This window comes from Shinella sp. GW835-FHT14H05, from assembly GCF_058793575.1.
Window position 1 is genome coordinate 1 of record NZ_JBXAFY010000013.1, and the last position, 56,373, is coordinate 56,373.

48 protein-coding genes and 1 tRNA gene (1 of these 49 only partly in view) are annotated in these 56,373 nt (G+C 63.1%); 15 read left to right on the forward strand and 34 right to left on the reverse strand.

What is annotated here, in order from left to right; translation table 11 throughout:
• Nucleotides 1-329 precede the first annotated feature (329 nt).
• The 4 genes from AC1Q6Z_RS27480 to AC1Q6Z_RS27495 form a co-directional block, all read right to left on the reverse strand.
• Nucleotides 330-830 carry a TIGR00645 family protein gene (locus tag AC1Q6Z_RS27480; RefSeq protein WP_069059874.1) on the reverse strand — a complete coding sequence of 167 codons (501 nt, stop codon included), beginning with the start codon at nt 828-830 and terminating at the stop codon, nt 330-332.
• A gap of 130 nt (nt 831-960) precedes the next feature.
• Nucleotides 961-1,125 carry a DUF1328 domain-containing protein gene (locus AC1Q6Z_RS27485; RefSeq protein WP_023514833.1) on the reverse strand — a complete coding sequence of 55 codons (165 nt, stop codon included), beginning with the start codon at nt 1,123-1,125 and terminating at the stop codon, nt 961-963.
• A gap of 219 nt (nt 1,126-1,344) precedes the next feature.
• Nucleotides 1,345-1,542, reverse strand: a complete 198-nt coding sequence (locus tag AC1Q6Z_RS27490) for a CsbD family protein (protein ID WP_492649911.1) — start codon at nt 1,540-1,542, stop codon at nt 1,345-1,347.
• An 82-nt stretch (nt 1,543-1,624) separates the two neighbouring features.
• Nucleotides 1,625-1,957 carry a hypothetical protein gene (locus AC1Q6Z_RS27495; RefSeq protein WP_435267664.1) on the reverse strand — a complete coding sequence of 111 codons (333 nt, stop codon included), beginning with the start codon at nt 1,955-1,957 and terminating at the stop codon, nt 1,625-1,627.
• A gap of 179 nt (nt 1,958-2,136) precedes the next feature.
• Here AC1Q6Z_RS27495 and AC1Q6Z_RS27500 point away from each other — a divergent pair, with 179 nt between their 5' ends.
• Nucleotides 2,137-2,292 (forward strand): DUF3309 family protein, encoded by a 156-nt coding sequence (locus AC1Q6Z_RS27500; RefSeq protein WP_256120656.1) that lies wholly within the window; start codon nt 2,137-2,139, stop codon nt 2,290-2,292.
• Between the two features lie 28 nt (nt 2,293-2,320).
• Nucleotides 2,321-2,581, forward strand: a complete 261-nt coding sequence (locus tag AC1Q6Z_RS27505) for a YMGG-like glycine zipper-containing protein (RefSeq protein ID WP_256120657.1) — start codon at nt 2,321-2,323, stop codon at nt 2,579-2,581.
• Between the two features lie 80 nt (nt 2,582-2,661).
• Here AC1Q6Z_RS27505 and AC1Q6Z_RS27510 read toward each other — a convergent pair whose 3' ends face one another.
• Entirely contained in the window at nt 2,662-2,859 is a 198-nt protein-coding gene (locus AC1Q6Z_RS27510) for a NepR family anti-sigma factor (protein WP_256120658.1), read from the reverse strand.
• Nucleotides 2,860-3,008: 149 nt separating this feature from the next.
• Between AC1Q6Z_RS27510 and AC1Q6Z_RS27515 the strand changes: the two genes are divergently transcribed.
• Complete coding sequence (locus tag AC1Q6Z_RS27515; protein ID WP_256120659.1) at nt 3,009-3,809, forward strand: response regulator; 801 nt, start codon at nt 3,009-3,011, stop codon at nt 3,807-3,809.
• Between the two features lie 66 nt (nt 3,810-3,875).
• Here AC1Q6Z_RS27515 and AC1Q6Z_RS27520 read toward each other — a convergent pair whose 3' ends face one another.
• From AC1Q6Z_RS27520 to AC1Q6Z_RS27550, 7 genes are all read right to left on the reverse strand, one after another.
• Entirely contained in the window at nt 3,876-4,220 is a 345-nt protein-coding gene (locus tag AC1Q6Z_RS27520) for a RidA family protein (protein WP_327506288.1), read from the reverse strand.
• 106 nt (nt 4,221-4,326) lie between these two features.
• The gene (locus AC1Q6Z_RS27525; protein ID WP_435267683.1) at nt 4,327-4,815 is read right to left on the reverse strand and encodes a gluconokinase; all 489 of its coding nucleotides are present in this window, start codon (nt 4,813-4,815) and stop codon (nt 4,327-4,329) included.
• A 32-nt stretch (nt 4,816-4,847) separates the two neighbouring features.
• Entirely contained in the window at nt 4,848-5,678 is an 831-nt protein-coding gene (locus tag AC1Q6Z_RS27530; RefSeq protein ID WP_256120661.1) for a dipeptide ABC transporter ATP-binding protein, read from the reverse strand.
• On the reverse strand, nt 5,675-6,529 hold the full coding sequence (locus AC1Q6Z_RS27535; protein WP_256120662.1) for an ABC transporter ATP-binding protein: 855 nt from the start codon (nt 6,527-6,529) through the stop codon (nt 5,675-5,677). Before AC1Q6Z_RS27535 ends, AC1Q6Z_RS27530 begins: the two co-directional genes overlap by 4 nt.
• On the reverse strand, nt 6,529-7,437 hold the full coding sequence (locus tag AC1Q6Z_RS27540; protein WP_256120663.1) for an ABC transporter permease subunit: 909 nt from the start codon (nt 7,435-7,437) through the stop codon (nt 6,529-6,531). Before AC1Q6Z_RS27540 ends, AC1Q6Z_RS27535 begins: the two co-directional genes overlap by 1 nt.
• Before the next feature lie 11 nt (nt 7,438-7,448).
• A complete protein-coding gene (locus tag AC1Q6Z_RS27545) occupies nt 7,449-8,453 on the reverse strand; it encodes an ABC transporter permease subunit (RefSeq protein ID WP_256120664.1) in 1,005 nt (334 codons plus the stop codon).
• Nucleotides 8,454-8,555: 102 nt separating this feature from the next.
• On the reverse strand, nt 8,556-10,151 hold the full coding sequence (locus tag AC1Q6Z_RS27550) for an ABC transporter substrate-binding protein (RefSeq protein ID WP_492649912.1): 1,596 nt from the start codon (nt 10,149-10,151) through the stop codon (nt 8,556-8,558).
• Between the two features lie 491 nt (nt 10,152-10,642).
• Here AC1Q6Z_RS27550 and AC1Q6Z_RS27555 point away from each other — a divergent pair, with 491 nt between their 5' ends.
• Together AC1Q6Z_RS27555 and AC1Q6Z_RS27560 are read left to right on the forward strand one after the other, a co-directional pair.
• On the forward strand, nt 10,643-11,359 hold the full coding sequence (locus AC1Q6Z_RS27555) for a LuxR C-terminal-related transcriptional regulator (protein WP_435267663.1): 717 nt from the start codon (nt 10,643-10,645) through the stop codon (nt 11,357-11,359).
• A gap of 133 nt (nt 11,360-11,492) precedes the next feature.
• The gene (locus AC1Q6Z_RS27560; RefSeq protein ID WP_256120667.1) at nt 11,493-11,900 is read left to right on the forward strand and encodes a response regulator; all 408 of its coding nucleotides are present in this window, start codon (nt 11,493-11,495) and stop codon (nt 11,898-11,900) included.
• Nucleotides 11,901-11,930: 30 nt separating this feature from the next.
• On the opposite strand, the gene rirA is transcribed toward AC1Q6Z_RS27560, so the two are convergent.
• On the reverse strand, nt 11,931-12,392 hold the full coding sequence (gene rirA, locus AC1Q6Z_RS27565; protein WP_256120668.1) for an iron-responsive transcriptional regulator RirA: 462 nt from the start codon (nt 12,390-12,392) through the stop codon (nt 11,931-11,933).
• Nucleotides 12,393-12,589: 197 nt separating this feature from the next.
• Between rirA and AC1Q6Z_RS27570 the strand changes: the two genes are divergently transcribed.
• Nucleotides 12,590-13,633: a Fe(3+) ABC transporter substrate-binding protein gene (locus AC1Q6Z_RS27570; RefSeq protein ID WP_492649913.1), complete on the forward strand. Its 1,044-nt coding sequence runs from the start codon at nt 12,590-12,592 to the stop codon at nt 13,631-13,633.
• Between the two features lie 55 nt (nt 13,634-13,688).
• On the opposite strand, the gene AC1Q6Z_RS27575 is transcribed toward AC1Q6Z_RS27570, so the two are convergent.
• From AC1Q6Z_RS27575 to AC1Q6Z_RS27585, 3 genes are all read right to left on the reverse strand, one after another.
• The gene (locus tag AC1Q6Z_RS27575; RefSeq protein WP_492649914.1) at nt 13,689-14,765 is read right to left on the reverse strand and encodes a M48 family metallopeptidase; all 1,077 of its coding nucleotides are present in this window, start codon (nt 14,763-14,765) and stop codon (nt 13,689-13,691) included.
• Complete coding sequence (locus tag AC1Q6Z_RS27580) at nt 14,755-15,846, reverse strand: YjgN family protein (RefSeq protein ID WP_492649915.1); 1,092 nt, start codon at nt 15,844-15,846, stop codon at nt 14,755-14,757. Before AC1Q6Z_RS27580 ends, AC1Q6Z_RS27575 begins: the two co-directional genes overlap by 11 nt.
• A 143-nt stretch (nt 15,847-15,989) precedes the next feature.
• Nucleotides 15,990-17,486: a CoA-acylating methylmalonate-semialdehyde dehydrogenase gene (locus AC1Q6Z_RS27585; protein WP_130516252.1), complete on the reverse strand. Its 1,497-nt coding sequence runs from the start codon at nt 17,484-17,486 to the stop codon at nt 15,990-15,992.
• A gap of 105 nt (nt 17,487-17,591) precedes the next feature.
• Between AC1Q6Z_RS27585 and AC1Q6Z_RS27590 the strand changes: the two genes are divergently transcribed.
• Nucleotides 17,592-18,473, forward strand: a complete 882-nt coding sequence (locus AC1Q6Z_RS27590) for a LysR family transcriptional regulator (RefSeq protein ID WP_327506294.1) — start codon at nt 17,592-17,594, stop codon at nt 18,471-18,473.
• Between the two features lie 3 nt (nt 18,474-18,476).
• On the opposite strand, the gene bcsN is transcribed toward AC1Q6Z_RS27590, so the two are convergent.
• The 7 genes from bcsN to AC1Q6Z_RS27625 form a co-directional block, all read right to left on the reverse strand.
• Nucleotides 18,477-19,397: a cellulose biosynthesis protein BcsN gene (gene bcsN, locus AC1Q6Z_RS27595; protein WP_492649916.1), complete on the reverse strand. Its 921-nt coding sequence runs from the start codon at nt 19,395-19,397 to the stop codon at nt 18,477-18,479.
• 7 nt (nt 19,398-19,404) lie between these two features.
• A complete protein-coding gene (locus AC1Q6Z_RS27600) occupies nt 19,405-21,348 on the reverse strand; it encodes a bacterial transcriptional activator domain-containing protein (RefSeq protein WP_492649917.1) in 1,944 nt (647 codons plus the stop codon).
• Nucleotides 21,345-23,690: a cellulose biosynthesis cyclic di-GMP-binding regulatory protein BcsB gene (locus AC1Q6Z_RS27605; RefSeq protein WP_492649918.1), complete on the reverse strand. Its 2,346-nt coding sequence runs from the start codon at nt 23,688-23,690 to the stop codon at nt 21,345-21,347. The genes AC1Q6Z_RS27600 and AC1Q6Z_RS27605 overlap by 4 nt, the downstream gene beginning before the upstream one ends.
• Entirely contained in the window at nt 23,683-25,938 is a 2,256-nt protein-coding gene (gene bcsA, locus AC1Q6Z_RS27610; protein ID WP_492649919.1) for a UDP-forming cellulose synthase catalytic subunit, read from the reverse strand. Before bcsA ends, AC1Q6Z_RS27605 begins: the two co-directional genes overlap by 8 nt.
• 356 nt (nt 25,939-26,294) lie before the next feature.
• A complete protein-coding gene (locus AC1Q6Z_RS27615; RefSeq protein ID WP_492649920.1) occupies nt 26,295-27,956 on the reverse strand; it encodes an ATP-dependent nuclease in 1,662 nt (553 codons plus the stop codon).
• A 386-nt stretch (nt 27,957-28,342) separates the two neighbouring features.
• Nucleotides 28,343-28,419: transfer RNA gene (locus AC1Q6Z_RS27620), tRNA-His, on the reverse strand.
• A gap of 147 nt (nt 28,420-28,566) precedes the next feature.
• Nucleotides 28,567-29,016: a phasin gene (locus AC1Q6Z_RS27625; protein WP_256120680.1), complete on the reverse strand. Its 450-nt coding sequence runs from the start codon at nt 29,014-29,016 to the stop codon at nt 28,567-28,569.
• A 243-nt stretch (nt 29,017-29,259) separates the two neighbouring features.
• Here AC1Q6Z_RS27625 and AC1Q6Z_RS27630 point away from each other — a divergent pair, with 243 nt between their 5' ends.
• Together AC1Q6Z_RS27630 and AC1Q6Z_RS27635 are read left to right on the forward strand one after the other, a co-directional pair.
• Nucleotides 29,260-32,868 (forward strand): ATP-binding protein, encoded by a 3,609-nt coding sequence (locus tag AC1Q6Z_RS27630; RefSeq protein ID WP_492649921.1) that lies wholly within the window; start codon nt 29,260-29,262, stop codon nt 32,866-32,868.
• Between the two features lie 190 nt (nt 32,869-33,058).
• The gene (locus AC1Q6Z_RS27635; protein WP_492649955.1) at nt 33,059-34,636 is read left to right on the forward strand and encodes an ABC transporter permease; all 1,578 of its coding nucleotides are present in this window, start codon (nt 33,059-33,061) and stop codon (nt 34,634-34,636) included.
• 249 nt (nt 34,637-34,885) lie between these two features.
• On the opposite strand, the gene AC1Q6Z_RS27640 is transcribed toward AC1Q6Z_RS27635, so the two are convergent.
• Nucleotides 34,886-36,835: an acetoacetate--CoA ligase gene (locus AC1Q6Z_RS27640; protein WP_492649922.1), complete on the reverse strand. Its 1,950-nt coding sequence runs from the start codon at nt 36,833-36,835 to the stop codon at nt 34,886-34,888.
• A gap of 185 nt (nt 36,836-37,020) precedes the next feature.
• Here AC1Q6Z_RS27640 and AC1Q6Z_RS27645 point away from each other — a divergent pair, with 185 nt between their 5' ends.
• Complete coding sequence (locus tag AC1Q6Z_RS27645) at nt 37,021-38,856, forward strand: AsmA family protein (protein ID WP_492649923.1); 1,836 nt, start codon at nt 37,021-37,023, stop codon at nt 38,854-38,856.
• Nucleotides 38,857-38,859: 3 nt separating this feature from the next.
• On the opposite strand, the gene AC1Q6Z_RS27650 is transcribed toward AC1Q6Z_RS27645, so the two are convergent.
• The 5 genes from AC1Q6Z_RS27650 to AC1Q6Z_RS27670 form a co-directional block, all read right to left on the reverse strand.
• Complete coding sequence (locus AC1Q6Z_RS27650; protein ID WP_256120684.1) at nt 38,860-39,678, reverse strand: ABC transporter permease; 819 nt, start codon at nt 39,676-39,678, stop codon at nt 38,860-38,862.
• Between the two features lie 3 nt (nt 39,679-39,681).
• A complete protein-coding gene (locus AC1Q6Z_RS27655; RefSeq protein ID WP_492649924.1) occupies nt 39,682-40,593 on the reverse strand; it encodes an ABC transporter permease subunit in 912 nt (303 codons plus the stop codon).
• Nucleotides 40,594-40,596: 3 nt separating this feature from the next.
• The gene (locus AC1Q6Z_RS27660; RefSeq protein ID WP_256120686.1) at nt 40,597-41,739 is read right to left on the reverse strand and encodes an ABC transporter ATP-binding protein; all 1,143 of its coding nucleotides are present in this window, start codon (nt 41,737-41,739) and stop codon (nt 40,597-40,599) included.
• A gap of 80 nt (nt 41,740-41,819) precedes the next feature.
• A complete protein-coding gene (locus AC1Q6Z_RS27665; protein ID WP_305112861.1) occupies nt 41,820-42,929 on the reverse strand; it encodes a polyamine ABC transporter substrate-binding protein in 1,110 nt (369 codons plus the stop codon).
• Nucleotides 42,930-43,098: 169 nt separating this feature from the next.
• Nucleotides 43,099-44,514, reverse strand: coding sequence for a helix-turn-helix domain-containing protein (locus AC1Q6Z_RS27670; protein ID WP_492649925.1), 1,416 nt, complete (start codon nt 44,512-44,514; stop codon nt 43,099-43,101).
• Between the two features lie 219 nt (nt 44,515-44,733).
• Here AC1Q6Z_RS27670 and aceA point away from each other — a divergent pair, with 219 nt between their 5' ends.
• Both aceA and AC1Q6Z_RS27680 read left to right on the forward strand, forming a co-directional pair.
• A complete protein-coding gene (gene aceA / locus AC1Q6Z_RS27675) occupies nt 44,734-46,023 on the forward strand; it encodes an isocitrate lyase (RefSeq protein ID WP_492649926.1) in 1,290 nt (429 codons plus the stop codon).
• A 100-nt stretch (nt 46,024-46,123) separates the two neighbouring features.
• The gene (locus AC1Q6Z_RS27680) at nt 46,124-46,363 is read left to right on the forward strand and encodes an SMc00767 family acetate metabolism repressor (RefSeq protein WP_319318536.1); all 240 of its coding nucleotides are present in this window, start codon (nt 46,124-46,126) and stop codon (nt 46,361-46,363) included.
• A 57-nt stretch (nt 46,364-46,420) separates the two neighbouring features.
• Here AC1Q6Z_RS27680 and AC1Q6Z_RS27685 read toward each other — a convergent pair whose 3' ends face one another.
• Nucleotides 46,421-47,293 (reverse strand): LysR family transcriptional regulator, encoded by an 873-nt coding sequence (locus AC1Q6Z_RS27685; RefSeq protein WP_492649927.1) that lies wholly within the window; start codon nt 47,291-47,293, stop codon nt 46,421-46,423.
• Between the two features lie 163 nt (nt 47,294-47,456).
• Between AC1Q6Z_RS27685 and AC1Q6Z_RS27690 the strand changes: the two genes are divergently transcribed.
• Nucleotides 47,457-47,624, forward strand: a complete 168-nt coding sequence (locus AC1Q6Z_RS27690) for a hypothetical protein (RefSeq protein ID WP_439615049.1) — start codon at nt 47,457-47,459, stop codon at nt 47,622-47,624.
• Between the two features lie 33 nt (nt 47,625-47,657).
• On the opposite strand, the gene AC1Q6Z_RS27695 is transcribed toward AC1Q6Z_RS27690, so the two are convergent.
• From AC1Q6Z_RS27695 to AC1Q6Z_RS27710, 4 genes are all read right to left on the reverse strand, one after another.
• Nucleotides 47,658-49,505, reverse strand: coding sequence for a methyl-accepting chemotaxis protein (locus tag AC1Q6Z_RS27695; protein WP_435267581.1), 1,848 nt, complete (start codon nt 49,503-49,505; stop codon nt 47,658-47,660).
• A 145-nt stretch (nt 49,506-49,650) separates the two neighbouring features.
• Nucleotides 49,651-52,179, reverse strand: a complete 2,529-nt coding sequence (locus AC1Q6Z_RS27700; RefSeq protein WP_256120693.1) for a methyl-accepting chemotaxis protein — start codon at nt 52,177-52,179, stop codon at nt 49,651-49,653.
• Nucleotides 52,180-52,409: 230 nt separating this feature from the next.
• Nucleotides 52,410-52,547 (reverse strand): hypothetical protein, encoded by a 138-nt coding sequence (locus AC1Q6Z_RS27705; protein WP_256120694.1) that lies wholly within the window; start codon nt 52,545-52,547, stop codon nt 52,410-52,412.
• 164 nt (nt 52,548-52,711) lie between these two features.
• Nucleotides 52,712-53,893, reverse strand: a complete 1,182-nt coding sequence (locus AC1Q6Z_RS27710) for a BaiN/RdsA family NAD(P)/FAD-dependent oxidoreductase (protein ID WP_492649928.1) — start codon at nt 53,891-53,893, stop codon at nt 52,712-52,714.
• Nucleotides 53,894-54,060: 167 nt separating this feature from the next.
• Between AC1Q6Z_RS27710 and AC1Q6Z_RS27715 the strand changes: the two genes are divergently transcribed.
• Complete coding sequence (locus AC1Q6Z_RS27715; RefSeq protein ID WP_256120696.1) at nt 54,061-55,500, forward strand: glutamine synthetase family protein; 1,440 nt, start codon at nt 54,061-54,063, stop codon at nt 55,498-55,500.
• Nucleotides 55,501-55,597: 97 nt separating this feature from the next.
• Nucleotides 55,598-56,373 carry the 5' portion of an NAD(P)/FAD-dependent oxidoreductase gene (locus AC1Q6Z_RS27720; RefSeq protein WP_492649929.1) on the forward strand. It continues 511 nt past the right edge of the window, so the window shows 776 of its 1,287 coding nt (coding positions 1-776); it begins with the start codon at nt 55,598-55,600; its stop codon lies off the right edge, out of view.

Sequence of the window (56,373 nt, forward strand, 5' to 3'; positions counted from 1 at the left end):
ATAAGCCCACCCACATGAGATCGTCAACAGCTCAAAACAAGAAAAATCAAAAAAGTGACAACGTGTTGAAAAGATAGGGGTTTCTTGTTTTGTAGAGACTGAAAGGCCCTCGAAGCCCCCTCGCAAAGCCCAAATCACTGCGCAAAACTTTGTCCAGATGGTCAAACAGTGGGGCGAGAGGCCGATATTGCGCCGCGGTACCTCAAAGGCACCCGGTGCATAACGAGAATGTCGGGGAAAGCCCGACGGTTTCGCTTGACTTTGCGCATAAAGAAAAGGGCGCCAGCGGATATCCGCGGCGCCCTCCCCTGCCGGTCTTGGCAAGGCTTTCAGCCCTTCAGCTTGGACATGATCTGTTCAAGGAAACCGAGCAGCACGGCCGAAACCACGAAGGCGAGGTGAATGAAGGTCAGCCACATCAGCTTGGTGTCCGTATATTGCTGCACATTGAGGAAGACCTGCAGCAGGTGGATCGACGAGATCGCGACGATGGAGGATGCGACCTTGATCTTCAGGCTTCCGGAATCTAGCTTGCCGAGGAAGGAGACATCCGCCTCCGCCTCGTCGAAGCGGCTGACGAAATTTTCGTAGCCGGCGATCATCACCATCAGGATCAGGCTTGCGACGAGCGCTGCATCGATCAGTCCGAGCATGGCGAGGATCATCTCCGCATCGTCGAAGACGAAGACGTTCATCGCAACCTTGCCGAACTTGTAAAGGAACGACACCGCATAGACGGCAAGGGCGGCGACGAGGCCGAGATAGAAGACCACTAGGATCCAGCGGCTCGACAGGATGATGCGTTCAACCAGCAGTTCGAGGGATTTCATAAATTGGGCTCCAAGGATTCGGCATGATTAAGCGCTGATTAACCAATGCTCCAAAGCCTCGCAAGGCCTGCGCGGTAGACGCAAAAAGGGCGGCGTCCGCAAACGCCGCCCTTTCAAGGACACATCATCCTTATGCCCGACGGAACAGGCCCGCAATCAGCGACAGGACCAGAAGGGCCAGGAAGACGAAGAACAGGATCTGCGCAATACCGGCGGATGCACCGGCAATACCACCAAAGCCGAGCAGGCCGGCGACGAGCGCAATCACGAGAAAGACTACAGCATAATAGAGCATTTTGAACTCCTTCCTTGTATTGCTTGAAGAACGGCGGACGGTGGGAAAGGTTCCCGGACGTTTTATGGAATAAAACTGTTTTGTAACGACCGACTTTTCCATAAAACGATGCCGCCGCGGCCTTTCGGCTGCGGCGGCATGAGCGGTGACCGATGTGGTCGCGGACATCTACTTTGCGCAATTCTTGCCAAATCGTTTCCGATTCAGGCGGTCATGGCATTAGTGACGCTGCGCCCAATCGTCGATCTGCCGCTCGGCCTCCTCCTTGGCGAGGCCGTAGCGCTGCTGGATCTTGCCCGAAAGCTCAACCCGGCGGCCCTGGATGACATCGACATCGTCATCCGTAAGCTTGCCCCATTGGGTCTGGGCCTTGCCCTTGTATTCGGTCCACTTGCCTTCGATGATATCCCAGTTCATGTCGCTGTCCTTTCAGTTCCTTGGAACGCCGTGGCGTTGACGAGAGGAAAACCGTTCAGCCTGAAAAAGGTTCCCGATTTGCTCAATGCATGACGGGACGACCGTCTGTTTTGGTGTTTTCGGCAACGATGACGCCCTCTGCTGGCGGACTTACCTGGCGCACGTCGACCTCGAGACCTTGTCGGGTCATGGTCCAGCTGATCTCAACGTCTTCTTCGATCCAGGCCGGATCAATTGCCGCGCATCGGGCATGCACGATGCGCCTGCTGGCACCGGCGCCACCGAGCGCCGATGGCAGCGCGCTCTGACATTCTTCCATGGATTCGAACGCCACCTGGGGCGCTTGCAGTTCTTCACAGGCGAGGCTGCCATGGCTGCAGCCGACCAAAAGCATGATTGCGGCTATATGTTCCATTTCATGTCTCCATCACCTTCGGGCCAGACCCGTCGTGTCGGACAAAACAACGGAGGCACGGGCCGGAAAGTTCCGGGCCGCCCTCATGACGTCGCTGTCACATTTTCGGGAACAAAATCCGTTGCGGCCCGTTGTCGGCCCATCGCTCGATAGCGAAGTGGACGTGAAAGGAAGCGCAGATGCTCAGCACCATACTCCTCGTGATTTTGATTTTGCTTCTGGTCGGCGCATTGCCGAACTGGGGATACAGCCGCAGCTGGGGTTATGGCCCGTCCGGCGGTCTGGGCCTGATCGTCCTTATCCTTCTCATCCTCGTCCTTATGGGACGTATCTGATCCCACAACCATTCCAGGAGCCGCAACAATGAAGAACACCATCATCGCGCTTGCCCTCGTCGCCTCCACCATCACCCTCACCGCCTGCACCCAGACTGAACGCGGCACCGCGATTGGTGCTGGCACGGGTGCCATTATCGGCGGCGTCGTGACCGGCCGTGCCGGCGGCGCGCTTGCAGGTGCTGCCATTGGTGGCGTGGCGGGCTATCTCGTCGCCCGCTCTGACCGCAATGGCTACTGCATCTATCGCGACCGCTACGGCCGCCGCTACGAAGCACGTTGCCGCTGACAGGCAGCCGGTCGATCGAAACGCGAAACGGGCCTCACGGCCCGTTTCTTGATGTCATGAACTGGAATGGATGGATGCGTTCAGGAACCGCGCTTGGCCTTTTCCTCCGCCTCGTCGAGTTTTCCCAACAGGTCCAGAATGCGATCTGGCACAGGCTCCGTCTCGATGACGTCGTAGAAAGATTTCAGCTTGCGGCCGATCGGACCGTTCGGGTCGAACGCAGCCTTGTGCGGCGCATCCCGACCAACGCGTTTCTTTTCCTTGCTGGGCTCGATCATGGTCTTGTTTCCATCGCGTGCTGCCCGCTATCTTCCTTTTGCCCAAGATACCAAATAGCAAGTTTGACTTAGCATGCTACCAATAGGTTTCCGTATAGTGAACTCTAGCGGAAACGGTTCCGATGCGGAACATATTCACGGAGAACTAAATGTCACTTTCCACCCGTATCGCACCGCATCTAGCCTATCTGAGGCGGTTTTCCCGTGCCGTGACGGGCTCCCAGACGTCCGGCGACGCCTATGTCGCCGCCATGCTCGAAGCGCTCGTCGCCGATATTTCGCTTTATCCGGAGGGTCGCAACGACCGTCTGGCGCTCTATCGGCTCTATTGCACGCTGTTCGAGAACCTCGACGTGACGCTGCCGGTCAACACGTCTCCCTTCGGCTGGGAGCGGCAGGCCGCCGCAAACCTCGCTAACCTGCCGCCGGCCGAGCGCAAGGCCTTCCTGCTGGTCTCCGTCGAGGGCTTCGATTTTTCCGAAGGCGCCGACATTCTCGATGTTTCCGAAGAGCGCTTCAGCGAATTGCTCGACGAGGCGTCGCGCGACATCTCCAGCCAGGTCGCGACCGACATCATGATCATCGAGGACGAGCCGCTGATCGCCATGGACATCGAGGACATGGTGAAGGGTCTCGGCCACAATGTGACGGGCATCGCGCGCACGCATTCCGAGGCGGTCGAGCTCTATCACCGCACCTCGCCGCGCATGGTGCTTGCCGATATCCAGCTTGCCGACGGCTCGTCGGGTATCGACGCGGTCAACGACATCCTGAAGAACAGCACGATCCCGGTGATCTTCATCACCGCCTTCCCGGAACGGCTGCTCACCGGCGAGAAGCCTGAACCGGCCTTCCTCGTCACGAAGCCGTTCAACCCCGATATGGTGAAGGCGCTGATCAGCCAGGCGCTGTTCTTCGACGAACAGGCGCGGCTGTCCAAATCGGCCTGACAGGCGAGACGGCAACAAAAAGGCCCGCGCAAGCGGGCCTTTTCCGTTTCAGCCGTACGGCGCTGATCAGAGCGCGGCGACGACGATGACTTCGACCAGGTAATCCGGCGTGGCGAGCTTGGATTCGCCGGTGGCTCGTGCGGGCGTGTGGCCTTGCGGCGCCCAGGTGTCCCAGACGGCGTTCATCTTGGAGAAATCCGCCATGTCGGCAAGCCAGACCTGGGCGGAGAGGATGCGGGTCTTGTCCGTGCCGGCGAGCGCCAGCAGGCGGTCGACTTCGGCCAGCGCCTGCCTGGTCTGCTCGGTGACATCGGAACCCGCCTCGCCGACCTGACCGGCCAGGTAGACGGTTCCGTTGTGCACGACGGCCTGGCTCATGCGCGGGCCGGTTTCAAAGCGTTTGATGTCCATGTGTCGTTCCTGTCAGGTCTAGAAAATTTCCCGCGAAAGCGGTGTGCCGTCTATACGGGGCCATGCCCGGCGACGCCAGTGGCAGGCCGGCAAATTCCGACGACGGCTAGCGGAGGGCGGCCAATCCGTCGAACGCATCCGCGACGATCGCCTCGACGGAGGCGTCGATATCGACGGTGACGACGCCGGGTTCACCGGAGGGGTCCTCCAGCGTGGCGAGCTGGCTGTCGAGCAGGCTGACAGGCATGAAATGATCGCGCCGCGCCGCCATGCGGGCCATCAGCAGGTCTCGGCTGCCCTTGAGGAAGACGAAGGCGAGCGTGCCGCCGGCGGCCTGGCGCAGACGATCGCGGTAGGCTTTCTTGAGGGCCGAGCAGGAAACCACGACGCTCTTGCCGTCGTTCAAGGTCTCGGCCATGGCGCGGCCGATCGTATCGAGCCAGGGCCAGCGGTCCTCGTCGTCGAGCGGGATGCCCTTGGACATCTTTTCGACATTGGCGGCCGGGTGCAGGCTGTCGCCCTCGATGAAGGCGGCGGGAAGCGCTGCGGCAAGGCCCTCGGCGACCGAGGTCTTGCCGCAACCGGAAACGCCCATGACGACGATCGCGCGTGTCACGAGCGTTGGTCTCAGGCCGCGCGCTTGCGGCGTTCGATGCGGGCGCGGATGGCGTCCACGTCGACCCGCGGCGTCGCGGCGAACAGGGTTTTCGTATAGGCGTGCTGCGGGTCCTCGAAGACCTGGTCGCGGCTGCCATATTCCACCGCCTCGCCGAAATACATCACCATCACGTCGTCCGCGATGTGGCGCACGACCGAGAGGTCGTGGCTGATGAAGACGTAGGTCAGGTGAAACTCGTCCTGAAGGTCGGCGAGTAGGTTCAGCACCTGGGCCTGCACCGACAGGTCGAGCGCGGAGACCGGCTCGTCGAGCACCAGCAGGCGCGGATTGAGCATCAGCGCACGGGCAATCGCCACGCGCTGGCGCTGGCCGCCGGAGAACATGTGCGGGTAGCGCCCGTAATGTTTCTCCTCCAGCCCGACCTTCTTGAGGATCGCCATGGCGCGGTCGCGCCGCTCGCCCGCCGGGATCTTGGTGTTGATGACCAGCGGTTCCGTCAGGATGTCGCCGATCTTCTTGCGCGGGTTCAGCGAGCCATAGGGGTTCTGGAAGACGATCTGCACCTTGCTGCGCATTTCGGAGGTCAGCGGCTCGCTGGCGATATCGACCTTGCGGCCGTCGATCAGCATTTCGCCCTCGGTGATCGGGTCGATCATCGTGACCATGCGGGCGACCGTGGACTTGCCGCAGCCGCTTTCGCCGACGATGGCGAGCGTCTTGCCCTCTTCGACGTTGAAGCTCACGCCCTTGACGGCGTGAACAGTCTTGGCCGGTTTGAACAGGCCGCCGGGGATGTGATAGTCGCGCTTGAGGTTGCGCGCTTCGAGAACAGGGGTCATCGCAAAGCTCCCGCAAAAATCTCGGCGTCGGTCAGCTTTTCCGTGATCGTCGGCAGGCGTCCGCCCACCGCGTTTTCCGGAAGCGCGGACAGCAGCGCCTTGGTGTAAACGCTCTTCGGATTTTCGAAGAGCGACAGCACATCGGCCGATTCGATCTGGCGGCCCTTGTACTGCACGATGACGCGGTCTGCCGTTTCGGCCACGACCCCCATGTCATGGGTGATGATGATGAGGCCCATGCCATATTCGGCCTGGAGCTTCATCAGGAGGTCGAGGATCTGCTTTTGGATCGTTACGTCGAGCGCGGTCGTCGGCTCGTCGGCGATCAGGAGCTTCGGATTGCAGGCAAGGGCCGTGGCGATCATCACACGCTGGCACTGGCCGCCCGACATCTGGTGCGGGAAGTGGCCGAGGCGTTCTTCCGGGGTCGGAATGCCGACCGACTGGAAGAGCTCGATTGCGCGATCGCGGCGCGCCTTGCGGCCGAGATCGGTGTGGACGCGCAGCACCTCCTCGATCTGGAAGCCGACCGTGAAACACGGATTGAGGCTGGCGATCGGTTCCTGGAAGATCATGGCGATGTCCTTGCCGATGATCTTGCGCCGGTCGCTGTCCGACATGGCCTGCATGTCGCGACCGTTGAAGGTGAGCACGTCGGCCGTCACCTTCGCCGTCCAGGGCAGAAGCCCCATGGCGGCGAGCATGGAGACCGACTTGCCCGAACCGGATTCGCCGACGATGGCGAGCACTTCGCCCTCGTCGACCTTGAGCGAAACGCCATCCACGGCGCGGAAGGGACCGGAGGCCGTCTGGAATTCGACGGTGAGGTTTTTGACTTCGAGAAGCGGCATCACGACCTCTTCAGCTTGGGATCGAGGGCGTCGCGCAGGCCGTCACCCATCAGGTTGATAGCCAGCACGGTGATGAGGATGGCAAGGCCGGGGAAGGTCACGACCCACCAGGCGCGCTGGATGAATTCGCGCGCTTCGGCAAGCATCGTGCCCCATTCCGGCGTCGGCGGCTGGGCGCCCATGCCGAGGAAGCCGAGCGCCGCAGCATCAAGGATCGCCGCCGAGAACGCGAGCGTCGCCTGCACGATGAGCGGTGCGAGGCAGTTCGGCAGGATCGTCAGGAACATCAGGCGAAGCGTACCGGCGCCCGCAACCTGCGAGCCGACGACATAGTCCTTGGTCTTTTCCGTCATGACGGCCGCGCGCGTCAGGCGCACGAAATGCGGCTGGTTGACGAGCGAGATGGCGATCATGGCGTTGAGCAGGCCCGGCCCCAGAACGGCCACCAGCACGAGGGCGAGCAGCAGCGAGGGGAAGGCCAGGATGATATCCATGATGCGCATAATGAACGTGTCAACCTTGCCGCGGAAATAACCCGCGATGAGACCGATCAGCACGCCCGAGACCACCGACAGCGTCACGACGACGAGACCGATGAAGAGCGAGAAGCGCGCGCCGTAGATGAGGCGCGAGAGGATGTCGCGGCCGACGGCGTCGGTGCCGAGAATGTGCCCCCACATGCCGCCCTCCTGGAAGACCGGCGGCAGGAGAAGCAGTTCGCGGTTCTGGCTGCTCGGGGCGTGCGGCGCGACGAAGGGCGCGAAGACCGCGACGAACAGGATGATCACGAAGAACACGAGGCCGATGACGGCGCCCTTGTTGCGTGAGAAATAGAACCAGAATTCGGAGAGGCCCGACGGCGGCTTGCCGCCCGTCTTGACTTCGGTGGTGGTTGGAACAGCACTCATGAGATCGCCTCCTAATGCCGGATTCGCGGGTTGACCCAGCCGTAAAGCAGGTCGACCACGAGATTGACGATCATGATGACGGCGGCGATCAGCATCAGGCCACCCTGCACCACGGCATAGTCGCGCTTGAAGACGCTGTCGACCATCCACTTGCCGATGCCAGGCCAGGAGAAGATCGTCTCGGTGAGGATGGCGCCCGCGAGCAGCACGCCGACCTGAAGGCCGATCGTGGTGATGACGGGGATCATCGCGTTGCGCAGCGCATGCACGCCGATGACGCGGAACGGCGACAGGCCCTTGGCGCGCGCGGTGCGGACATAGTCCTCACCCAGCACTTCGAGCATGGCCGAACGGGTCTGGCGCGCGATGACGGCGAGCGGGATCGTCGCGAGCACGACGGTCGGCAGGATCAGGTAACTGAGCGCCGACTTGAACGCGCCCGCCTGCCCCGAGATCAGGCTGTCGATCAGCATGAAGCCGGTGACCTGCGGGAAGAAGTACATCAGCGAGATGCGTCCCGAGACCGGCGTCCAGCCGAGATAGCCGGAGAAGAAGATGATGAGCAGCAGCCCCCACCAGAAGATCGGCATCGAATAGCCGACGAGGGCGACGCCCATCAGCGACTGGTCGAGCCAGGTCCCCCGTTTCACCGCGGCGAGCACGCCGGCGGGAATGCCGAGCGCGATGGCGACGATGATGGCGCAGAGCGAGAGCTCCAGCGTTGCCGGGAAGAGGTTGACGAAATCGTCGAGCACCGGGCGCTTGGTGACGATGGACGAACCGAAGTCGCCCGTCAGAAGACCGCCGAGATAGTCGAAATACTGGATGTACATCGGCCGGTCGAGGCCGAGCTGGTGCATGAGCTCGGTATGCCGTTCCGGAGACATGACGCGTTCGCCCGACATCAGCATGACCGGATCGCCCGGCAGAAGTCGAATGAAGGAGAACGCGATGAGCGATACCCCGAGGAACGTGGGTATCAGGACGGCGAGCCGTCCGAAGATAAAGCGAAACATGGGAGCCAATCCCTTCTTTTTTGTGAAAAACCGGCGGCTCGAATGTCTTCGAGCCGCCGGCCAATGCACGCTCTTTGCGGCGTGCCTTTTTCGTAGCCGATATTACTCGGCGATGTCCACGCCTTCGAACACGAAGTCACCGAGCGGCGACTGTACGAAGCCCGAGACCTTCTTGCTCATCGGAACGACGGCAAGCGAGTGGTCGAGGGTGTTCCAGGGCGCTTCGCGCTTGAAGATGACCTGGGCCTCTTCATAGAGCTTCGTGCGCTCTGCAACGTCGGCGGTTTCCTTCGCCTTCGTCATCAGGTCGTCGAATTCCTTGTTGCACCACTGCGCACGGTTGTTGCCGCCGACAGCGTCGCAGCCGAGCAGGGTGTCGAGGAAGTTGTCCGGGTCGCCGTTGTCGCCGGTCCAGCCGAGGATAGCCGCGCCGTCGCGGTCCTTGGCGGAGGAGAGCTTCAGGTATTCGGCCCATTCATAGGAGACGATCTCGACTTCGACGCCGATCTTGGCGAGGTCGGCCTGCATCAGTTCCGCTGCACGGCGGGCGTTCAGCATGTAGGGACGCGCGACCGGCATGGCCCAGATCTTCATCTTGAGGCCCGAAACGCCAGCGTCTTCGAGCATCTTCTTGGCGGCTTCCGGATCGAACGCGTCGTCGACGACGGCGTCGTTATACGACCACATGGTCGGCGGGATCGGGTTCTTGGCAACCGTTGCCGCGCCCTGGAAGACAGCGTCGACGATGGCCTGGCGGTTGATCGCCATGTTGAGGGCCTTGCGGACCTCGACCTTATCGAAGGGTGCAACCAGCGTGTTGTAGGCGAGGTAGGCGACGTTGAGGCCGGCCTGCTCGGAGATGTGCAGGTTCGGATCGGCCTTCAGCTCGGCCACGTCAGCCGCGTTCGGGTAGGACATCAGGTGGCATTCACCGGCCTTCAGCTTCTGCGCGCGAACGGCTGCATCCGTGGTGATCGCGAAGACCAGGTCGTCGATCTTCTGCTTGCCGCCCCAGTAGTCCGGGTTGGCCTTGTAGCGGATCGCCGCATCCGGCTGGTAGGCGACGAAGGTGAACGGACCGGTGCCGAGCGGCTGCTGGTTCATCAGCTCCATCTTGCCGTCAGCCTGAAGCTTGTCGGCATATTCCTTCGAGACGATCGAGATGAAGGGCATGCCGAGGTTCGCCAGCAACGGCGCTTCGGGACGCTTCAGCGTGATCTTGACCGTCAGGTCGTCGATCTTCTCGATCTTGTCGAGAACATCCGGCAGGCCCATGCCGGAGAAGTATTCCCAGGACGCGCCCGGAACGTACTTGTTCCACGGGTTGTCGGCCTTGTACTGGCGCTCGAAGGAGAAGATGACGTCGTCGGCGTTCAGCTCACGCGTCGGCGTGAAATACTCGGTCGTCTGGAACTTGACGCCCTTGCGGAGCTTGAAGGTGTATTCCTTGCCGTCTGCCGAAATTTCCCAGCTCTCAGCCAGCGCGGGTTCGAGTTCCGTCGTGCCGCGCTTGAATTCCACCAGACGGTTATAGACCGTGTGTGCAGCTGCGTCGAAGGTCTGACCGCCCGTATAGAGGCCGGGGTCAAAACCTTCCGGCGAGGCTTCCGAGCAATAGACGAAGGTCTTCGACCAGGCGGCCGTTGCCATCAGTGAGGCAAGCGCCGTCGCTGCGAGAAGAGTAGTCAGCTTTTTCATAGTGAGCTTCCCAGGTTTGCTTTTTTGTTCTCTTGTTGCGGGCTCGGGTGCATTTCCTGCCCCGGCCTTGCGGGGATGGAACGACATTTGCCGCAGGATTGCAATAAGTCCGCGAACAAATTTGTCCAAACGGAAAAAACCACGGAACATTATTCTCCACAGCATTAGAAACGCCTTCAAAAGTGCCGCGAATCAGGCACCGTGGGACCTGTCAATCCCCACCTGCCCCGATGGCGACGACACGGCAGGCGTGCCATATTCGGACATCGAGGCAAGGGAGGCTGCCCTTCGCTGTTTCGCACCGTGGCGGCGGAGCGAAACGTCAAAAGCGAAGGGCAACCTCCCTTACATTTTTTCCCAATATTTTCAGCATCTTGGCAAGCGGATGGCAAAAAAGTGTCCGCTCTTCGCGAAATTGTCCGGTAAAACCCTTTGCCGCCAGAGATTGCGGCGCTAGATTTGCACGCGTGGAATCCGGGGGTAGAGACCACGTGCCTGTGTTGAACAAACATTACCGGCGATATGGCTTCGAAAGCGATCTTGAGAAAGCTCTCAATCGCGTCGACTTCTTTCGTATTTTCCACACGATGGCGCTGCGCTACGGGTTCGAGCATTTCGGCGTGCTGCAGCTCGCCAACGAGCACGAGACCAGCATGCTTTCGAGCCGCCTCGTGCTGCACGACCTGCCAGCAGGCCTTGCCGAGACCTACGACAAGCGCCACCGCATCAACGATTCCGCAATCTTCAAGAGCTTCTACAAGTCGACCATCTCGACCGTATGGCTCGGCACCGACGCGCCGGAAAACGGCGCTGCAGGCGTCGACTTCCTCGACCAGATCGGCTTCGACATGGCGCTCGCTATCCCTGTGCACTCCATCGCCGGCACGCGCTATGTCGTGCTGTTCCTTGGCGACGGCGAGGATATCGGCCGCACCGAACATCTGGAAATCGCCTACGAGGCGAACTGCGCCTTCGACTATTTCTACCGCCAGGTGCTCGCCAACAAGGCCGGCATGGGCCTGACGCCGCGCGAGACGGAAATCCTGCGCTGGATATCCTACGGCAAGACGGCGAGCGAGATCGCGCTCATCGTCTCGGTTTCCGAGCATACGGTGAACTCGCACACGGCAACGATCCTCAAGAAGCTCGACGTGGTGAACCGCACGCAGATGGTCGCCAAGGCGATCCGCGAGCAGATTATTCAATGACGCTCATAAAACACCTGCGCCGTGCCACCGATAGCAGAGTTAGGGACTTGTTAATGGCCGCGGTCTGGATGAGAGTAACGGCGGTTTTTCGAGGCCGGCAGCCTCTTTGATGCAACCAGGTTCAGCTACGGCCATGACAGCAAAAGTGCATATCCTGCTCGTCGATGACGATCCTGCGGAAAACGTCATCCTCAGCGCGTTGATGCGCAAGGTCGCAAGCTATGCGATCACGCTCGATTATGTGGAAACGGTGGAAGGCGCGCTCGATTTCATCCGCTCGTCCGGCGTGCCGCTCGACATGATCCTGATGGACAACCGGTTGCAGCCACAGGCGGATTTTCGCGAGACGGTGCCGGAGCTCCGGCGCGTTGGCTATATCGGCCCGATCGGCGTCATCTCGTCGTCGATCAACGACGCCTATTTCCAGAAGATCGACGACTACGGCGTAGACTTCCGCATCGACAAGGCCGAGCTCGATCCGACGGCCATCGAATTCATTCTGCAGGAATATGTAAAGCGCGACGTCAGCGCCGGGGAATGAACGCGGCGCCATTTGTCGGGCGCCGGTCGCTCAGGCAGCGGGCTGCTGGACGAAGGCCGTTTCCAGGCCGAGAAGCATGCCGATCTGCGGGCGTGCCTTGACGAGATCGTCGATCGTGTACTGCTGAAGCACTTCGAAGAAGGCGTTCAGCGCCTTGCGCAGCGCCGAGTTGAGGCCACAGCTATCGACCAGCGGGCACTCGACCTCGCCGGCCTCGAAACATTCGGCCATGGCGAAGGAATCTTCCGTCACCCGCACGACGTCGAACAGGGTGATCTCGCTTGCGGGCTTGGGCAGGCGCACGCCGCCGTTGCGGCCGCGCACGGTCTCGATGATGCCGGCCCTCGTCAAAGGCTGGAGGATCTTGAACAGGAAAAGTTCCGAGACACCATAGGCCTTGGCGATTTCCGGAATACGGCTGAGCTTTCCACCATTCGCCGCGCAGTACATCAACATGCGCACGGCATAGTTGGTTTGTTTCGTCAAACGCATCGGGAACTCCGAATCCGGGTTTTGATAGGCATCACATATAGGGCAGATCGTCGTTTAGAACAATTCCAAAAACGCGCAATTTCAGAAAAGCGGAAAATCACAATCATGTTATGCCAGTGGTGACATGGTTGACTGCGAGGGGCAAGCCGCTAAACACGACTTTAGCAGTTAAGAATAAATGCACTCAGGAGGACACTATGCCACTGCTCAAGAACGCCCTCACCGCCCTCACGCTTTCCACCGCCGCCCTGGCGCTTGCGCTGCCCGCGCATGCGGAAGGTGAAGTCAACATCTATTCCTATCGCCAGCCGGACCTGATCAAGCCGCTGCTCGATGCGTTCACCAAGGAAACCGGCATCACCGCCAACGTGCTGTTCCTCGACAAGGGCCTTGTCGAGCGCATCCAGGCTGAAGGCGCGAACTCGCCGGCCGACGTCATCTTCACGGTCGATATCGCGCGCCTGACCGAAGCCAAGGACGGCGGCGTGACGCAGCCCGTCGTGAGCGAGGTCATCAACAAGGACATCCCGGCGCAGTATCGCGATCCGGACGGCAACTGGTTCGGCCTCACCACGCGCTCGCGCGTCGTCTATGCCTCGAAGGACCGTGTCGCGCAGAACGAAATCACCTATGAAGAGCTTGCCGACCCGAAGTGGAAGGGCAAGATCTGCACCCGTGACGGCCAGCATTCCTACAATATCGGCCTGACCGCCTCGATGATCGCCCATCACGGCGAAGCGAAGGCCGAAGAATGGCTGACGGGCCTGAAGAACAACCTCGCCAAGAAGCCGGACGGCGGCGACCGCGACCAGGCCAAGGCCATCCTTGCCGGCGAATGCGACCTGGCGCTCGGCAACTCCTACTATGTCGGCCTGATGCTGACCAACGAGAAGGAGCCGGAGCAGAAGGACTGGGCCGCCGCCATCAAGGTGCTCTTCCCGAACGCCGGCGACCGCGGCAGCCACGTCAACGTCTCCGGCATGGCGCTCGCCAAGAACGCCCCGAACAAGGACAATGCGCTGAAGCTGATGGAATTCCTGTCGGCCGGCACCGCGCAGCAGATCTATGCCGAGCAGGTCTACGAATATCCGGTCCTGCCGGGTGCCGAGCCCTCCGACGTGGTGAAGTCCTTCGGCACACTGAAGGCCGACGAACTGCCGCTCATCGACATCGCGGCCAACCGCAAAAAGGCCTCCGAGCTGGTCGACAAGATCGGCTACAACGACGGCCCGTCGCAGTAAGCCACGGCTTTAAAGCACTCAAAGGAAACGGCGGCCGATGGCCGCCGTTTTCATTTCATTGCAGGTCCGGATCCGACTGGCCGGAAATGATCCGGCTGTAGTCGATGATGTCCTTCTTGCGCTGTGGCGTGCCCGGATGGGTGGAGAGGATGTTGGTGTCGCCCTTGTCGCCGAGCTTTTCCTCCAGGAGGCCGAAGAAGCGGGCGATCGCCGTCGGGTCGTAGCCCGCCTTGGCCATCAGCTCCACCGACCGCCGGTCGGCCTCGGCTTCCGCACTGCGCGAATAGGACAGCGCCAGCAGGCCACCACCCTGCACCAGCACGTCCTCGACGCTGGAGCCGACATCGCCGGCGATCAGCATGATGAGGCCGGTCATGCCGGCGGCCCGGTAGAATTGGCGCAGGCTGTGCTCCAGCTCGACATGGCCGATCTCGTGCGCCAGCACGCCGACGATCATCTCGGTGTCGCCGGCCGCCAGCTCGACGAGCTGGTCGGTGATGACCAGCGTGCCATCCGGCAGCGCGAAGGCGTTCGGGCCGATCAGGCCGCCATCGCGGAAATTGAGGTTATAGGCGCCGGCACCGCGCGGCGACTGCGCGGCGATGCGTGCAAAGCCGTCTGCGATTTCCTTGCGGCGTGCTTCGGCAAGCTTGGTTGGCGAGAAGGTCGTCTGGTCGAGCGCCTCCAGCGTGCCCTGTGCCATCAGTTGCGGCACGATCGGCGGGGTCGTCAGGATGGCGACTTCGACGAGGGCCGGCACGCCCCAGCGATAGACCGCGCCGCCAAGCAGGAAGGCGGCGAGCACGATGAGGATGAGACGGAGCTTGAACTGCTCCAGCCAGTGCACGATGCCGGCACCGCCCTTGCCGCGCGCGGCGAGATAGCGGTCGATGCCGTCATTGTCCCAGGTCTCGAAGACCGAACCGTCCGGAAAGGTCACGCGGCGCGGGATGGCACCGACACGACTGGAAATCTCCACCCAGGAGAGGCCGGCGCCGGCAAGGGGCTTGTCGCCCCCCGCCGGCACGGCGACGATCTCGCCGGCCCGCTCGACGAGGCGAGCCTCGACCGAGCGGCTGGAACCGGCGGGATGCCAATCTCCACCGGCGATGGCAACATTCTCAGAAGCCAAAATCGAACCCTTCGAAGTCCATGAATTCGGAACCGACGGCCGACCCCTGGGCCTCGATCCGGCTGAACAGCTCGCCGATATCGCCCGTGAAGGTGATGCCGGTGTGCTCCCAGGTATAACGCGCCATGCGCACCGCCGCCCAGGGCCGCATCAGGCCGAAGGTGAGGATGGTGATCAGGACGTTGGAAATGGCGATCCAGGTGTAGCGGGTGCGCGAGACGTCGCTCATCAGCCGATGCTGGCCATCGAAGGTCGTGGCGGAATAGGCGATGTTGCGCACGCCCGCCCGGTAGAACAGGCCGGCAATGCCGAAGGTGGCAAAGAGCGTGATATAGGCGATCGTGCCCGCGATGAAGAGCGGGATCTGCTGCTCCGGCGTCAGCGCGCCGGGCGTCTCGATCATCGACAGGATGATCGGCAGGTTGATGAAGGCCAGCAACGCGATGATGCCGAGGCCAAGCACGACGATGAGCAGCGACAGGAACCAGGACTTGTAGATAGCGCCGAGCTGCGGATCGGTATCGAAGGCCTTGCCGCCGTAGCGCAGGTTCGAGCCGACGTAGCGCGAGACCCAGCGGCTGGCGAGCGGTGTCAGGATGCCGATGGTGATGACGGCGAGCAGGCTGCCGAGGATGAAGGCCTTGAAGGCGCCACCGGCACCGCCGACGAAATCGAAGCGCACGTTGCGGTAGCTCGTGACGCGCGCGGAGAAGCGCAGGCCCTTGGCAACGAGCCACGGCAGCGCGATCAGCACGACGAGGGTGGGCAGCAGTACAAGGATCGGCACGAGAGCTGCGATCACGTTGAGCACGACGAAACCGCCGAGCACGATGAGGCGGCCGATGAGAATCTGCAGGCCCTTGGCATGGTATTCGAAGGACCGGCCAAGCAGCACGGTATTGCCGTAGAAATATCGATTGCGGCGCACCTTCGCCCAGGCCGAATAAATGCCGAGCGTGATGATCGTCAGCAGCACATTGACGATCCAGATGCCGAAATATTCAGACGCCCTGCCGGTGAACGTAATCCGGTGAAAGCCGCTCGCCTGTGCGGCGGGCTGCGCAGATGCTGCGAATGACATATTGTTTGCCCCTTCCAAATGCATAGAACACGAGGGCTTAACGGGCCGGGCTAGCCGGCTATTCTTCGCAAAGCACAAAAAATCGGCAATGCAAAAAGGGCCCCCGAAACGGGAGCCCCTTCAATTCCATCAGCAAAGAAGCATCACTTCATCGTCGGCATGACGAATTCGGCGCCGTCCTTGATGCCCGACGGCCAGCGGCTGGTGATCGTCTTGGTGCGGGTCCAGAACTTGATCGAGTCCGTGCCGTGCTGGTTGAGGTCACCGAAGGACGAAGACTTCCAGCCGCCGAAGGAGTGGTAGGCGAGCGGAACCGGGATCGGAACGTTGACGCCGACCATGCCGATGTTGATGCGGCTGGCGAAGTCGCGGGCCGCGTCGCCGTCACGGGTGTAGATCGCGACGCCGTTGCCGTATTCGTGCTTCATCGGCAGGTCGAGGGCTTCCTCGTAGTTCTTGGCGCGCACGACGGACAGAACCGGGCCGAAGATTTCGGTCTTGTAGATTTCCATGTCCGGCGTGACGTTGTCGAACAGGCAGCCGCCGACGAAATAGCCGTCTTCATAACCCTGGAGCTTGAAGCCACGGCCGTCGACGACGAGGTTGGCGCCTTCTTCCACGCCCTTGTCGATGAGGCTCAGGATGCGGGCCTGGGCTTCCTTGGTGACGACCGGACCCATGTCGGCCTTGTCATCGGTATAGGGGCCGATGCGCAGGCTCTCGATCATCGGCGTCAGCTTTTCGATCAGCCGGTTGGCGGTTTCCTCGCCAACGGGGACGGCAACCGAGATCGCCATGCAGCGCTCGCCGGCCGAGCCGTAGCCAGCGCCCATGAGGGCGTTGGCGGCCTGGTCGAGGTCGGCATCGGGCATGATGATCATGTGGTTCTTCGCGCCGCCGAAGCACTGGGCGCGCTTGCCGTTCGCGGCGGCCGTGCCATAGACGTAGCGGGCGATCGGCGTGGAGCCGACGAAGGAAACGGCGGCGATATCCGGATGCGCCAGGATGCCGTCGACCGCGCCCTTGTCGCCGTTGACGACGTTGAGGATGCCGGCCGGAAGGCCCGCTTCGATCATCAGTTCGGCAAGGCGGATCGGCAGGGACGGATCACGCTCGGAAGGCTTCAGGATGAAGGCGTTGCCGCAGGCGATGGCGGGCGCGAACATCCACATCGGGATCATGCCCGGGAAGTTGAAGGGCGTGATGCCGGCGCCGATGCCGACCGGCTGGCGGATCGAATACATGTCGATGTTCGGGCCGGCGCCTTCGGTGAATTCGCTCTTGGAAAGGTGCGGGATGCCGATGACGAATTCGCAGACTTCCAGGCCGCGGATAACGTCGCCCTTCGAATCCTCGACCGTCTTGCCGTGCTCGCGGGAGATCAGAACGGCCAATTCGTCCATGTTCTGGTTCAGAAGCTCGACGAACTTCATGAAGACGCGGGCGCGGCGCTGCGGGTTGGTGGCGGCCCACTTCGGCTGCGCGGAAAGCGCGCTGTCGATTGCGGCCTGCAGGTCGGCATCGTTGGCAAGTGCCACCGTCGCCTGGACTTCGCCCGTCGCCGGGTTGAAGACGTTCGCGGTGCGGCCGCTGGTGCCGGCGACCTTCTTGCCGTGGATGAAATGGCCGATCTCGTACATGGGGAGCTCCTCCGTTGTTGTGAGAGGATCATCGCACTTCAATTTGCACAACTCAATCACCTCATATAAGGAACCGTTGTGCAAAAATTGAAGTCGGAGGCCGGTATGAACTGGGATGACGCACGCATGTTCCTCGCGGTTGCCCGCACCGGCCAGATCCTCGCCGCCTCCCGCCGCCTCGGCGTCAACCATGCAACACTCAGCCGGCGTGTCAGCGCGCTGGAGGAAGCGCTGAAGACGCGCCTCCTGATCCGCCGCACCAATGGCTGCGACCTCACGGCGGAAGGCGAGGTTTTTTTGCGCGCGGCCGAGCGGATGGAGACGGAAATGCTGGCGGCGCAGGCGAGCATCGGCCGTATCGACACCGCCGTCGCCGGCACCGTGCGCGTCGGCGCGCCGGATGGTTTTGGCGTTTCCTTTCTGGCACCGCGGCTCGGGCGGCTGACGGCGCGGCATCCGGAACTGAAGATCCAACTCGTGCCGGTGCCGCGCTCCTTCTCGCTGTCGCAGCGCGAGGCGGATATCGCGATCACGCTGGAGCGGCCGGAACAGGGCCGCCTCGTCTCCTCGAAGCTCACGGACTATACGCTCGGGCTCTATGCCTCGCGCGACTACCTTGCGGAACACGGCACGCCGGAGACCGTCGAGGACTTGAAGGCGCATCGACGGGTCGGCTATGTGGAAGACCTGATCTTCACGGCCTCGCTCAACTTCACCGGCGAGATCATGCGCAGCTGGGATGCGAGCTTCGAGATTTCCAGCGCGACGGGCCAGACGGAAGCCGTGCGCTCCGGCGCCGGCATCGGCATCCTGCACGATTATATCGCCCGGCAGTACGGCGAACTCGTCCGCCTGCTGCCCGCCAACGCGATCCGCCGCGCCTACTGGACGACCTGGCACGAGAGCGCGCGGGATCTCGTGCGCGTTCGCACCGTTGCGGAATTCGTGCAGGAACTCGTGCGGCAGGAGCACGAGATCTTTCTCTGAGGCTTACTCGCCGGGCAGCGGCACCAGCGCCCTTTTCGCCCGCGCGCTCACCGCTGCCTCTTCCACCGGCTTTTCGACAACCGCCACTTTCACCTTTTCCTGCGTGGCCTCGCCCGGCAGGGGAACGCGCACGGCATTGCGGATGATGGCCGGCTCCTCCGCCCGCTTCTCCTCCACCACGCGACGTTTTGGCCTGCGGACCTCGACATCATCCTCGACGGTCGCCACGGGCTCGGCGCGGGTGAGCACCGGTTGGCTGCGGCCATAACCGCTGCCGCCGGCATAGCTCAGCATGTCGAACGTATCGCGCGTCACCGGCTTCAGCCGCATGCCGGCCATCAGCGATGCGATGCGTTCCTGCGGCATGGTGGGATGGCAGAAGCGCAGGCGCACCTGCGCAGAATAATTGCCGGCCCCCATCCGGCCCATCGCCGTTTCGCGCACCGGCGAGACGCGCTTTGCGAACTGCCAGGCGTAGAGGCAGCTTCCGGATTTCCCGAGCGGGCCGGTGGCATAGCCGTAGATGCCGTGCATGTTCTGGCCGGGCGCGGCGTCGATCATCATGGCGACGCCGGGCAACGCCTGTCGCATCTCGGCGAGGATGGCGCGGCGTGTCGGAGCGCGCAGGAAGGTCACGCCTTCGGAGGGCGTGCCGATGCGCACGGTGAGCACATTTTCACCGGCGGATGCCGTTGCGTTGGAATAGACGATCGCCTGTTCGAAAAATTCGCCGCGCACCGTCTGGCGCACGCTTTCGATGCGGCCGGAGATCGACGGCAGATAGGCGGCCGCGAATTCCGGCGACACTTCTGTCGAGATCGGCGGCGCATCCGGCCGGATGGCGCCCGTTTCGAGGAACGGGTCGTGCACCGCGGTGCAGCCGGTGGCGAGGAACGGAAGTGCGGCGAAAAGCAGCCAGCGCATGAAAAACCTATCGGGTGGGGTAATCGGAGGAGATGGCGAGGCCGCGCGCGGCCGCCGGGTCATAGAGATGCGTGTTCAGCCGGGCGAAGACGGCCTGCGCCTCGGCACGGTGGCCGAGATGATAATGCGCCCAGCCGCGCAACTGGCTGAGATCGGCGGGTTCGGCGACGAGGCCTGCGCGCGCATTCAACGCATCGAGCACGCGCTGGTACTGCTTGTGATCGAAGGCCGAGCGGGCGCGCTGGAAGTAGATTTCGGCCCGCACCTCGCGATCCCGCTTTTCCGAGAGCGCATACATGCCGATCATCGCCTCGGCATCATCCGTCAGGCGGCCGCGCAGCAGGGTGAGTGCGGCGCCATAGGCGGCATCGGCCTGCGTGCGACCGTTGCCAAGCGCCGCCTCGAAGGCGTTACGCGCATCGGCAAGCCGGTTCAGCCCGAGATGGCACCAGCCCTTGATGAGCATGGCATCCGAGGATACCGCGCCGCGCGCTTCCATCGCGGAAATGTCCTCTATGCAGGCGCTGAACCGCTTCGCCTTGAAATGCGCGAGATAGCCGGTGCTGCCGCCGGTGGAGGCGACTGGCATGTCGATGGCGATGCTGCGGCGGCCCTTTGGCGGGGTCGCGACCTTTATCTCCGCCCAGATATCCGGGTAGATGTCGCGATACTCGCCTTCGAGCGCCGCATAGTCCTTCTTCTCGCCGAGCCGCAGCAGGCTGAGCGCCAGGCCCTTGACCCGCACCGGCGCGCTTTCCCAATCGATCGACTTCGCGAACCAGGCCTTCGAGGCCTCGTACTGGCGGGAATTATAGGCGTACCAGGCGAGGATTTCCGCATGATCGGCATTCGACGTCGCGAGGATGGCGTTGCTATAGGCCGTGACGGTCTTCACGTCTGCATCCGGCTGGTCGGGCTTGGAGAAGCGCAACGACAGCGCGTTCATCAGGAATTCCGGATCGCCCGAAAGGTCCTCCAGATACTGTTCCGCAACGGCGTAGGCCTCGTCCTGCTTGTTCTGCGCGGCGAGCGACAGGTAGAGGCCCTTGGCGTCGTTCTCGTCACGATGCTTGACGAGCGCCGCCTTGAACCAGCGCTCGGCGCTCTCCGGCGCCTTGAGCTTCAGGTCATACCAGCCGAGCAGCGCGAGGTCTTCGGGGCGGTCGCCCTTTTCCGCAGCCAGACGCAGCTTGCCGACCTCGCCTTCGCCGATCGGCGTCTGGCGCTTCTCGTCGGCGTTGAAATCGGCGACCTCCTTGCGGGTCAGGTCCAGTTCGACGGGCTGCAGGCCGGCCTGGAGCATCGGCGAGGTCGCAAGCAGGCCCATCGCCTTGCGCACGTCCCCGGCCGAAAAATCGCGCGTCGATTTCTGCAGGGTTGTCAGGAGCTGCTGGTCCGGCAGGCGCTTGTCGCCCTCGCGGAAGAGCAGGCCGCGATAGACATTGGTCAGCGCGTCCTTGGCGCCGGTCTGCGCATAGGCATCCAGCAGCATCCAGACGAGATCGACTTCCGTCTCGCTCGATGGATCGAGCGTCTTGGCGGCTTCAATGACGCCCATCCAGTCCTTGCGGGCGGTGGCGGCCATCATGTCGACGCGCTGCTTGCGGCGGGCGAGCTTGCCGGAAAAATCCTCGCTTGGGCGCCATTCCGGATTTTCCGACTGACGGCGGCCGATCTCGGCATCGATGCCGAGGAAGTCGTTTTTCTCGTAGAGCGCCCAGAGGGTGCTTTCGTCCACCTGCCGGGCGGGCGGCGAATAGACGTCGGCGGGCACGACGAAATCCGGATATTTCAGCCGAAGCCGGTTCGTCTCGGCCTCCAGCCGATCCTGCTGCTTCTGTTCGGCATAATAATAGAGTGCCGCCAGCTCGACCTCACCGGGGCCGGGTTTGCTTTCGCCGGCCAGCGCCGAGGAGCCGAGCAGCAGGGGGATAAGGAAAATCGCTCTCATCGGTCGGACCTCACGCCCTTGCGCGGCACCGTGATGCCGAGCCAGACGGCGAAGATGCCGAGGCAGGCGAGCACGAGCAGCACGTAGATCTGGAAATTGTCGGAGAACCAGGCGGCCGCGACGCGGCGCAGGTTACCGGGGCTGCGATCCTGGAGATCGGCGATGTAGCGATCAGCGGCAGGCAGGCTGACGAGCGACAGGCTCGCCGTCTCGATCGTGGCGGTGCCGCCATCGAGATCGCGCCAGATAACGGGCTCGACGAGCCGGTTCACGCCCGCCTCGATATCGCGCGGCGCGCTCGCCTTGATCACCGTCCAGGTGGAGAGGCCGTCGGGCGAGCGCATCTGCGAGAGGGTCACCAGCGAACCGGCGCCATGCGGCGCGACACGCGCGGTGTCGTCCCCCTGGTAGCTCAGCCAGCGGCCGAAATTCTTCGTGGCGGCGGAAAGCCAGAGCTGTGCACGCGAGCCGAAGGACAGGTCGCCCTCGCCGGCCGCCGTCGAATTGTGGAAGGCTTGCAGCAGGTCGGCGGTCTCGTTGCCGGTGGCGGTGTCCGAGACCGATGCGGTGACGACCGGATCGGGTTCCAGCAGGGCTGCGACGGAGGCGCTGATATCCGTTTCACTCGGGAAGGATGCCTTGTCGGTGGCGCCGAGTTCGGCGAAATCGTTCTGCGACGAGACGACGAGCGCATCGCGGCCGGTGCCTTCCGTGGGCGTGCCGATGGCGATCTTCGCGGTCAGCGGCGCACGGGCCGAAAGGGCGAGGCGCGACAGCAGGGTGAGGCCGGCGCCGACCGACTGGCTGTCCGCCCGGTCGATGACGAGATCGAAGGGCTTGCCGCCGCCATAGGGGTAGGCCTTGCCGGCAAGTGCTGCGAGATCGGGAAGCCGGCCGACGCGGGCGAGTGCCGGAACTTCGATCGCCGTCGTATCGAGCAGGATGAAACGCGGCTTGCCGTCGTCACGCTCCTCCGGCCGGCAGGCGGCATCGGCGGCGACTGGCAGTTCGGCGAGCAGTTCGATGCGGTTGACGCCGGGGCGGAAGGCGCGCAGCGGCAGTTCGATGCGCTTGCCGTCGAACTGTTCGCCCTCGCGGTTGCGGAACGGGTAGCTCTTCACGACCTTGTCATTGACGCGCACGAGGAGCTGGGCGGCCTGGTCAAGGCCCGGCGAGGTCGCGGCATGCAGGCGAAGGTCGAGCGTCGCATATTCGGCGGCGTAGAAATCCGCCGGCATTTCGACGGCGAAATCGGTGCGCGACAGGCGGCCGGAGAAGACGCGGGTCTCGTAGCCCGCCTCCTTCAGCGTGCGCCGTTCGCCGGCATCGACCGCAAGCACGCCCATGCCCTTCTCGAAGATGCCGGACTTCAGTCCATCGGCAAGCGGCCCCTTCACGGCGGCAAGCACGGCAGCATTGACGTCATTGAGATTGGCGGCGCGCAGGACGACCGTCGCCCGGTCCGCGGTAGTGCCGGACTGGACGGAAAGGCCGCGCGGAGCGCTCGAAAGACCGAGCTTGGAAAGCGTTGCGGCGCCGCCGCGGTCCATCGCCATGACGAGATCGATGCCCGGGCCGGTGCCCGGCTTATCCGCAACCGAGACGCTCACATCATCCCGGTTCAGGAAGAGCATGAGCGATTGCAGGACGGGCGCGACCTCGTTCAGTACCTCGGCGTTCAAGGCACCAGGAACGACGATGCGGACATCCGTGCGCTGCGCCGCATTGCGGCGGACGGCCAGCAGGCTGTCGAAATCGGCAAAGCCGGACGCGGCGCTGGTGGCGAAACCGCTCGATGCGGGATCGAGTTTCGTCCAGAGCTCATAGGTCGCATCGAGCGAGCAATCCACCCGATGGTGCTGCCGGGCGCGAATGCGCACGACATTTCGGCCGGCCTTGAGGAATTCGGAGGCGACGACGATCTTCTCCGTCAGCGTGCCGTTCGGCGAGGCGATGGCGAAGCTGCCGACGTCCCGGCCGTTCACCTCGACATCCATCTTCGCCGTATCGGGCAGCACGGAGACGGCATTGATATAGGCAAGGTTCAGCGTGCCGCCGGCAGAGACCTGCGGGCCATCCAGCGCGAAAGTTAAGGTCGCGACATCGTCCTCGCCGGCAAGCGTGTAGGCATCCGCCGATTGTTCGAAGGGCACGAGGGTCTTGTCCGCCGCCTGCTCGGCCTTCTTCGTCTCTATGGGTTCGGGAAGCAGACCGCCGGACAACGCCGTGCCTTCGAGCAGCGGCTTGACGCTATCGGCCACCAGCCCTTCCGCCCGGCCGGCACCGGCCGAGGCGACGAGGAGGGAAAGGCCCAGCATTGCGAGGAGAGATGTCTTAGCCATAGGCTTGGGTTCCTGTGAGGACCGGCGGCAGCTCGACGGCGCGGCCGGGGATCTGGGCATTGTTTTCCTTCACCACGATCGGCGCGTCGGCGAAGGATTTGACGGCGCTTTCGCGGATGAGGCCGGCGGAATATTGCAGCGCGCGCAGCGTCTCGCGGATGCTCCACAGCGCGAAGCGCGAGGTGCCCCAGAAGAAGCTGCGGCGCACCTGACGGCGCACGAGCCGCTCCTGGAGGACCGCCTGGTCGGAGAACATCAGCTCGGCGATCGCCATGAAGGTCTCCGGCGTGCGCTCTTTGTAGGCGAAGCCGTAGATGGCACCCTCGCCGGCCGTGCGGCTGGAGCGGCAGATCACGTCGAAGGCGATGATCTGGCCGGCGCGGCGAAGCTGGATCGTCGCCTCCAGCGGCGTTTCGAGGTCGATCTCCGGCGCCTTGTCGACGAATTCCACCGAGATGCCGCCGGAGGACGCATCCTGGATGATGATGTTGTTGAGCTTGCCGTCGATCTTCATCAGCGCATGGCGCTTGACCGGCAGGCGCTGGTTGCGGCGCAGTTCGCGGCGTTCGGCGACGACGCCCAGCGCCGCACCGGCAAGGCCGAGATTGATGAGGTTCCAGCCGGCGACGATGGTCAGAAGCTCGGTCGCGACCGGCTCCGTCAGGAAGCGGTAGCCGGAATAGAGGGCTGCGGCCAGGAGCACGAAGAAGATGATGAAATAGGGCCGTGCCAGCGGCGAAAGCATGCTGCGGTCGAGCGTCTGGCCCTTGGCGGTGACGTTGAAGGTGGGTTTTCGCGGATTGCGGATCACGCTGAGGATCGAGCCGAAGAGCAGCACCGACTGGACATATTCATAAAGCTCGGAAACCCAGGGCCAGCGCACGCGACCGTAGAGGTAGCTCTGCATGGCGAAGGAGCCGATGAGATAGGTCACTGCATAGGAGGCGAATTCGAGGATGTTCGCCTGGTAGATTTCCAGCGAGAAGAAGATGTAGAGCAGCGGCGAGAAGACGAAGGCGAGCCGCGACAGCGGGAACAGCCAGAACAGGTTGATGCCGGCATAGCAGATGCGCTGGGCGAGCGTCAGGCCCTTGGCGAGGAACGGCCGGTTGAGGATGAGGATCTGCAACATGCCCTGGCACCAGCGGGCGCGCTGGCCGATGAAGGACACGAAGGTCTCCGGCTGGAGGCCGGCGATCAGCGGCTTGTCGACATAGATGCTGTGCCAGCCCTTGGAATGCAGCGCCAGCGCCGTCTCGCAATCCTCGGTGATCGACTGGCCGGAGAAACCATTCGCCGACGCCAACGCCGAACGCCGCAGCACCGCCGCCGAGCCGCAGAAGAACGAGGCGTTCCACTTGTCGAGCCCGCGTTGCAGGATCGAATAGAACATCTCGTTTTCGGACGGCATGCGCGCGAAGGTCTGGAGGTTCTTTTCCAGCGGATCGGGGTTTAGGAAATAGTGCGGCGTCTGGACGAGGAACAACTTTTTATCTTCGCGGAAGAAACCGACTGTCTCGCGCAGAAATTCGCGCACCGGCGCATGGTCGGCGTCGAAGACGACGACGAGTTCGCCGTTCGAGACCTTCAGGCCCTCGTTGAGGTTGCCGGCCTTGGCGTGGTCGTTCTGCTTGCGGGCGTGGTAATGCACGCCGAGCGAGGCACAGAGCGCCTTCAGCTGCTCGTGGCGGCGGATGGCGGCAATCGCGATGCGCGGGTCCTTGTGGTTGCGCTTGGCCTCCGTGCCGCCATCGTCCAGCAGATAGACGTTCAGCTTGTCCTTCGGATAGAGCAGCGATTTTGCCGCGGCGAGCGTGCCGGCGAGCAGTTCGGGCTCCTCGTTATAGGACGGGATGAAGACGTCGACGGTGGGCAGGCTTGCGGCCTCGCCCGGCTCCGGAGTTTTGCGCTTCAGCGGATCGGCCAGCATGAAAAAGCTGATCGCCAGCATGGCGAGGCAGTACATCTCGGCCAGATACAGGATCAGGCCGGGGATGAAGTTGAGCGGCTCGTAGATGCTCGGCAGCGTCTCCGTAGTGCGCCAGAAGGCGTAACGCATGGCGAGGATGCCGGCAAAGGTGAAGGTGACGAGCCGCAGGGTGGTGTTGGCCGGGCGCGTCATCGCCAGGAACATCACGCCGAGCACGGCGAAGGAGAGAATAAGCTGGGCCTGGAGGCTGATCGGCAGCCAGAGAAGGAACAGCCCGAACATGCCAGCGGGAACCGCCAGCCACTTGACGCACGTCATGTGCATATGAAAACCCCATTTGCATCGCGGCAGCGCGTCATGCGGACCGGTTCCACACAGGAACAGGTCAGACCCTAGGGTTCAGTGGTCAACGGATTCCTAATACAGTGCCAAATCGGGACTGCGGTCAAAAGCGTGGTAAATGAAGGGTTTACGCCACTCTAGGAATGGGCCTGCGCCTGCGATTTCGCAACGATCAGGATGCCGACGAGGGAGACCGCCAGACCCACCGCCATCGCCCAGGAAAGCGGCTCGCCGAACATCTATCGGCCATTTCATGGAGACCCGGCAGAGGCCATATCGAGGGTCCAGGCATTGAGTAAACTGCGTCATCCCCCTGGCAACTTGATGGAGAATTAACCAGCAAATTGCTCAAGTTCGTGCTTGAGGTCCAGAGCAAGACTACCGTCACATGCGGCGACAAAGCCCTCGTCGCTGTTTTCAAATACACTTTTAAGCGGCTCGATAGAAAACATCTGCTTGTGCAAAAACTTCCCTTTGACCGTGCTAGGTCCCGCCTGCCCAAGTTGGTTCCAAAGGTCATCGGTAATTGGCGCACCACCTGCGGCTGAATGCAGTTCCTCGTTGTGAGCCTTTCTCCGCTTTCGATACATATCCTCGACAGGTTGCTTGTGTTGTTCGATCTTCGCCAGTACACGTGCTTCGGCGTCTGCCAACGGCTCACTACCAAGCCTTGCCAACACGTCTGGCTGCGCCGCGTAGTGTTCGATATCAGAAAACGCTGTAAAGATTATTCGCATATGATCATTGTCGAACGCTACTCGTAGTGCATTCTTTTCATCTGGCGTGAGTGCATCACTGTCTCTGATCACCGCAATTTTTATACTTTGCTCTAGGCCGACATAAAGCTCTTCTGCTTGAGCGGGGGTCGGCAGATTACGAAAACCAGTACCTGGTAGAATCGCAATTTGCCTCTCCAGTGCTGGCCATTGACGGATAATTTGTCTCAAGAACTTGAGATTTCCATCTTCAGAAATCGCCAACACCTTTTTCCCCATCGCTCCCCAACCAAGTGCCTGTTCGGCAGCAGATCTACTCCCAGTAAGCACCGCACCGTTCTCCAGCCAATAAACTCTGGCGTCATTTGCAGCGCCTCGTACAATGAAAGGCGAATGTGTTGTCATGATAATTTTAGTATCAAATGGGGCTGCTGCCCGCTCCAGCACTGATACCAACCGTTCTTGAGCGGATGGGTGTAGATGGGTATCAGGTTCATCTATGAGCAAGATAACAGGCTCGAAGAGGTAGATATAACTTAACATCTGTATTACCTGGAGATATCCAGTGCCTAGAAGCTCTATCTGGTTTCTATTTCCCTCACGTTCAAAATAACACCTTATTTCGAGATCATTCTCGTCGTCATGTTCTATAACAATCTTTATAGGCTCTATTAGCTCAGATAGATAATCTTCTATTTTTGCTATTGCTTCTGGCTTTTCATTCTTAATTATAAGAAGAACATTCCTAAGATAGACATTACTATCTCCGAAAGAGCAAGCCCTCAAAACTACTCTTTTACTTTCTCTGCGCTCACTATTCGGAATTCCAGACAGACCTGGTACATAGCACGTGAAGAATTTGTTCTTTGCCCTAAGCAAGGGCGATACGGCGGTTGGAAGCGTGCCGCTTATCGAGAGCCCAGCGTTACGCGCAGATCGTAGCGTTATTTCCGCTTCAACATCTCCTCCAGCGTCTGTAAACCCAAAGCTAATTACCGAACCGGGGCTCTCTTTGCGGTTTCCCCAGTCACCATTGTGACCTAGCTTTTTATACTGGTTTGTTGGCAGATAATCGAGTTCCGTAACGCTGACCGTGTTCGGCTTGTCCTTTTCAACGCGGTCTGCCTGCCTTGTCATGCAAGACGCCAGATGGAGAGCCTGCAATATGGAGCTCTTCCCGCTTCCATTCCCCCCAACCAGAACGGTACTCTTACCGAGCTCAAGCTCCACATCCCGAACTCGTTTAAACCCTTTGACCGCGATTGTAGAGAGTTCCATACACCACCAAAAAGTAGAATATTTCGATCGACGCACGTACCACAACTGCGGGTGCTTGAGCTAGTGCTGTATGATCAGAATCAACCCACTAAAATCTATGGCGAAAACCAATATGAACTCGCCTCAGAAGCGCTCTTCAATGCTTAGCGACGGCGTATCGCCCGATAAGCTGGTACGAATAAGCTGGACACCGGTCTGCCCAGCACTTCGATTTAACGGCACTTTAGAGGACTTCAGGGCGCCTATGTCCAACACCGGAAACCAGTGCCGCGATTCTCATAAGGAACAATAAATGCTCCAGACGTTTTCTGAAGCAGCCAAAAGGGGCGGACTCCATATGATATTGCAGGCTATCCCCGCCATTATCTGGATTCGTTGTGGAAAAATGGTACGGTTGGGGGGTCTCGAACCTCCGACCTCAGGTGCCACAAACCTGCGCTCTAACCAACTGAGCTACAACCGCACAACGGCGCGTCGACCGCGCTTGGTGCGTCACATACGGGCAGCCGCACCATTTTTCAAGCGTTTTTTGCATGCTTGCACATACGAAAATGGCCGGGCTCATGCCCGGCCATTTTATCATGCCGTGTAAAACCCTGCGAAGCGGGGCTTAGGCGGTCTTGAAGGACTTCATGGCCTTCTCGGCCGCGGACTTGCCGGGAGCCGAGACCTTTTCGGCAACCTTCTTGGAGGTTTCCTGAAGGGTGCGGGCCTGTTCGACGACGACTTCGGCCTGCTTGCGCAGGAACGCGGTCTGCAGTTCGAACAGTTCGGAGACCGACTTCACGCCGAGCAGGGCTTCCATGTGGGAAAGCGAGTTTTCGGCATTGGTGCGGAGCGCTTCGATGGCCTTGAGGCCGAGTTCGACGGAGCCGGCCTGGGCGCTTTCGAGCGTCGCTTCGACGGTCTTGGTCGCGTCTTCGGCGGCTTCCTTCATCTTGGCATAAGCTTCCTTGCTCTGAGCGGCGCCCTTTTCGGCGAACTCGCGGAAGCTTTCAGAGACCTTGCTGGGGTCGATGGATGCGATGGAGAATACGTCGTCGGTCTTCTTGGTAGCCATTGTCTGCGCTCCTTGGTTTGGCCCTCTCTAGAGGCGCCGTGTTCTTGGATGAGCCGTATATAGACGATCTCTTTTCGCATTGCAACAAAATTGTGCGGTGCACAATAATTCGAGGCGGCGTTAACCCTTCTGCCCGAAAGCCCGGGCCTTTGCGGGCGAGGCGCTGGACCCTCCGCACATGCACCGCTATTAATAAAGCGTTAATCGAAAGCCGGGGCCCCGGAAGCAGACACAGGCCTGAATATGTCCGCAAAGCAGTATCCCTTTATCGACGTCGCCGTCCATGAACGGGTGCGCCTGCCCTTCGCCCGGGGCGAGGCGGTCGTGCTGTTTTCCAAGGACATGGCGCGCGTGCTCTGGTCGAACGGCCGCGGGGCCGCCCTTTTCGGTCACGACAACATCTATGATTTTCTGGACGCCGGCCCGGACCGCGCGGATGTCGCCTTCCGCCAGCTTTCCGCCACCGCCCAGCAGGTGCAGGCGCCGGGCGAGCGCCGCAGCTTCATCATGCGCATCGGCAGCGGGTTTCGCAGCGTCCCGGTAAGTGCGGCCGTCGAAGGCGTCACCATCCGCCTCGGCGACGAGGCGATCCTGTTCAGCACACCCGTCAGCGCCGGCCGACAGAGCCAGCAGGATGCGGCCGCCGCCATGCTCACCGGCTTCGACGATCCCGACACGCATATGGCCGTGCTCGACGGCGGCGGCACGATCATCGCCGCCTCGGCGGATTTCGAAAGCCTCGCCGTCAGCCCGGAAACCCGGCGCGCGCTCGTGGAGGCCGCCGGCCGCAGCGCGGAGCGCCTCGTCAAGCGCCCGATCGCCACCGGCCGCGGCAACCTGCCCGCCGCCATCGGCCGCATCGCCACCGATCCGGCGCTGCACCTGCTCTTCGCCGTCGAAACGATCCTCGGGCATCTCGATCCGGATGAGGACGAGGCCGAGCCAGCACCAGCGGCTGTTGCCGCGGTGGAGGTCGAGCCGGAGATCGAGACCCCTGTGGCGGAAGAGCAGCAGGTCGAGGACGTGCCGGAAGTGGAGCCGGTTTCCGAGCCCGAAGCGGTCGCCTTTGTCGAGGAAGAGCCTGCAATTGAGGACGTCGCCCCGTTGGAAAGCGCCGACGAACCGGTTGCGGAAGCGCTGCCGGAAGTCGACGAGCCGGTCGAGGAAGCGCCTGAAGCCACCGCCGAAGACGTCGTTGCGGAAACCGTGGAAGAGGCCGAACCGGCGCTTGCGGAGGAACCCGCCGCCGAGGCCGCCGAAGCGCCCCTTGAAAAATCCGGCTTCGTCTTCAATCCGCAGGGACGGCCCATCCGTTTCGTCTGGAAGATCGATGCCGAGGGACGGTTCAGCGAGATTTCGGAGGAATTCGCCGCTGCCGTCGGGCCGCATGCCGCGGCCATTTCCGGCGAGCGTTTTACCGATGTCGCGGCCCGCTTCGATCTCGACGCCGAAGGCAAGATCGGCGACCTGCTGCGCCGCCGCGATACCTGGTCGGGCAAGACGATTCTCTGGCCGGTCGAGGGCACGTCGCTCGTCGTGCCGGTCGATCTTGCCGCATTGCCCACCTATTCGCGCAACCGCGAATTCGACGGTTTCCGCGGCTTTGGCATCGTGCGCATCGCCGATTCCAGCGAGGACCCTCATGCGCGTGGGCTGACGCTCAGCCATAGGGTCGAGGCGGTTGAGGAAGAGCAGACCGTCCTGGTGGAGGAAGTTCTGGCCGAAGAAGCCGGTACGCTGCTGGAGGACGCGGCGGAGGGCCTGACCGAAACGATCGAAATTCCGGATCATGCCTCTGCGCAGGTGACGGACGACGCTTTCGCGGCACCGGATGAGACGGTGGCCGAAGAACCCGTCGAGCCCGAGGAAACCGTAGACACCTCCCCGGCTCCGGAAGAAGAGACGACACCGGTCGTGCCGGTCGATGACGAGCAGGATGCCTTCCGTGGCGAGCGCCCGGCGTTGCGCCTGGTCGAAAACCCGGCCCGCCGCCAGTCCGACAAGGTGGTGCAGCTCGAAACCCGGCGCAATCGCGGTGGTCTTTTCGATGGCCTCTCGACCGGCGAGCAGGCGGCATTCCGCGAAATCGCCCGCCAGCTCGGCGAGACCTTTGGCAAGCGCAAGCCGGAGGACCGCCCGGCAGGTGACCGCGCTGCCGAGACGCCGGCTGAGACGATCCGCGACGACGAGCCCGAAATTGCAGCCGTCGTGCCCGCGACAGGCGAAAACGATGCGGAAATGCCGGGCCTCGAAATCGGCCCGCATGCCGACGACCTCCTGAGTGAGGACCATGCCGAGACGCGCACGGCGATCGCCCCGCCGCGCCGGCAGATGGATTACGGCCTCACCGCCGCCGTCGTCGACGCGCTGCCCGTGGCGTTGCTGGTGCATGTCGGCGACCGGCTGATCCATGCCAATCCGGAATTCTTCCGCCTGACGGGCTATTCCAGCCTCGACGACCTCGAAGCCTCCGGCGGGCTTGAAATCCTGCTGGGCGGCCCGGACGAGGACGCCGGCGATGGCGACGGCACGATGGCGCTGCGCCATGCCGATGGCGAGAGTGCCAGCGCCGTGCGCGCCCGCCTCCAGTCGATCCGCTGGGAGGACGGCACCGCGCTGATGCTGGCGCTGACGCCGATCCAGGCCAACAAGCCGACCCTTTCGCTGGTCGAAACCGCGCCCGCCCCCATCGAGACCGAGGAGCGGAACGCCGACCAGGCGGCCGCCTCGGCGCTGCGCATCGAGGTCAGCGAGCTACGCTCCATCCTCGAAACCGCGACCGATGGCGTCGTGGTGGTCGGGCAGGAGGGCGACATCCGCTCGATGAACCGCTCGGCAAGCGCGCTCTTCAACTATGACGAGGACGAGACGCGCGGCCGGCCCTTCGCCATGCTTTTTGCCCATGAAAGCCAGAAAGCAGTGCTCGATTATCTCGCCGGCCTCGCCGGCCATGGCGTCGCGAGCGTGCTCAATGACGGGCGCGAGGTCATCGGCCGCGAGGCCTCCGGCGGCTTCATCCCGCTGTTCATGACGATGGGCCGCCTCTCCTCCTCCTCCGGCTATTGCGCGGTCATCCGCGACATTACCCAGTGGAAGCGCACCGAAGAGGAGCTGCGCAACGCCAAGCGCGCGGCCGAGACGGCGAACGCTCACAAGAGCGATTTCCTCGCCCGCGTCAGCCACGAGATCCGCACGCCGCTCAACGCCATCATCGGCTTTTCCGACATGATGGCGACGGAGCGCTTCGGCCCGATCGGCCATCCGCGCTACATCGAATATGCCAACGACATCGGCCGCTCCGGCCGCCATGTGCTCGATATCGTCAACGACCTGCTCGATATTTCCAAGATCGAGGCGGGCGAGATGGAGCTGGAGTTCACCGCCGTCGGCCTGAACGAGACGATCGCGGAAGCCGTGTCGCTGGTGCAGCCGCAGGCGAACGGCCAGCGCGTCATCATCCGCACCTCGCTTTCGGCCAATGTGCCGCAGATCGTCGCGGACCTGCGCTCGATCAAGCAGATCGCGCTCAACATCCTGTCGAATGCCATCCGCTTCACGCCGGCCGGCGGGCAGATTGTCGTGTCGACCGCCTACGAGCCGAACGGCAGCGTCGTGCTGCGCATCCGCGACACCGGCGTCGGCATGACGCGCAGCGAGCTGGAACAGGCGATGAAACCCTTCCGGCAGGTGACGACGGGCGCGCGCAAGCGTGGCGACGGCACTGGCCTCGGCCTGCCGCTCACCAAGGCGATGGTCGATGCCAACCGGGCGAACTTTTCGATCAGCTCCACGCCGAACGAGGGCACGCTGGTCGAAGTGAGCTTTCCCTCGCCGCGCGTGTTGGCAGATTGACCCTATTGGGCTAGACCGGGAAAAACGCTTCCCGGCGCCCCTGCCCCGGCAGGGATTGCCGCATCGTCGAGGTAAAGCCTTGCAGGTCCTGTCTGAAAGCGTGCCGGCGCATAGCCAGCTCCGGCGATCCGGCGCCGCCCGCCACCCGCTGCTCTCAGTCACCGCCGTGCTGGCAGCCGTCATCGTGCTGATGCCGGCGATCGCCATCGTCGTTATCGCCGCAACGGGCGGCATGGAGAGTTGGCCGCATCTCATCAGCAATGTCATTCCACGCGCGACCCTGCGCACGTTGATCCTGCTGGCCGGCGTCGGCACCATCAGCGTCGTCGTTGGCGTGGTGACGGCCTGGCTGGTCGCGAGCTGCGAGTTTCCGGGCCGGCGCCTGCTCTCCGGCCTGCTCGTGCTGCCGCTTGCCATTCCCGCCTATCTCGGCGCCTATGCCTTCGCGGAATTCTTCTCCTTCACCGGCCCGGTGCAGACGGCCTGGCGTGGCCTCTTCGGCTTCCAGACGAGCCGCGACTATTGGTTTCCGGAGGTGCGCACCACCGGCGGCGCGATGCTGGTGCTCTCCAGCGTGCTCTATCCCTACATCTATCTCTCCGCGCGCTCGATGTTCCTGATGCAGGGCCGCGCGGCGGCGGATGTGGCGCGTACGCTGGGCGCCGGTCCCTTGAAGGTCTTCGCGAAAATCCAGATCCCCATGGCGCGGCCGGCGATCATGGTGGGGTTGACGCTCGTTGCCATGGAGACGCTGAACGATATTGGCGCGGTGGAATATCTCGGCGTGCAGACGTTGACCTTCTCGATCTTCGATACCTGGCTCAACCGCGGCAGCCTTGCCGGTGCCGCGCAGATCGCCTGCGTCATGCTGGTCTTAGTCGTCTGCCTGATGCTGGTGGAGCGTGCCGCCCGCCGCCGGCAGCGTTTCGCCAGCCAGAAGACCACGGCGGCGGTGCATGATTCGGTGCGCCTGAAGCTCGCAGGCTGGAAGAAATGGGTGGCCAGCCTCGCCTGCCTTGCGCCGCCGGTCATCGGTTTCGCCATTCCGGTCTTTGTGCTCGGCGGCTATGCCGCGCGCCGGCTGGAGCAGTTCGCCTCGACGCGGCTGCTCTCCGCACTGTGGAACAGCGTGCTCGTCTCGGCATCGACGGCGCTCGTCGCGGTGCTGCTCGCCTTCCTGCTGGCCTATGCCGCGCGCACCACGCGCTCGCGGCTGAACGCCGCCGCCGGGCGTTTCGCTTCCTTCGGCTATGGCGTGCCGGGCACGGTGCTGGCGATGGGCGTGCTGATACCGCTCGCCAATTTCGACAATGCGGTCGATGCCTTCCTGCGCGCGCAGTTCGGCATTTCCACCGGCCTGCTGCTCTCCGGCACCGGCTTTGCCATCATCTATGCCTGCACGGTGCGTTTTCTCACCATGGCGGAAGGCACGATCGATGCGGGCTTCCACAAGCTCTCGCCGCATCTCGACATGGCGGCGCGTACGCTCGGGCGCACCAGCGGCCAGACGCTGCGGAGCGTGCTTTTGCCGATGATGCGGCCGGCAACGCTGACGGCGGCGCTGCTCGTCTTCATCGAAACCATGAAGGAACTGTCGGCGACGATCATGCTGCGCCCGTTCAACTTCAACACGCTGGCGACGCTGGTCTACGAGGATGCCTCGCGGGCGAAGGTGGAGGATGCCGGGGTGCCGGCCATCATCATCGTCGCGGTCGGACTCATCCCCGTCTTCCTCGTCTCGCGCTCGCTCGACCGGCACTCGGGGTAAAAAAGAGGGCGGCAAAAGCCGCCCCGATAGTTTGAATGCTGTCCAACGTAAGCGTGGGTGAACGGCCTCATGCCATCGGGGTCGGGTGCGACCGGAACGCCCATCATCGGGCGCGCTCAAGTTGGCACGACATTGCCCCAATGCGGTTTAACAAATCCTTACCTGGCCGGTTCCGGCACAAAGGTTTCGTTCACAACTTCGCGAGTTTGGTTAATACGGCCGGTTCGAAATCGCGAGCGCCGCTCACCCTTATGACTTCAACGCGTCCAAGCCCGCAAAGAGCGCCAGCGCCTCCGGATTGGCGAGCGCCTCCTGGTTCCGGACCGGCCTGCCGTGCACGACCTCGCGCACCGCAAGCTCGACGATCTTGCCCGATTTCGTGCGCGGGATATCGGCAACCTGGATGATCTTCGCCGGCACATGGCGCGGCGAGGCGCCGGTGCGGATCTTTGTGCGGATCGTCTTTTCCAACGCCTCGTCCAGCACCGCGCCGGGCTGGAGCCGCACGAAGAGCACGACGCGCACGTCGTCCTCCCAGTCCTGGCCGATGCAGAGCGCTTCGGCGACTTCGTCAAGCTGTTCGACCTGGTTGTAGATCTCCGCGGTGCCGATGCGCACGCCACCGGGGTTCAGCGTCGCGTCGGAGCGGCCATGGATGACGATGCCGCCATGGCGGGTCCATTCGGCGAAGTCGCCATGGCACCAGATATTGTCGAAGCGCTCGAAATAGGCGGCGCGGTATTTTTCGCCCTCCGGGTCGTTCCAGAACATGACCGGCATCGAGGGGAAGGCCCTGGTGCAGACCAGCTCACCCTTTTCGCCGCGCACCGCATGGCCGTCCTCGTCCCAGACGTCCATGGCAAGGCCGAGGCCCGGCCCCTGGATCTCGCCCCGCCAGACGGGTTTCAGCGGAATGCCCAGCACGAAGCCGGAGACGATATCCGTGCCGCCGGAGATGGAGGCGAGCTGCACGTCCGGCTTGATGCCGTCATAGACGAAGCTGAAGCTCTCCGGCGAGAGCGGCGAGCCCGTCGAGGCGAGCACGCGCAGGCTGGAGAGATCGTGTGTCGAGAGCGGCGTGAGGCCGCTTTTGCGCACGGCGTCGATATATTTGGCGGAGGTGCCGAGTACGGCGAAGCGTTCCGCATCCGCATAGTCGAACAGCACGTTGCCGTCTGGATGAAACGGCGACCCATCGAACAGACAGAGCGTGGTGCCGAGCGCGAGGCCTGAGACCAGCCAGTTCCACATCATCCAGCCGCAGGTGGTGAAGTAGAAAAGCCGTTCGCCCTCGACCAGGCCGCAATGCAGGTGATGCTCCTTCAGGTGCTGCAACAACGTGCCGCCGGCCGAATGGACGATGCATTTCGGCACGCCCGTCGTGCCGGAGGAGAACAGGATATAGAGCGGGTGTCGGAAGGGAAGCTGCGCGAAGGTGAGCGGCTTTGCCGCGTAAAGCGCCGTCAGCGTCTCCAGCGTGCGGCCATCCGGCAGCGAGGCGGCGAGCGCTTCAGCATCGCCCGCATAGTGCACCACCACGACCGGCACGCCGAGCTTGCCGGCAATGGCCTGCACCTTGGCGGAGACGTCCTGGAGTTTGCCGGCATACCAATAGGCATCGCAGGCGATGAAGAGTTTCGGCTCGATCTGGCCGAAGCGGTCGAAAACACCCTGCTCGCCGAAATCGGGTGAACAGGAAGACCAGATGGCGCCGAGCGAGGTGGCGGCGAGCACGCAGGCAATGGTTTCCGGCATGTTCGGCATCATGGCGGCAACGCGGTCGCCCTCACCGATGCCCATCGCCGCGAAGGCCTGCTGGAGTTTGGAAACGCGGGCGCGCAGCTCGTCCCAGGACCAGCGGTACGCCACCTTGTCCTCGCCGCGAAAGACGATCGCATCCTCCGGACCGGCCTTCTTCAGCAGGTTCTCCGCAAAATTCAGCCGGCCCTCAGGGAAGAAGCGGGCTTCCAGCATGCGGTCGCCGTTTTCGAGCGCCGTGCCGCCCTTCTCGCCGATCACACCGCAATCGTCCCAGACCGCGGTCCAGAAGGCCGCCCGGTCTTCCACCGACCAGGTGTGGAGATCGTCATAGGATGTGAAGGCGCGCCCGGCGATGCGGCTCGCCGCTTTCATGAACAGGGCCATCGGGCTCGTCGCCAGGATTTCCGCCGAGGGTTCCCACAGGGGCATTTCCGACATCACGTTGTCCTCCACTCCAGGGCCATTCTACAACATGTTGCACCGCAGTATAATGCCGCGAATGCCGGTTCGCGCCGTTGCCGAACGCAATTCCGCCATGCCGCCATTTGATTTCTTAGCCCCAAGCGCCTATCCCCGTTCGCTTGAAGAGATGTGACCGCTGCCGGTAGAGGACCCGCCCCCGAATGACGCTTTCCCGTTTCATGCAATCGCGGCTTCTGGTGCGGGGATTCCTGGTCGTTCTGGCACTGTTCGTCGCCGGGCGCGTCGGCTTTCCCTTCCTCATCCAGACGGACACGGTCGGGCGGGAAATCGAGGAGACTCTGGAGGCGTGGACCGGCGCCGATGTCGAGATCGGCCGCGCGGCCGAGTTCTCCTTCTGGCCCTATCCGCGCGTGACGCTCGGCAATGTGCGGGTCGTCACGGGAGGCAAGCAGGAACTCGCGCATATCGAGGAAATATCGGCAAGCTTCGACCTGGTCGGCGCCGTGCGCGGCAAGCCGGTGTTCAGCGATTTCGATCTCGTGCGGCCGACGGTCCGCGTCGGCTGGGACGCCGAGGGCGTGTTCAACTGGCGCCACAGCGGATGGCTGATCCAGGCGATCGACGCCACCGCCTCCGCCCCCGAAGGCCAGGCGATACCTGAACTGCCGGAGGAGCGTATCGGCACGATCAATGTCGTCGACGGGATCGTCGAGGTGACGCAGGACGACGGGGCCACGCCCTATCGCATCTCTGATATCAACGGCAATATCGACTGGCCGGCGCTGCGGCGTCCGCTTGACCTGACGCTTTCCGGCGTCGTCAATGGCGAGATGACGCGCTGGACCTTCGATTGCGACCAGCCGCTGGCGCTGCTGGCCGGGCACAATGCCAATATGCGCACCAACCTTTCCGCCGATCCGACCACGGTGAACTTCGAGGGCGTCGCCAATCTCTCGACCAATGCGTTTGTGGCCGGCAACATGATGCTGTCGACGCCCTCGCTCGGCCACCTGCTCGCCTGGCAGGGCAAGGACATTCCCTCGGTCGGCAATCTCGGCCATGTCAATGTCGAGGCGAAGGTGACGACGGCCGGCTATTCGGCCAAGCTCGAAAACGTCAAGCTGACGCTCGACAATGCGCAGGCGACCGGCGTGCTGGACGTCGACATGCCGCCGGACGGCGTGCCCCAGGTCGGCGGCACGCTTGCCTTCGACCGCATTGACCTGCGTGCCTTCCTCTCCGCCTTTTCGCCCGGTGCCGAGCAGAATGCCGCGAGCATCGACACGGCCTTCCTGCACCAGTTCGGCATGGACCTCCGGCTTTCCGCCAAGACGGCCGATTTCACGCCGTTCTCGCTTCAGGAGCTTGCGGCCGGGGTGCGTGTGGAGAATGGCCGCGCCTCCTTCGATGTCGGCGACAGCGGCTTCATGGACGGGCGCATGACCGGTCGCATCGCGCTCACCGAACAGGGTTTTCGCGGCGGCGGGCGGTTCCAGATGTCGCTCAGCAATGTCGATATCGGCGCCATCGTCAACACGCTGGCGCTGCCAGGCCCGCTGCCTTCCGGGCGCGGCTCGGCCGATTTCGAGCTTTCGACCGACCGGCCGCTCTGGGCGACGACGGCGTCCGACATGTCCGGCCAGTTCCGCTTGAACATGGGCTCGGGCACGCTCACCCATTTCAACCGGCAGGCCTTCGAGGAGCGCGCGGCGAAAAACGCCTTCTTCAATTTTTCCGAAGCAGCCGACGGCTCTTTCGATTTCGTGCGGGCCGACGTGGAGGCAAAGCTCGACCGCGGTCTTGCGGAACTGACCAAGGCGGAGATCGAGGGCAACGAGAAGCTTCTGACGCTCTCCGGCATGATCCCCTATCGCAGCGGCAGCGTGGCGCTGGCCGGCGCGCTGTCCGATCGCCCACAGGTGGAGGCCTCGGCGGTCGTCAATCCGGCGATCAGCTTCTTCGTCGGCGGCTCCTGGCCGGAGCCGGTGATCTCGCCGCTTTCGATCCTGACGGGGCAGCAGCCCCGCCAGGAATAGGGTTCAGCGGCCGGCGAAGGCCGCCTGTTCGTCGCGCTGGCGCTGCACTTCGCGCCGCTTCGTCATGATGGACGCAATAACGACCCCAATGGCGACGAGGCCGATGAGCAGGGTGCAGGCCGCGTTGATTTCCGGCGTCACGCCGAGGCGCACCTGGCTGTAGATCTTCATCGGCAGCGTCGTGGCACCCGGACCGGAGGTGAAGCTCGAGATGACGAGGTCGTCGAGCGACAGGGTCAGCGCCAGCATCCAGCCCGACAGCACCGCCGGCAGGATGACCGGCAACGTCACCTCAAGAAAGGTCCTGACCGGCGTGGCGCCGAGATCGAGCGCCGCCTCCTCGATCGAGCGATCGAAGGAGAGCAGCCGCGACTGCACAACGACCGTCACGAAGCACATCGAGAAGGTGATGTGCGCCAGCGTCACGGTGACGAAGCCGCGGTCGAAGCCGATGGCGACGAAGAGCAAGAGCAGCGACAGGCCGGTGATGACTTCCGGCATGACGAGCGGTGCATAGACCATGCCGGAAAACAACAGCCTTCCGCGGAAGCGCGTGTAGCGCGTCAGCGCCAGCGCCGCCATGGTGCCGAGGATGGTGGCGATCGTCGCCGACAGCAGCGCCACGCGGATCGTCACCCAGGCCGCATCCATGAGGCCCTGGTTGTTGAAGAGCGCGACGTACCATTTCGTCGAGAAGCCGGCCCAGACCGTCACGAGCTTCGACTCGTTGAAGGAGAAGACCACCAGCAGCACGATCGGCAGGTAGAGGAAGGCGAAGCCGAGAACGACGGAGACGATGTTGAAACGGGACCAGTTGCTCATGGTCTACTTCCCCTGCTCTTCGGCCTTGGCCTGCGCATTCTGGAAGAACACGATGGGCACGACCAGGATGAGGAGCAGGATGGTGGCGACGGCGGCGGAGACCGGCCAGTCGCGGTTTGCGTTGAACTCGTTCCACAAGGTCTTGCCGATCATCAGCGTCTGCGACCCGCCGAGCAGATCCGGGATGACGAATTCGCCGACGGCCGGAATGAAGACGAGCATGCAGCCCGCGACCACGCCCGGAAGCGAAAGCGGGAACGTGATCTTCCAGAAGGCGGAAATGGGCGGGCAACCGAGATCCTTTGCCGCCTCGATCAGCGAATTGTCCATCTTCTCCAGCGCAGAATAGAGCGGCAGGATCATGAAGGGCAGATAGGAATAGACGATGCCGATATAGATCGCCCAATTGGTGCCGATGATGATCAACGGCTGGTCGATAATGCCGGTGCTGAGCAGGAACTGGTTGAGCAGCCCTTCCGGCTTGAGGATGGCGATCCAGGCATAGACGCGGATCAGGAAGCTCGTCCAGAACGGCAGGATGACGAGCATCAAGAGCGTCGGGCGCAGTGTGCGCGGCGCCTGCGCCATGCCATAGGCGATTGGGTAGCCGATCAGGAGCGTGATGAAGGTCGAAACGCCGGCGATCCAGATGCTCGACAGGTAGGCGTTGAGATAAAGCGCATCCTCGGTCAGCCAGATATAGTTCGCGAAACTGAACTGCCCCACCTTGCTGAAGAAGCCGGAGAGGCCATCCGCCAGCGCGAAGACCGGCTCATAGGGCGGCTGCGCGATCGCGGTGGTGGAAAGCGAGATGCGGAAGACGATGAAGAAGGGAACGAGGAAGAAGAACAGCAGCCACGCATAGGGAAGAATAATGACAAGGCGGCTGAAGATGGCGGAGCCGAGCTTGTTCATCGGTCAATCCTTCAAGACGACGCCGGCGGTTTCGCCGAAGGAGACCCAGACCTTCTCGTCATAGGAAATCGGGTCCTCCACCTCGCGCAACGCGTTCAGCATGGAGGCCTTGACCACCTTGCCGCTGTCGAGCTTGACGTAGAAGACCGTCATGTCGCCGAGATAGCCGATGTCCCAGATTTCGCCCGGCGCCGCATTGACGGAGGCATCGGCGGGAGCGGCCCGCGTGACCTTCATCTTTTCCGGCCGGATGGCGAAGCCCGCGGCACTGCCCGGCGTGGGGCCGTTGGCGGTTGCGGTGCGGATGGTGAAACCCTCGTTGACGGCAAGCTCGATCTTGCCGTTGCCGTTGGCCGAGACCTTGCCGTCGAGGATGTTGACGTCGCCGATGAAGTCCGCGACGAAGCGCGAATTCGGCGCCTCGTAGATTTCCGCCGGTGTGGCCACCTGGATGACCTTGCCGTGGCTCATCACCGCGATGCGGTCGGCCATGGTCATCGCCTCTTCCTGGTCGTGCGTGACGACGACGAAGGTGAGGCCGAGTTCCTGCTGCAGGTCCATCAGTTCGAATTGCGTTTCCTCGCGCAGCTTCTTGTCGAGCGCGCCGAGCGGCTCGTCGAGCAGCAGCACCTTCGGGCGCTTGGCGAGCGAACGGGCAAGCGCCACGCGCTGGCGCTGGCCGCCGGAAAGCTGGTGCGGCTTGCGCTTGGCGAATTGTTCGAGCTTGACGAGCTTCAGCATCTGCGAGACGCGCTCGGCGATCTCGTTCTTCGGCATGCCGTCCTGGCGCAGCCCGAAGCCGATATTGCTCTCCACCGTCATGTGCGGGAAGAGCGCGTAGGACTGGAACATCATGTTGACCGGCCGCTTGTAGGGCGGGATGCCGGCAATATCCTGGCCGTCGAGGATGATCTCGCCGGAGGTCGGCCGTTCGAAGCCGGCGAGCATGCGCAGCAGCGTGGACTTGCCGCAGCCGGACGCGCCGAGCAGGGCGAAGAACTCGCGGTGATAGATATTCAGGGTGAGATCATCGACGGCGGTGAAATCGCCGAACCTCTTCGTGACATTGCGGAACGTGATGAATGGTTTTGCGTCCGGATCCGTCCACGGCGCGAAGGAACGACGGATATTGCCGAGAGATTTCATTACCTGTCCCCATCTCTTTTTTCTGGCAGTCAAAATGAAATTGCCCGGAAGAGACTTCCGGGCAATTCGTCCTGTGCCGGTTATTGGCCGGTCACGATTTTGGTCCACGCCCGTGTGAACAGGCGCTGCGTTTTTGCGTCCAGCGTCGTGTTGGTGAAGAGCTTTGCCAGCGTCGCCTCATCCGGATAGATCGTCGTGTCCTTGATGATCTCTTCCGGCATGATGGCCTGGGCCGCCTTGTTGCCGTTGGCATAGTGGATGTAGGTCGAGGCCTTGGCGATGACTTCCGGGCGCATGATGTAGTCGAGGAAGGCGTGCGCCTCTTCGACATGCGGTGCGTCGGCGGGGATCGCCATCTGGTCGAACCACATCTGCGTGCCTTCCTTCGGGATCGTGTAGCCGATCTCGACGCCGTTGCCGGCCTCTTCCGCGCGGTCGCGGCCCTGGAAGATATCGCCCGACCAGCCGACCGCGATGCAGATATCGCCGTTCGCCAGGCCGTTGATGAACTCGGAGGAGTGGAACTTGCGCACGAAGGGACGGATCTTCTGGAGCGCTTCCTCGGCCTTGGCGAGATCGGCCGGGTCATGGCTATCCGGGTTGAGGCCGAGATAGGCGAGCGTCACCGGGATGATGTCGGTCGGCGAATCGAGCAGGTTGATGCCGCAATCCTTGAGCTTTTCGGCGTTTGCCGGGTCGAAGATCGCCGTCCAGCTATCGATCGTGTCCGTGCCGAGGGCTTCCTTGATCTTGGCCTTGTTGTAGCCGATGCCGATCGTGCCCCACATGTAGTTGATCGAATATTCGTTGCCGGGATCGAAGGGCTGCATGCGGGTGGCGACCATGTCCCACATGTTCTTCAGGTTCGGCAGCTTCGACTTGTCGAGCTTCTGGTAGACGCCGGCCGAAATCTGGCGTTGCAGGAAGGTGTTGGTCGGCACCACCACGTCGTAGCCGGTGCCGCCGGCGAGAAGCTTCGTCTCAAGGATCTCGTTCGAATCATAGACGTCGTAGACGACCTTGATGCCGGTTTCCTTGGTGAAATCGTCGATGATCGAGCTATCGATATAGTCCGACCAGTTATAGACATTAACGACTTTTTCCTGCGCCAGCGCACCACCTGCACCAAACAGGGCGACCGTGGCAGCCGTCGCCAAAAGAGTACGTCTTATCATTGATTTATCTCCCAGTTTTTTTCCGTGCCTATGAGTTGCTATGAAAGAACAGTCACCGATTATGGATGTTTTTCGAGAGGCGACAAGCTGCATTCTACGCATAGACAGGGCGATTTTTGATATCACATTGTTCCCATTCCTATCATATTTGAAGCCCTATCCGCGGCGGAAATCAAGCGAAAATTCACTGGAAGTCGAAAAGGCTCAATCCCGCAACCATTTCGTCCAGCCCGAGGGGGCGCGTGACGGGCGGTTCGGCACGCGCAAGACAGCCCTGCCGCTCGCACAACCGGCAGGCCGTGCCGACCGCGACCGTGCCGTCCCTGCGCACCGCTTCGGCGTAAACCGTCTCTTCCGCATGCGCCGCATCGCAGCCGATGAGCAGTGCCGTGCGGCGCACCCGCTCCGCAAAGGCGCTCTGCGGGCCTTCGAGCGTTCGCGAGACCGTCAGGAAGGCGGCACCGTCAGGCATCTCGACGCGATCGACGAGGATCTGCCCCGGCTGGGAGAAGGCGGAATGCACGCCGAGCTTGGGACAGCCGCCGCCGAAGCGTGCCTGCGGAAAGCCTGACGCGCCCGCCCGGCGGAAGCGGTGGCCGGCATTGTCGATCTCCAGCATGAAGAAGGGCACGCCCGGCTTGCCCGGCCTTTGCAGCATGGTGAGCCGGTTGGCCGCCTGCTCGTAGGAGACGCCGAAACGCGAGCGCAGGATATCGACATCGTAGCGCGCGCGCTGCGCCGTCGCGTGAAAGGCCTCGTAGGGCATCATCAGCGCATGCGCCGCGTAGCGCGCCAGTTCGAAACGGGCGATGCGCTTGGCCTCGGCATTCGACAGGGCGAGCTGATCGAGTTCGGCAAATATCTCGTCCTGAAGCGCCAGCTGCACCGTCTCCATGGCGATCTCGCGCATCTGGTCGAAGGGTGACAGGCGCTCCGACAGGAAGAGACGCATGGAGTGTCGGTCGAAGCGGCGCCGCAGGTTCGGCATGGTGTGCACGGGCAGCAGGCGCACGACGACACCGTGCTCCTTGCGCAGCCACCCCTTCAGCGCCGCCGCCCGATCGTCACCGGGCGCAAGGGCCGCATGAAACCGCTCCGCCGCCTCATCGATCGCGCCAAAATAGTTCGGGCGGTTCTCCAGCTTGTCGCGCACCTCGTCCATCGGCAGCAGCGCGCCGGAGAGCGTCGTGGCGTGGCCTTCGCGGGCGAGAAGGTCGGCGAGATCGGTGAGGCGGGCGGCCTGTTCGCGATAGGCGCGGTAGAGTTTCAGGATGCCGCTCGCCACGTTCGGCGCGGCGTCCGCAATCTCGACCAGCTCATGATCGCCCGGCAATTCGCCGGCGAGCAGCGGATCGGCGAAGACCTCGCGCAGCTGGCGCGCATTGCCGGCGCTTTCGCCCTGAAGCTCGTCGAGGTCCACCTTATAGACGGAGGCGAGCCGCAGCAGGAGCTGCACCGTCAGCGGCCGCTGGTTGCGCTCGATGAGGTTGAGGTAGGATGGCGAGATCGACAGGCCTTCCGCCATGGCCGTCTGGGTGAGGCCCAGCGTGTTGCGGATGCGCCGGACTTTCGGGCCGGCAAAGATCTTGTTCTCCGCCATATGTCACATCCTTTACACGATTGGCCGCCGCTGGAAATTTACAATCTTTACTTTTTTACAGACGCCCTTTGTCAAAGGCAAGACATCGTTACTCGATTACGCCGCTGATTTTCCGGTTTTCTCTCGCCCTATTGTGCGCTGCGATGTAAATACTGTCACATGAAATCGGGCGACAAAGAGAGCCAAGCCCGATCCCGAGACATCGCATTGGAGGATACTATGACCGATTTTTACAATCTCGTCCCGAGCGCGCCGAAAGGCCGGTTCGACGGCATCGAGCGCCCCTACACGGCCGAGACGGTCGAGAAGCTGCGCGGCTCGGTCCAGATCCGCCATACGCTCGCCGAAAACGGTGCGAACCGTCTCTGGAAGCTCATCCATGAGGAAGATTTCGTCAACGCGCTCGGCGCGCTCTCGGGCAACCAGGCCATGCAGATGGTCCGCGCCGGCCTGAAGGCGATCTACCTGTCCGGCTGGCAGGTCGCCGCCGACGCCAACACGGCGTCCGCCATGTATCCCGACCAGTCGCTCTACCCGGCAAATGCCGCACCGGAACTGGCCAAGCGCATCAACCGCACGCTCCAGCGTGCCGACCAGATCGAGACTGCGGAAGGCAACGGCCTTTCGGTTGACACCTGGTTCGCCCCGATCGTCGCCGACGCGGAAGCCGGCTTCGGCGGCCCGCTCAACGCCTTCGAGATCATGAAGGCCTTCATCGAGGCAGGCGTTGCCGGCGTCCACTTCGAAGACCAGTTGGCATCGGAAAAGAAGTGCGGCCATCTCGGCGGCAAGGTTCTGATCCCGACCGCGGCCCATATCCGCAACCTCGATGCCGCGCGCCTTGCCGCCGACGTCATGGGCACTTCGACGCTGGTCGTCGCACGCACCGATGCCGAGGCCGCGAAGCTTCTCACCTCCGATATTGACGAGCGCGACCAGCCCTTCGTCGACCGGGATAAGGGTCGCACGGTCGAGGGTTTCTACCAGGTCAAGAACGGCATCGAGCCCTGCATTGCCCGCGCCATCGCCTATGCGCCGCATTGCGACCTGATCTGGATGGAGACCGGCAAGCCGGACCTCGAACAGGCCCGCAGGTTCGCCGAGGCCGTGCACAAGGCCCATCCGGGCAAGCTGCTCGCCTACAATTGCTCGCCCTCGTTCAACTGGAAGAAGAACCTGGACGACGCGACGATCGCCAAGTTCCAGCGGGAGCTCGGTGCGATGGGCTACAAGTTCCAGTTCATCACGCTCGCCGGCTTCCACCAGCTGAACTACGGGATGTTCGAACTGGCCCGCGGCTACAAGGATCGCCAGATGGCGGCCTATTCGGAGCTGCAGGAAGCGGAATTCGCCGCCGAGATCAACGGCTACACCGCGACCAAGCACCAGCGCGAAGTCGGCACCGGATACTTCGATGCCGTCTCGATGGCCATTACCGGCGGCCAGTCCTCGACGACCGCCATGCATGAATCGACCGAGCACGAGCAGTTCCGCCCGGCCGCCGAATAACCCGACCCGTCAACCCTTCAAGAACCCCCATAGAGCCCGCATTCCTGCGACGGCAGGTGTACCACCTGCCTGCAAATGCTCAAAAAAGAGGAGAAATGCCATGACAGTCCAGACCCGAGTCAAGGAACGTGCGGAAGAACAGGCGTCCGCCATGTCCCCCGACCAGCAGGCCATGATCCGCATGGTCGCCAACGACCTGCACCGCCTCAACCAGTCCGTCATGAAGGCGGTCGAGGCGGGGGTGTCGGTCGAGCTCGTCCGCTCCGCCCGCCACCACGGCGGAGAGGGCAACTGGGGCGACCTGCTGATCCCGGTCATCGTGACGCAGGGTCGCGGCTGACAGGCAAGACATCCAGTCGAAACAAGGTCCCCGGTGCTCCCTGCGCCGGGGACCTTTTTACGTGCGGCTCGGCCGCTTGCCGGCGAAGAGATCGGCGTGGCTTGGGAGCAGCCGGAACAGCCGGTCGGAGACGGTGCGGATATCGCGCCGGTGGCGGTCCTCGCTGTTGGTGACGACCCATTGGTGGTGCCGCAGCTCGCGGATTTCTTCGCCTGCCCGCTCCAGCGCCGGATCGAGATCGCCGACGAAACAGGGCAGCACCGCCTGCCCGGCACCGGCGCGCACGAGATCGAGCAGCGAGCGCGGCCGGCTGACGATGACGGCAATAGTGCCCGCCGCCCGCTCATGCGGCCAGCGCAGGTAGGCGGAGACCGCATCCTCCTGCGACACCGCCAGCCAGCGCCCGGCGAGCGCCTCCCCGGAATTCTTCCGCCGATAGGCCGCATAGGCCACCTCGCCGGCATGCCGGCTGATCAGGCTCGGCTCCGTCGGCTCGACCGCCCGGATGCCGACATCCACCTCGCGGTGGGTGAGCGTCGCGCGACGCTCCGAGATGGACAGGTCGAGGCGGAAGGGGTCGCGCTCGGTGCAGATTGCGGAAAAATTCTCGCAGACGAGCCACGTCACCCAGGTGCCGGCCATCAGCCGCACGGTGCTCGTCCCCTGCCCCTCCTGCCGCCAGCTTTCCACGCCGCGGGCGATCGCCTCCATACCCTGTAACTGCTCGAACAGCGCCTGGCCCTCGCTCGTCAGCCGGTAGCCGGTCTGGCTGCGCAGGAAAAGCGGGCGGCCCATCGCCTCCTCCACTTGCAGCACGCGCCGGCCGACCGTCGCGGGGCTCAAACCCGAGACCTGCGATGCGCCGGTAAGCCCGCCCTGCCGGGCGACTTCGAGGAAGATTCGGTAGGATTCCCAGGACATGTCTTTCATGAATGAAAAACATAGTGCGGTTTCCGCTGTTCGTGAATGCCGATTTGAAGGGTAATTTCCCCTCGTCGAACACGGCGCAGACAGCGCCGCCCACGCCATTCACCGCCACGGCGCGCCCCTCCCGGCGCCACGGCCGGCTGTAGCCTTCAAAACGGAGACAGGCATGCAGGATATGTACGGACTCGCGATCCTCTTCGAGCTTTCACAGAAGCAGAGCGGCCGCCGCAAACACGAATTCGACCATCTGCGCGAGACCGCGCCGCTTCGTGCCGGCCTGCTGCGGCTGTGGCGCCGCCTGCGTCCCGCACGAAACACGAAAGGCCCGGCATGACCGGGCCTTTCTGCAACGGGTATGCAGTGCGTCTCAGGCGGCGCGCGAAGAGCGCATGGCCTGGGCTTCCCGCTCCCTCTCGAAGCGGAACTGGGCGATGAGCGCCATCAGTTCGTCGGCCTGCCCGGCAAGGTGGCGGCTGGCGCCTGTCGTCAGTTCCACCATGGAGGCATTCTGCTGGGTCATCTGGTCCATCTGGTTGACGGAGCCGTTCACCTCCTGCAACGCGGCCGACTGGTCGCGGCTGGCGGTGGCGATCATCGCGACATGATCACTGATGCCGACGATCTGCTGGCTGATGGAGGCGAGCACGGCCCCCGTCTGTTGCACGAGGCGCGAGCCGGTGCTGACCTCCTGCGTCGACTTGTCGATCAGGCCCTTGATTTCCTTGGCGGCCTCCGCCGAACGCTGGGCGAGTTCGCGCACCTCCTGCGCCACAACCGCGAAGCCCTTGCCCGCCTCGCCGGCACGCGCAGCCTCGATGCCGGCATTGAGCGCCAAGAGGTTGGTCTGGAAGGCGATGTCGTCGATCACCTCGATGATCTGCTCGATCTGGCGCGAGGCCTCCTCGATCCGCCCCATCGCCTCGATGGCGCTGGTGACGACCGCGCTGGAATTGTCGGCGCTCGCCTTGGTTTCGGCGACCTTGGTGTTGGCCTCCTGGGCGCGCTCGGCGGATGAGCGCACCGTGACGGTTATCTCGTCGACCGCGGCCGCCGTCTCCTCCAGCGAAGCGGCCTGCGCTTCCGTGCGGCGCGACAGGTCATCGGCGGAATGGCGCATCTGCGTGCCGCTCGACTGGATCGCCTCGGCATTGCTGCGGATGCTGCCCAGCGTATCCTGGAGCCGCGCGAGCGAGCCGTTGAAATCCTGCCGGAGCTGTTCCAGGCGGCCGGAGAACGGCGTGTCGATGGCCTGCGAGAGATCGCCTCGCGCAAGGCGCCCGAGGCCGGCGGCGAGCTCGCTGACGGCAAAATCGATCTGCCGGTCGGTTTCGCGCTTTTCCGCGTCGCTCAGTTCGCGCTCCGCCGCTGCCTGTTCGTCCTGGCGCTGCGCGATGTCCTCCATCTCGATCTTTCGCTGGGCATTCTCGCGGAAGACTTCGAGAGCGCGGGCGATCTGGCCGAATTCGTTCGCCTTGTCGCGGCTCGGAATGTCCGTGTCGAGGCGCCCTTCGGCAATGCCCCCGACGGCGCCGATCAGCGCGCGCAGCGGCCGCGTCGCCCGCCGGACGGCGAAATAGGCAAGCGCGCCGAAAACCAGCATCGACAGCACGCCGGCAAGGATGGCTCGGACCTGAAGGTCATGGATCTTCTGGAAGTAAATCTCCATCGGGATGCCGATGAAAAGGATGCCGACATTGGCGCCAGCAGCGTTCTTGACCGGGAAGTAACCGGTCATGAAGTCGCGGCCGAAGAGCTGGGCCGGTCCGAAATAGGGCTCGCCCTTGGCAAGAACCGCCTGTGCCGGATGCTCGGGCGCCAGTTTCGTGCCGACGGCCCGCGATCCGTCCTCCTTCTTCACATTCGTCGAGATGCGCACGTAGTCGGCGCCCTGCTTGGCGAAGACCGTCGCGACGCCGGCAATCGAGCTGGCCGTGCGGTCGACGAGGTCGTGGTTGGCAAGCTCCGGCATCGCCTCGCTGTGGATCGCCGTGAGCCCGCCATCCTTCAACGCAACGGAGGCGTCTTCGATCGCCGCACCATAGAGAACGGCCATGGCGCGCGTGGCATCCCGCGCATCGTTGGCCGCATCCTCCAGCACATAGCTGCGCAGGTTGTAGTGCATCACGCCGACGATCACCGCGGCGCTGAGGAAGATGAAGGCAAAGGTCATCGCCGCATACTGATAGGCGACGGAAGATCTGAAAATCCTGATCATGTCGGACTCCTCTTGTCCGCAAATGATAAGAATCAAATATATAAGAAAAGCTGAAAATTCGCTGCAATAACCCATAAGAAACAGGGGTTTTTCAAGCAAAAAGGCCCGGAAATCCGGGCCTTTTCTTGGTTAACGGCAGCTCGGTCTACGCTGCGCGATAAAGGCCCTGGCCGTCGCGGTCCTCTTCCAGGCGGAACTGCTCGACCAGCATCATCAGCGTGTCGGCTTCGCTGGCAAGCTTGCGGCTGGCGGCGGTCGTCAGGTCCACCATCGAGGCGTTCTGCTGGGTCATCTGGTCCATCTGGTTGACGGAGCCGTTGACCTCCTGCAGCGCTGCCGCCTGGTCGCGGCTGGCGGTCGCCATCATTTCCACATGGTGGCTGACGGTGACGATCTGCTGGCTGATCGAGGCCAGCACCGAGCCGGTCTCCTGCACGAGGTGCGATCCCGCGCTGACCTCGCTCGTCGACTTCTCGATGAGGCCCTTGATCTCGCGGGCGGCGCTGGCGGAGCGCTGGGCGAGTTCGCGAACCTCCTGCGCGACGACGGCAAAACCCTTGCCGGCTTCGCCAGCGCGGGCAGCCTCGATGCCGGCATTCAGCGCCAACAGGTTGGTCTGGAAGGCGATGTCGTCGATCACCTCGATGATCTGCTCGATCTGGCGCGAGGCGCCCTCGATGCGGCCCATCGCGGCGATCGCGTTGCTGACGACGGAGGCAGAGCTGTCGGCGCTGCGCTTGGTGGCGCCGACGACGACATTCGCCTCATGCGCCCGCTCGGCGGAGGAGCGCACGGTCACGGTGATCTGCTCGACGGCGGCGGCGGTTTCCTCCAGCGACGAGGCCTGCGCTTCGGTGCGCTTGGCGAGCGCATCGCCGGAACTCAGCATGTCCGCGCCGCTGCGCTGGATCGACAGCGCATTGTTGCGGATCTGGCCGAGCGTGTCCTGAAGGCGCACGAGCGAGATGTTGAAATCCTGCCGAAGCTGTTCGAGGCGACCGGAGAAGGGCGTGTCGATCTGGCGCGACAGGTCGCCCTGTGCCAGGCGGCCGAGACCGGCGGCAAGCGCGTTGACGGCGAAATCGATCTGCCGGTCGAAGGCCTGCTTTTCGGCATCGTTGCGGGCGCGTTCGGCTTCCGCGGCGCTGCGCTGCTCCTCGCTTTCCGCCTCGATGCGGATCTTCGACAGTGCGTTCTGCTTGAAGACGCCGAGCGCGCGGGCCATGTCGCCGATCTCGTCGCGGCGGCCCTCGCCGGAAATGCCGGTATCGAGGAAGCCATCGGCGAGGCGGCGCATGGCGCCGGTGATCTGGCCGATCGGCCCCTTCAGCGTCAGCACCAGCGCGATGCCGGCAAGCACCGCGATCGCGACGCCGGCGACGGTCGCAAGCACCGAGACCTGGTTTGCCTTTTCGCGCTCGCTGCCGGCGCTGGTCTTCTGCTCTTCGGCGAACTGGCTCAAGAGATTCCAAATCGTGTCGATGGACTGGCCGGCCGCGTCGAAGTCGGCGGCGCGCTGCGTGCTGATCGTCACGAGCGTCGCGCTGTCCGCGTCCATGCGCTCAAGCACCGGCGCCAGCGTTTCATCGACCGTGTCGAAGAAGGCAAGGCCGCTGGCGCTGCCGCGCAGGCCGCTCATGTCGCTGCGCAGGAGGGAAAGGTTGCTAAGTAGCTTGGTGCGATTTTCAACCGACGTCTGGCCGAGGAAGCGGGCGGCGATGATTTCGATGTCATAGATCGAATTGACCAGCTTGCGGGTGGCCGAAAGGATGGCTTCGGATTTGATGATCGGCTCGTCGAGTTCGCCGAAAATGCGGGTCGCCTCGCGCATCTTCTCGCCGGCAGCGCCCTGAAGCTGGATGGCGACCTGGCGGAAGCGGTTGATGCGGCGTGCGATTTCCGGAACGGTGACGTCGGCCGGCTCGGTCGAGGAGAGGAAACCGCCGAGTTCATCCACCGTGTTGCGGATGGTCGTGGAGACGACCTTCTGGCTCTTCGGCAGGATCATCGAGATGGAACGGTCGGTCTTCGAGATGGAGGGATAACGCTCCTTGACGAGCTTCAGCTTGTCGTCCGGCGTGGCCGCCTTGGTGAAATCGGAGAGGAAATCGGCGAAGAACTTGCTGGCATTCGTCAGGCGGTCGGCCTCGCGCAGCATGCTCTTGGCGGTGTTCTCGTTCTGGCGCACCGTGCGCTGGAGCTTGGTCGCCTCTTCCAGGATCTTGCCCTGCTCGGCCGCAAGATAATTGAGGTTCTTGCCCATCGCTTCATGGAGCTTCGCCTCGCGGACATAGAGCAGCCAGAGCCCTTCCATGCGCGCTTCGATATCCTTGGTCTGCTTCTGGGCTTCGAGGAGCTTGGAGGCGTCGACGTCCGGCGTCAGGCCATCCATCGTCACCCGCAGAAGCGCCACCTGCGCCTTCAGGCGCTCGTTCACGGCGTCGCGGCTTTCCTCGCTGGTGTTCTGCAGGAACCGGTTCATGCCGGCATAGACATCCTTGAAGCCGCTCAGCGACTGGAGGACGCTGTTGGAAATCTCCATCCTGCCTTGCAGGAGGCCCGAGGCATAAAGCCCGGTGAAGCCCACGGCGCAGATGCTGAGCACGAAGGGCAGAATGAAGACCAGAACCTTGGTCTGGATCTTGAAACGCGCGAGGATCTTATCAATGAACATGGCGGAACATCCGTTGTCGGCGTGTCCCACCCCTGCCCTAAGAGAGCCTCCCAAGGATTCGGACCGCCGGATTACCGACTTTCATGCGGCCGCAATGCCGCTGATCCGGGGGAGCACTCATTGCCAGCCGCGTTGCATCCGTCATGGGACGCGGCTTCCGGAACCCTATCCGGAAATCATCGGCGGCAAACTTTAAAATTCCATCACTTTTTAAACCGATTTATGACGGCTCAAAGGGCGGCGATGGCAAGGCCGGCGACAAGAATGGCGGCGAGCGCGCAATTGATGCCGATCGCAACGAGGCGGCGGCGGCTTTCCTCGGCGGCAGCAATGGCGATGGCGCGGGCGGGGCGGCTTTTTGCAGGCATGCGGCGATACTCCGTTACAAGATACTACGGGCACCCGGATGATCCGGCCAGCCGGCCCACATCATGTTGTCTCCACGCGAAGGCGCGCGGAAAATGCCGACATCCCGAGAGCATCCGCCGCGAGGTCTTAAAGGACGGTAAACGCCGCCTAGCAGTCCTCGCGATCAGGCATCCTGGCCGGCCGCGTGGCCAGACGCCCAGGCCCACTGGAAATTATAGCCGCCGAGCCAGCCGGTGACATCCACCGCCTCGCCGATGAAATAGAGCCCCGGCACCGCCTTCGCCGCCATGCTGCGGGAATCGAGTGCCGCCGTGTCGACGCCGCCGAGCGTGACCTCCGCCGTGCGATAGCCTTCGGAGCCCGGCGGGCGGAAGCGCCAGTCCTTGAGTTTCTGCACCAGCGCATCGGTGCGCCGCGCCGGCTGTTCGGCGAGCGGGCCATCGATGCCGAGTTCGGTGACGACAAGCTGCGCGAGCTTCTTCGGCATGTGTTCTGAAAGCACGGTCTGCACCGCCTGCCGGCCGTTTTCGCGCCGGGCGGCGGCGAGCACCGTGGCGAAATCGACATCCGGGCGGATGTGGAGCGCGATCTCCTCGCCCTCCCGCCAGTAGGAGGAGATTTGCAGGATGGCGGGGCCGCTTAAGCCCCGATGGGTGAAGAGGGCCGCCTCGCGAAACTCCGTCTTGCCGTGGCGAGCGATGACGTCGACCGCGACGCCGGGCAGGCCCTCGTGGGCGGCGAGCGTCGCCGGGTCCAGCGTCAGCGGCACGAGGCCGGCGCGGGTTTCCACGAGCGGCAGGCCGAACTGCTCGGCGATGCGGTAGGCAAAACCCGTCGCCCCCATCTTGGGGATCGACTTGCCACCGGAGGCCATCACCAGCGAGGCGGCCTCGACGGTGCCGTTCTCGGTGACGATGCGGAAGGATGAGCCGTCGTGCTCGACGGCGCTGATGGACGTCGAGAGCCGCAGCTCGGCACCGGCCGCCTTCATCTCGGCGAGCAGCATCGCGATGATGTCCTTCGCCGAGTTGTCGCAAAAGAGCTGACCGAGCGTCTTCTCGTGCCAGGCGATGCCATGGCGCTCGACGAGATCGAGGAAATCGCGCGGCGTGTAGCGGGCGAGCGCCGACTTGCAGAAATGCGGATTGGCCGAGAGGAAATTCTTCGGACCGGCGTGGATATTGGTGAAGTTGCAGCGCCCGCCGCCGGAAATGCGGATCTTCTCGCCGGGTGCGCGGGCATGGTCGAGCACGAGCACCCGGCGCCCGCGTTTGCCCGCTTCGATGGCGCACATCAAACCTGCCGCGCCCGCTCCGATGATGACGACGTCCCGCCGCTCTGCCACGTATAAGATCCTTGTTCACCCCTCCTTTCAGCCATCGCGGACGAAAGTCAATCGGTGCGGTAAAAACAGATTTTCTCTGAAAAATCGCGATTTCTACCCCCCGGGGGGAGCTAGTAAAGGGCCAAACACCGGCTATGATGCGCCATCGTCAACAACCCCGGTGTGTCATGCCGTCCAAAAAAAAAGTCGTTACCCCCACCATCGAGAAAGCCGCACGCTCTACTAAAATCCCTCCCGCCATCAGCGTGCCACGTGGGGTAAAGACCTGGAAGGACGCCGCAGACTGGCTGAGGGCCCGTGGCATCGAGGATATCGAATGCATCACGCCGGACCTCGCAGGCGTGCCGCGCGGCAAGATGATGCCGTCGTCGAAATTCACCTCGAACACCTCGCTGGCGTTGCCCTCGGCGCTCTACCGCCACACGATTTCCGGTGATTACCCGGAAGAAACCGGCAATTTCCGCTATGAGCCGCGCGACAGCGACCTGAAGCTGCTGCCGGACCTTTCCACGCTCTCCGTCGTGCCGTGGGAAAGCGACCCGACCGCGCAGGTCATCTGCGACATCGTCGGCTCGACCGGCGAGAACGTGCCCTATACGCCGCGCAACGTCCTGAAGAACGTCGTGAAGATGTATAGCGACCGCGGCTGGCGCCCGGTCGTCGCACCGGAAATCGAGTTCTATCTCGTCGCGATGAACGAGGACCCGGACTATCCGCTGCATCCGCCGAAGGGCCGCTCCGGCCGCGCCATTCTCGGCGGCCAGGGCTATTCCATCGCCGGCATCAACGAGTTCGACGAACTGATCGACGACATCTACCACTTCTCCGAAAAGCAGGGTCTGGAGATCGACACCCTGATCCACGAGGAAGGTCCGGCGCAGCTCGAAATCAACCTGCGCCACGGCGATCCGATCGAGCTTGCCGACCAGGTGTTCCTGTTCAAGCGCACGATCCGCGAGGCGGCACTGAAACACGGCATCTACGCCACGTTCATGGCCAAGCCCATGCAAGGCCAGGCGGGCTCGGCCATGCATATCCACCAGTCGGTGGTGGAGATCGCGACCGGCAAGAACGTCTTCTCCAATCCGGACGGATCGGCCTCGAAGGAGTTCTTCCACTTCATCGGCGGCATGCAGACCTATGTGCCGAAGACGCTGGTGATGATGGCGCCCTATGTGAATTCCTACCGGCGCCTCACCCCCGAAATGTCGGCACCGGTGAACAATGCCTGGGGCTACGACAACCGCACGACGGCGTTCCGCGTGCCGGTTTCGGATGCCGCCGCACGGCGCGTCGAGAACCGCCTGCCGGGATCGGACGCCAATCCGTACCTGGCGCTGGCGGCCTCGCTCGGCTGCGGCCTGCTCGGCATCATGAACGAGATCGAACCGAGCGAGCCGACGGGCGACACCGCCAACGAAGGATCGATCGACCTGCCGCGCGGCCTGCTCGAGGCCGTGTCGCTGCTCGAATCGGACTCGGCGCTTGCCGACGTGCTCAGCGCGGAATTCATCGGCCTCTATGCCGGCGTGAAGCGTGGGGAGTTCGAGACCTTCATGCAGGTGATCAGCCCCTGGGAACGCGAGTTCCTGCTGCTCAACGTCTGAGCGGCCCCGGCGGTCCGGGCCGCCCGAAGAGATCAGATCCTGAGAGCGGCCGGCGCCCCGGCGCGCCGCCGCATCCTCTTGAACATGAGAGTGTGCAATGCCCTGGCAAAGCCCGATTTCCCCCGGCGTCTCCTGGTATGAGGCGAGCGTCGGAGACCGCCCCGAATATGCGCCCCTCGACGGTTCCGTCGAGGCCGATGTGGCCATCGTCGGCGGCGGCTTCACCGGCCTCCAGGCCGCCTACAATCTCGCGAAGAAGGGCGTCCGCGTCGTGCTCATCGAGGCGCATCGCTTCGGCGATGGCGCCTCCGGCCGCAATGGCGGCCAGCTCGGCACCGGCCAGCGCACGGACGCGGAGACGCTTGAGGCCGAGATCGGTTTCGAGCGCGCCAAGGCGCTGTTCGACCTTGCGGAGAATGCCAAGCGGCACATCCACGCTTTCGCCGCCAGCCAGAACCTTGAGATCGACTATGTTCCCGGCCAGCTGAACGTGAGCCACAAGGCAAGCTACGAGAAGGAGTTTCGCGATCACATCGAGATCGCCGCGACCCGTTTCGGCTATCCGCATCTGAGCTACCTCGACCGGGCGCAGACCGAGGAGAGCGTCGGTTCCAAGCGGTTCCTCTTCGGCATGCGCGACACCGGAACCGGGCATATCCACCCGATGAAGCTGCTTGTCGGCATCGCGCGGGCGGCGCAGGCTGCCGGTGCTAGCCTGCATGAAAAGACGCCGGCCCTGAAGATCGAGCGGACGGGCGGCAAGGCGGTCATCACGACGGCCAGGGGCACGATCCGCGCCGACAAGGCGCTGATCGCCTGCAACGCCTATATCGGCAATCTCGAAGCGAAGACGGCCTCGCATGTCATGCCGAT

What these genes read in the sequence shown, in the direction of transcription:
- AC1Q6Z_RS27480 (WP_069059874.1), bottom strand. Translation starts at nt 830, where the DNA reads ATGAAATCCCTCGAACTGCTGGTTGAACGCATCATCCTGTCGAGCCGC.
- AC1Q6Z_RS27485 (WP_023514833.1), bottom strand. Translation starts at nt 1,125, where the DNA reads ATGCTCTATTATGCTGTAGTCTTTCTCGTGATTGCGCTCGTCGCCGGC.
- AC1Q6Z_RS27490 (WP_492649911.1), bottom strand. Translation starts at nt 1,542, where the DNA reads ATGAACTGGGATATCATCGAAGGCAAGTGGACCGAATACAAGGGCAAG.
- AC1Q6Z_RS27495 (WP_435267664.1), bottom strand. Translation starts at nt 1,957, where the DNA reads ATGGAACATATAGCCGCAATCATGCTTTTGGTCGGCTGCAGCCATGGC.
- AC1Q6Z_RS27500 (WP_256120656.1), top strand. Translation starts at nt 2,137, where the DNA reads ATGCTCAGCACCATACTCCTCGTGATTTTGATTTTGCTTCTGGTCGGC.
- AC1Q6Z_RS27505 (WP_256120657.1), top strand. Translation starts at nt 2,321, where the DNA reads ATGAAGAACACCATCATCGCGCTTGCCCTCGTCGCCTCCACCATCACC.
- AC1Q6Z_RS27510 (WP_256120658.1), bottom strand. Translation starts at nt 2,859, where the DNA reads ATGATCGAGCCCAGCAAGGAAAAGAAACGCGTTGGTCGGGATGCGCCG.
- AC1Q6Z_RS27515 (WP_256120659.1), top strand. Translation starts at nt 3,009, where the DNA reads ATGTCACTTTCCACCCGTATCGCACCGCATCTAGCCTATCTGAGGCGG.
- AC1Q6Z_RS27520 (WP_327506288.1), bottom strand. Translation starts at nt 4,220, where the DNA reads ATGGACATCAAACGCTTTGAAACCGGCCCGCGCATGAGCCAGGCCGTC.
- AC1Q6Z_RS27525 (WP_435267683.1), bottom strand. Translation starts at nt 4,815, where the DNA reads ATGGGCGTTTCCGGTTGCGGCAAGACCTCGGTCGCCGAGGGCCTTGCC.
- AC1Q6Z_RS27530 (WP_256120661.1), bottom strand. Translation starts at nt 5,678, where the DNA reads ATGACCCCTGTTCTCGAAGCGCGCAACCTCAAGCGCGACTATCACATC.
- AC1Q6Z_RS27535 (WP_256120662.1), bottom strand. Translation starts at nt 6,529, where the DNA reads ATGCCGCTTCTCGAAGTCAAAAACCTCACCGTCGAATTCCAGACGGCC.
- AC1Q6Z_RS27540 (WP_256120663.1), bottom strand. Translation starts at nt 7,437, where the DNA reads ATGAGTGCTGTTCCAACCACCACCGAAGTCAAGACGGGCGGCAAGCCG.
- AC1Q6Z_RS27545 (WP_256120664.1), bottom strand. Translation starts at nt 8,453, where the DNA reads ATGTTTCGCTTTATCTTCGGACGGCTCGCCGTCCTGATACCCACGTTC.
- AC1Q6Z_RS27550 (WP_492649912.1), bottom strand. Translation starts at nt 10,151, where the DNA reads ATGAAAAAGCTGACTACTCTTCTCGCAGCGACGGCGCTTGCCTCACTG.
- AC1Q6Z_RS27560 (WP_256120667.1), top strand. Translation starts at nt 11,493, where the DNA reads ATGACAGCAAAAGTGCATATCCTGCTCGTCGATGACGATCCTGCGGAA.
- rirA (WP_256120668.1), bottom strand. Translation starts at nt 12,392, where the DNA reads ATGCGTTTGACGAAACAAACCAACTATGCCGTGCGCATGTTGATGTAC.
- AC1Q6Z_RS27570 (WP_492649913.1), top strand. Translation starts at nt 12,590, where the DNA reads ATGCCACTGCTCAAGAACGCCCTCACCGCCCTCACGCTTTCCACCGCC.
- AC1Q6Z_RS27580 (WP_492649915.1), bottom strand. Translation starts at nt 15,846, where the DNA reads ATGTCATTCGCAGCATCTGCGCAGCCCGCCGCACAGGCGAGCGGCTTT.
- AC1Q6Z_RS27585 (WP_130516252.1), bottom strand. Translation starts at nt 17,486, where the DNA reads ATGTACGAGATCGGCCATTTCATCCACGGCAAGAAGGTCGCCGGCACC.
- AC1Q6Z_RS27590 (WP_327506294.1), top strand. Translation starts at nt 17,592, where the DNA reads ATGAACTGGGATGACGCACGCATGTTCCTCGCGGTTGCCCGCACCGGC.
- bcsN (WP_492649916.1), bottom strand. Translation starts at nt 19,397, where the DNA reads ATGCGCTGGCTGCTTTTCGCCGCACTTCCGTTCCTCGCCACCGGCTGC.
- AC1Q6Z_RS27600 (WP_492649917.1), bottom strand. Translation starts at nt 21,348, where the DNA reads ATGAGAGCGATTTTCCTTATCCCCCTGCTGCTCGGCTCCTCGGCGCTG.
- AC1Q6Z_RS27605 (WP_492649918.1), bottom strand. Translation starts at nt 23,690, where the DNA reads ATGGCTAAGACATCTCTCCTCGCAATGCTGGGCCTTTCCCTCCTCGTC.
- bcsA (WP_492649919.1), bottom strand. Translation starts at nt 25,938, where the DNA reads ATGACGTGCGTCAAGTGGCTGGCGGTTCCCGCTGGCATGTTCGGGCTG.
- AC1Q6Z_RS27615 (WP_492649920.1), bottom strand. Translation starts at nt 27,956, where the DNA reads ATGGAACTCTCTACAATCGCGGTCAAAGGGTTTAAACGAGTTCGGGAT.
- AC1Q6Z_RS27625 (WP_256120680.1), bottom strand. Translation starts at nt 29,016, where the DNA reads ATGGCTACCAAGAAGACCGACGACGTATTCTCCATCGCATCCATCGAC.
- AC1Q6Z_RS27630 (WP_492649921.1), top strand. Translation starts at nt 29,260, where the DNA reads ATGTCCGCAAAGCAGTATCCCTTTATCGACGTCGCCGTCCATGAACGG.
- AC1Q6Z_RS27635 (WP_492649955.1), top strand. Translation starts at nt 33,059, where the DNA reads ATGCCGGCGATCGCCATCGTCGTTATCGCCGCAACGGGCGGCATGGAG.
- AC1Q6Z_RS27640 (WP_492649922.1), bottom strand. Translation starts at nt 36,835, where the DNA reads ATGTCGGAAATGCCCCTGTGGGAACCCTCGGCGGAAATCCTGGCGACG.
- AC1Q6Z_RS27645 (WP_492649923.1), top strand. Translation starts at nt 37,021, where the DNA reads ATGACGCTTTCCCGTTTCATGCAATCGCGGCTTCTGGTGCGGGGATTC.
- AC1Q6Z_RS27650 (WP_256120684.1), bottom strand. Translation starts at nt 39,678, where the DNA reads ATGAGCAACTGGTCCCGTTTCAACATCGTCTCCGTCGTTCTCGGCTTC.
- AC1Q6Z_RS27655 (WP_492649924.1), bottom strand. Translation starts at nt 40,593, where the DNA reads ATGAACAAGCTCGGCTCCGCCATCTTCAGCCGCCTTGTCATTATTCTT.
- AC1Q6Z_RS27660 (WP_256120686.1), bottom strand. Translation starts at nt 41,739, where the DNA reads ATGAAATCTCTCGGCAATATCCGTCGTTCCTTCGCGCCGTGGACGGAT.
- AC1Q6Z_RS27670 (WP_492649925.1), bottom strand. Translation starts at nt 44,514, where the DNA reads ATGGCGGAGAACAAGATCTTTGCCGGCCCGAAAGTCCGGCGCATCCGC.
- aceA (WP_492649926.1), top strand. Translation starts at nt 44,734, where the DNA reads ATGACCGATTTTTACAATCTCGTCCCGAGCGCGCCGAAAGGCCGGTTC.
- AC1Q6Z_RS27680 (WP_319318536.1), top strand. Translation starts at nt 46,124, where the DNA reads ATGACAGTCCAGACCCGAGTCAAGGAACGTGCGGAAGAACAGGCGTCC.
- AC1Q6Z_RS27685 (WP_492649927.1), bottom strand. Translation starts at nt 47,293, where the DNA reads ATGAAAGACATGTCCTGGGAATCCTACCGAATCTTCCTCGAAGTCGCC.
- AC1Q6Z_RS27690 (WP_439615049.1), top strand. Translation starts at nt 47,457, where the DNA reads ATGCAGGATATGTACGGACTCGCGATCCTCTTCGAGCTTTCACAGAAG.
- AC1Q6Z_RS27695 (WP_435267581.1), bottom strand. Translation starts at nt 49,505, where the DNA reads ATGATCAGGATTTTCAGATCTTCCGTCGCCTATCAGTATGCGGCGATG.
- AC1Q6Z_RS27700 (WP_256120693.1), bottom strand. Translation starts at nt 52,179, where the DNA reads ATGTTCATTGATAAGATCCTCGCGCGTTTCAAGATCCAGACCAAGGTT.
- AC1Q6Z_RS27705 (WP_256120694.1), bottom strand. Translation starts at nt 52,547, where the DNA reads ATGCCTGCAAAAAGCCGCCCCGCCCGCGCCATCGCCATTGCTGCCGCC.
- AC1Q6Z_RS27715 (WP_256120696.1), top strand. Translation starts at nt 54,061, where the DNA reads ATGCCGTCCAAAAAAAAAGTCGTTACCCCCACCATCGAGAAAGCCGCA.